Source organism: Brevibacterium sediminis (assembly GCF_024895295.1).
Taxonomy (GTDB): Bacteria; Actinomycetota; Actinomycetes; order Actinomycetales; family Brevibacteriaceae; genus Brevibacterium; species Brevibacterium sediminis.
On sequence record NZ_JAHQRN010000006.1, the window covers coordinates 113,683 to 170,951 of the forward strand.

At 64.6% G+C, this 57,269-nt stretch carries 49 protein-coding genes; 27 read left to right on the top strand and 22 right to left on the bottom strand.

The window, feature by feature from the left end:
• Window positions 1-21 precede the first annotated feature (21 nt).
• Window positions 22-942 (bottom strand): LysR family transcriptional regulator, encoded by a 921-nt coding sequence (locus tag KTJ89_RS14715; protein ID WP_259358252.1) that lies wholly within the window; start codon window positions 940-942, stop codon window positions 22-24.
• A 105-nt stretch (window positions 943-1,047) separates the two neighbouring features.
• Between KTJ89_RS14715 and KTJ89_RS14720 the strand changes: the two genes are divergently transcribed.
• The gene (locus tag KTJ89_RS14720; protein WP_259358253.1) at window positions 1,048-2,907 is read left to right on the top strand and encodes a solute carrier family 23 protein; all 1,860 of its coding nucleotides are present in this window, start codon (window positions 1,048-1,050) and stop codon (window positions 2,905-2,907) included.
• 155 nt (window positions 2,908-3,062) lie between these two features.
• Window positions 3,063-3,389, top strand: coding sequence for a CHY zinc finger protein (locus KTJ89_RS14725; RefSeq protein WP_259358254.1), 327 nt, complete (start codon window positions 3,063-3,065; stop codon window positions 3,387-3,389).
• 25 nt (window positions 3,390-3,414) lie between these two features.
• On the opposite strand, the gene KTJ89_RS14730 is transcribed toward KTJ89_RS14725, so the two are convergent.
• From KTJ89_RS14730 to KTJ89_RS14740, 3 genes are read right to left on the bottom strand one after another with little or no spacing between them, the layout of a single operon-like run.
• Window positions 3,415-4,062 (bottom strand): hypothetical protein, encoded by a 648-nt coding sequence (locus KTJ89_RS14730; RefSeq protein WP_259358255.1) that lies wholly within the window; start codon window positions 4,060-4,062, stop codon window positions 3,415-3,417.
• A 12-nt stretch (window positions 4,063-4,074) separates the two neighbouring features.
• On the bottom strand, window positions 4,075-6,036 hold the full coding sequence (locus KTJ89_RS14735; RefSeq protein WP_259358256.1) for a primary-amine oxidase: 1,962 nt from the start codon (window positions 6,034-6,036) through the stop codon (window positions 4,075-4,077).
• 5 nt (window positions 6,037-6,041) lie between these two features.
• Window positions 6,042-7,598, bottom strand: a complete 1,557-nt coding sequence (locus KTJ89_RS14740) for an APC family permease (protein ID WP_259358257.1) — start codon at window positions 7,596-7,598, stop codon at window positions 6,042-6,044.
• Between the two features lie 137 nt (window positions 7,599-7,735).
• On the opposite strand from KTJ89_RS14740, the gene KTJ89_RS14745 reads away from it, so the two are divergent.
• Window positions 7,736-8,353, top strand: coding sequence for a TetR/AcrR family transcriptional regulator (locus tag KTJ89_RS14745; protein WP_259358258.1), 618 nt, complete (start codon window positions 7,736-7,738; stop codon window positions 8,351-8,353).
• Between the two features lie 90 nt (window positions 8,354-8,443).
• Here the strand turns inward: KTJ89_RS14745 and KTJ89_RS14750 are convergent, their stop codons facing one another.
• The 5 genes from KTJ89_RS14750 to KTJ89_RS14770 are packed head-to-tail and all read right to left on the bottom strand — an operon-like array spanning window position 8,444 to window position 13,768.
• Window positions 8,444-9,964, bottom strand: coding sequence for an aldehyde dehydrogenase family protein (locus tag KTJ89_RS14750; protein ID WP_259358259.1), 1,521 nt, complete (start codon window positions 9,962-9,964; stop codon window positions 8,444-8,446).
• 51 nt (window positions 9,965-10,015) lie between these two features.
• Window positions 10,016-11,419 (bottom strand): MFS transporter, encoded by a 1,404-nt coding sequence (locus KTJ89_RS14755; RefSeq protein WP_259358260.1) that lies wholly within the window; start codon window positions 11,417-11,419, stop codon window positions 10,016-10,018.
• 59 nt (window positions 11,420-11,478) lie between these two features.
• Window positions 11,479-12,621: a M20 family metallopeptidase gene (locus KTJ89_RS14760; protein WP_259358261.1), complete on the bottom strand. Its 1,143-nt coding sequence runs from the start codon at window positions 12,619-12,621 to the stop codon at window positions 11,479-11,481.
• Window positions 12,618-13,301: a DUF1028 domain-containing protein gene (locus KTJ89_RS14765; protein WP_172172625.1), complete on the bottom strand. Its 684-nt coding sequence runs from the start codon at window positions 13,299-13,301 to the stop codon at window positions 12,618-12,620. Before KTJ89_RS14765 ends, KTJ89_RS14760 begins: the two co-directional genes overlap by 4 nt.
• The gene (locus tag KTJ89_RS14770) at window positions 13,298-13,768 is read right to left on the bottom strand and encodes a RidA family protein (RefSeq protein WP_172172623.1); all 471 of its coding nucleotides are present in this window, start codon (window positions 13,766-13,768) and stop codon (window positions 13,298-13,300) included. Before KTJ89_RS14770 ends, KTJ89_RS14765 begins: the two co-directional genes overlap by 4 nt.
• A gap of 131 nt (window positions 13,769-13,899) precedes the next feature.
• Here KTJ89_RS14770 and KTJ89_RS14775 point away from each other — a divergent pair, with 131 nt between their 5' ends.
• The 5 genes from KTJ89_RS14775 (at window position 13,900) to KTJ89_RS14795 (ending at window position 19,114) form a co-directional block, all read left to right on the top strand.
• Complete coding sequence (locus KTJ89_RS14775; protein ID WP_259358262.1) at window positions 13,900-14,826, top strand: LysR substrate-binding domain-containing protein; 927 nt, start codon at window positions 13,900-13,902, stop codon at window positions 14,824-14,826.
• 199 nt (window positions 14,827-15,025) lie between these two features.
• Window positions 15,026-16,318, top strand: a complete 1,293-nt coding sequence (locus KTJ89_RS14780; RefSeq protein ID WP_259358263.1) for a flavin-containing monooxygenase — start codon at window positions 15,026-15,028, stop codon at window positions 16,316-16,318.
• A gap of 88 nt (window positions 16,319-16,406) precedes the next feature.
• Complete coding sequence (locus tag KTJ89_RS14785; protein ID WP_259358264.1) at window positions 16,407-17,963, top strand: aspartate ammonia-lyase; 1,557 nt, start codon at window positions 16,407-16,409, stop codon at window positions 17,961-17,963.
• 115 nt (window positions 17,964-18,078) lie between these two features.
• Window positions 18,079-18,495, top strand: a complete 417-nt coding sequence (locus tag KTJ89_RS14790) for a VOC family protein (protein ID WP_259358265.1) — start codon at window positions 18,079-18,081, stop codon at window positions 18,493-18,495.
• A gap of 16 nt (window positions 18,496-18,511) precedes the next feature.
• Complete coding sequence (locus tag KTJ89_RS14795) at window positions 18,512-19,114, top strand: YdeI/OmpD-associated family protein (RefSeq protein ID WP_259358266.1); 603 nt, start codon at window positions 18,512-18,514, stop codon at window positions 19,112-19,114.
• Between the two features lie 6 nt (window positions 19,115-19,120).
• Here the strand turns inward: KTJ89_RS14795 and KTJ89_RS14800 are convergent, their stop codons facing one another.
• The 4 genes from KTJ89_RS14800 to KTJ89_RS14815 are packed head-to-tail and all read right to left on the bottom strand — an operon-like array spanning window position 19,121 to window position 25,268.
• Entirely contained in the window at window positions 19,121-19,885 is a 765-nt protein-coding gene (locus tag KTJ89_RS14800) for an enoyl-CoA hydratase (protein WP_259358267.1), read from the bottom strand.
• Window positions 19,882-21,111, bottom strand: a complete 1,230-nt coding sequence (locus KTJ89_RS14805; protein WP_259358268.1) for a CaiB/BaiF CoA transferase family protein — start codon at window positions 21,109-21,111, stop codon at window positions 19,882-19,884. Before KTJ89_RS14805 ends, KTJ89_RS14800 begins: the two co-directional genes overlap by 4 nt.
• 31 nt (window positions 21,112-21,142) lie before the next feature.
• Window positions 21,143-24,097: an FAD-binding and (Fe-S)-binding domain-containing protein gene (locus tag KTJ89_RS14810; protein ID WP_259358269.1), complete on the bottom strand. Its 2,955-nt coding sequence runs from the start codon at window positions 24,095-24,097 to the stop codon at window positions 21,143-21,145.
• A 7-nt stretch (window positions 24,098-24,104) separates the two neighbouring features.
• Window positions 24,105-25,268 carry a pyridoxal-phosphate-dependent aminotransferase family protein gene (locus tag KTJ89_RS14815; protein WP_259358270.1) on the bottom strand — a complete coding sequence of 388 codons (1,164 nt, stop codon included), beginning with the start codon at window positions 25,266-25,268 and terminating at the stop codon, window positions 24,105-24,107.
• Window positions 25,269-25,675: 407 nt separating this feature from the next.
• On the opposite strand from KTJ89_RS14815, the gene KTJ89_RS14820 reads away from it, so the two are divergent.
• Window positions 25,676-27,154 (top strand): SLC13 family permease, encoded by a 1,479-nt coding sequence (locus KTJ89_RS14820; RefSeq protein ID WP_259358271.1) that lies wholly within the window; start codon window positions 25,676-25,678, stop codon window positions 27,152-27,154.
• A 284-nt stretch (window positions 27,155-27,438) separates the two neighbouring features.
• Here KTJ89_RS14820 and KTJ89_RS14825 read toward each other — a convergent pair whose 3' ends face one another.
• On the bottom strand, window positions 27,439-30,537 hold the full coding sequence (locus tag KTJ89_RS14825) for a DEAD/DEAH box helicase (RefSeq protein ID WP_259358272.1): 3,099 nt from the start codon (window positions 30,535-30,537) through the stop codon (window positions 27,439-27,441).
• Between the two features lie 208 nt (window positions 30,538-30,745).
• Between KTJ89_RS14825 and KTJ89_RS14830 the strand changes: the two genes are divergently transcribed.
• From KTJ89_RS14830 to KTJ89_RS14845, 4 genes are all read left to right on the top strand, one after another.
• Complete coding sequence (locus KTJ89_RS14830) at window positions 30,746-31,807, top strand: alcohol dehydrogenase catalytic domain-containing protein (protein WP_259358273.1); 1,062 nt, start codon at window positions 30,746-30,748, stop codon at window positions 31,805-31,807.
• A gap of 127 nt (window positions 31,808-31,934) precedes the next feature.
• The gene (locus tag KTJ89_RS14835) at window positions 31,935-32,303 is read left to right on the top strand and encodes a DUF6841 family protein (RefSeq protein ID WP_259358274.1); all 369 of its coding nucleotides are present in this window, start codon (window positions 31,935-31,937) and stop codon (window positions 32,301-32,303) included.
• Window positions 32,300-32,749 (top strand): VOC family protein, encoded by a 450-nt coding sequence (locus KTJ89_RS14840; protein ID WP_139469484.1) that lies wholly within the window; start codon window positions 32,300-32,302, stop codon window positions 32,747-32,749. Before KTJ89_RS14835 ends, KTJ89_RS14840 begins: the two co-directional genes overlap by 4 nt.
• Window positions 32,746-33,045, top strand: a complete 300-nt coding sequence (locus KTJ89_RS14845) for a biopolymer transporter Tol (RefSeq protein ID WP_259358275.1) — start codon at window positions 32,746-32,748, stop codon at window positions 33,043-33,045. The genes KTJ89_RS14840 and KTJ89_RS14845 overlap by 4 nt, the downstream gene beginning before the upstream one ends.
• A gap of 67 nt (window positions 33,046-33,112) precedes the next feature.
• On the opposite strand, the gene KTJ89_RS14850 is transcribed toward KTJ89_RS14845, so the two are convergent.
• Window positions 33,113-33,577 (bottom strand): SRPBCC family protein, encoded by a 465-nt coding sequence (locus tag KTJ89_RS14850; protein ID WP_259358276.1) that lies wholly within the window; start codon window positions 33,575-33,577, stop codon window positions 33,113-33,115.
• A 237-nt stretch (window positions 33,578-33,814) separates the two neighbouring features.
• On the opposite strand from KTJ89_RS14850, the gene KTJ89_RS14855 reads away from it, so the two are divergent.
• Entirely contained in the window at window positions 33,815-35,095 is a 1,281-nt protein-coding gene (locus KTJ89_RS14855; protein WP_259358277.1) for an ArgE/DapE family deacylase, read from the top strand.
• Window positions 35,096-35,149: 54 nt separating this feature from the next.
• Here the strand turns inward: KTJ89_RS14855 and KTJ89_RS14860 are convergent, their stop codons facing one another.
• On the bottom strand, window positions 35,150-35,872 hold the full coding sequence (locus KTJ89_RS14860; protein WP_259358278.1) for a haloacid dehalogenase type II: 723 nt from the start codon (window positions 35,870-35,872) through the stop codon (window positions 35,150-35,152).
• Window positions 35,873-36,020: 148 nt separating this feature from the next.
• Here KTJ89_RS14860 and KTJ89_RS14865 point away from each other — a divergent pair, with 148 nt between their 5' ends.
• The 3 genes from KTJ89_RS14865 to KTJ89_RS14875 all read left to right on the top strand — a co-directional run bounded on the left by KTJ89_RS14865 (window position 36,021) and on the right by KTJ89_RS14875 (window position 38,190).
• Window positions 36,021-36,806 (top strand): helix-turn-helix domain-containing protein, encoded by a 786-nt coding sequence (locus tag KTJ89_RS14865; RefSeq protein WP_259358279.1) that lies wholly within the window; start codon window positions 36,021-36,023, stop codon window positions 36,804-36,806.
• Between the two features lie 209 nt (window positions 36,807-37,015).
• Window positions 37,016-37,678 carry a small multidrug efflux protein gene (locus KTJ89_RS14870; protein WP_259358280.1) on the top strand — a complete coding sequence of 221 codons (663 nt, stop codon included), beginning with the start codon at window positions 37,016-37,018 and terminating at the stop codon, window positions 37,676-37,678.
• A 107-nt stretch (window positions 37,679-37,785) separates the two neighbouring features.
• Window positions 37,786-38,190 carry a hypothetical protein gene (locus tag KTJ89_RS14875; protein ID WP_259358281.1) on the top strand — a complete coding sequence of 135 codons (405 nt, stop codon included), beginning with the start codon at window positions 37,786-37,788 and terminating at the stop codon, window positions 38,188-38,190.
• Window position 38,191: 1 nt separating this feature from the next.
• Here KTJ89_RS14875 and KTJ89_RS14880 read toward each other — a convergent pair whose 3' ends face one another.
• The gene (locus KTJ89_RS14880) at window positions 38,192-38,443 is read right to left on the bottom strand and encodes a hypothetical protein (protein ID WP_139469476.1); all 252 of its coding nucleotides are present in this window, start codon (window positions 38,441-38,443) and stop codon (window positions 38,192-38,194) included.
• Window positions 38,444-38,603: 160 nt separating this feature from the next.
• Here KTJ89_RS14880 and KTJ89_RS14885 point away from each other — a divergent pair, with 160 nt between their 5' ends.
• The gene (locus KTJ89_RS14885) at window positions 38,604-39,254 is read left to right on the top strand and encodes a homing endonuclease associated repeat-containing protein (RefSeq protein ID WP_259358282.1); all 651 of its coding nucleotides are present in this window, start codon (window positions 38,604-38,606) and stop codon (window positions 39,252-39,254) included.
• Window positions 39,255-39,354: 100 nt separating this feature from the next.
• Here the strand turns inward: KTJ89_RS14885 and KTJ89_RS14890 are convergent, their stop codons facing one another.
• Together KTJ89_RS14890 and KTJ89_RS14895 are read right to left on the bottom strand one after the other, a co-directional pair.
• Window positions 39,355-40,545 (bottom strand): pyridoxal phosphate-dependent aminotransferase, encoded by a 1,191-nt coding sequence (locus KTJ89_RS14890; RefSeq protein WP_259358283.1) that lies wholly within the window; start codon window positions 40,543-40,545, stop codon window positions 39,355-39,357.
• Window positions 40,546-40,671: 126 nt separating this feature from the next.
• On the bottom strand, window positions 40,672-42,126 hold the full coding sequence (locus KTJ89_RS14895; protein ID WP_259358284.1) for an NAD(P)/FAD-dependent oxidoreductase: 1,455 nt from the start codon (window positions 42,124-42,126) through the stop codon (window positions 40,672-40,674).
• Between the two features lie 179 nt (window positions 42,127-42,305).
• Here KTJ89_RS14895 and KTJ89_RS14900 point away from each other — a divergent pair, with 179 nt between their 5' ends.
• From KTJ89_RS14900 to KTJ89_RS14910, 3 genes are all read left to right on the top strand, one after another.
• On the top strand, window positions 42,306-42,731 hold the full coding sequence (locus KTJ89_RS14900; protein ID WP_259358285.1) for a cupin domain-containing protein: 426 nt from the start codon (window positions 42,306-42,308) through the stop codon (window positions 42,729-42,731).
• A 134-nt stretch (window positions 42,732-42,865) separates the two neighbouring features.
• On the top strand, window positions 42,866-43,423 hold the full coding sequence (locus KTJ89_RS14905; protein WP_259358286.1) for a hypothetical protein: 558 nt from the start codon (window positions 42,866-42,868) through the stop codon (window positions 43,421-43,423).
• A 168-nt stretch (window positions 43,424-43,591) separates the two neighbouring features.
• The gene (locus KTJ89_RS14910) at window positions 43,592-44,791 is read left to right on the top strand and encodes a pyridoxal phosphate-dependent aminotransferase (RefSeq protein WP_259358287.1); all 1,200 of its coding nucleotides are present in this window, start codon (window positions 43,592-43,594) and stop codon (window positions 44,789-44,791) included.
• A gap of 198 nt (window positions 44,792-44,989) precedes the next feature.
• Here KTJ89_RS14910 and KTJ89_RS14915 read toward each other — a convergent pair whose 3' ends face one another.
• The 3 genes from KTJ89_RS14915 to KTJ89_RS14925 all read right to left on the bottom strand — a co-directional run bounded on the left by KTJ89_RS14915 (window position 44,990) and on the right by KTJ89_RS14925 (window position 49,027).
• Entirely contained in the window at window positions 44,990-45,532 is a 543-nt protein-coding gene (locus tag KTJ89_RS14915) for an acyl-CoA thioesterase (protein WP_101545953.1), read from the bottom strand.
• 153 nt (window positions 45,533-45,685) lie between these two features.
• Window positions 45,686-46,600, bottom strand: coding sequence for a prolipoprotein diacylglyceryl transferase (lgt, locus tag KTJ89_RS14920; protein WP_259358288.1), 915 nt, complete (start codon window positions 46,598-46,600; stop codon window positions 45,686-45,688).
• A gap of 210 nt (window positions 46,601-46,810) precedes the next feature.
• Window positions 46,811-49,027, bottom strand: coding sequence for a DUF222 domain-containing protein (locus KTJ89_RS14925; protein ID WP_259358289.1), 2,217 nt, complete (start codon window positions 49,025-49,027; stop codon window positions 46,811-46,813).
• 561 nt (window positions 49,028-49,588) lie between these two features.
• On the opposite strand from KTJ89_RS14925, the gene KTJ89_RS14930 reads away from it, so the two are divergent.
• From KTJ89_RS14930 to KTJ89_RS14955, 6 genes are all read left to right on the top strand, one after another.
• Window positions 49,589-50,509, top strand: a complete 921-nt coding sequence (locus tag KTJ89_RS14930) for a LysR family transcriptional regulator (protein ID WP_259358290.1) — start codon at window positions 49,589-49,591, stop codon at window positions 50,507-50,509.
• 182 nt (window positions 50,510-50,691) lie between these two features.
• Complete coding sequence (locus KTJ89_RS14935) at window positions 50,692-52,017, top strand: MFS transporter (RefSeq protein ID WP_259358291.1); 1,326 nt, start codon at window positions 50,692-50,694, stop codon at window positions 52,015-52,017.
• A gap of 82 nt (window positions 52,018-52,099) precedes the next feature.
• Entirely contained in the window at window positions 52,100-53,407 is a 1,308-nt protein-coding gene (locus KTJ89_RS14940) for a M20 family metallo-hydrolase (RefSeq protein WP_259358292.1), read from the top strand.
• Window positions 53,404-55,020 (top strand): amidase, encoded by a 1,617-nt coding sequence (locus KTJ89_RS14945; protein ID WP_259358293.1) that lies wholly within the window; start codon window positions 53,404-53,406, stop codon window positions 55,018-55,020. Before KTJ89_RS14940 ends, KTJ89_RS14945 begins: the two co-directional genes overlap by 4 nt.
• A complete protein-coding gene (locus KTJ89_RS14950) occupies window positions 55,013-56,230 on the top strand; it encodes an amidase (RefSeq protein WP_259358294.1) in 1,218 nt (405 codons plus the stop codon). The genes KTJ89_RS14945 and KTJ89_RS14950 overlap by 8 nt, the downstream gene beginning before the upstream one ends.
• 165 nt (window positions 56,231-56,395) lie before the next feature.
• Window positions 56,396-57,139 (top strand): DUF1345 domain-containing protein, encoded by a 744-nt coding sequence (locus KTJ89_RS14955; RefSeq protein ID WP_259358295.1) that lies wholly within the window; start codon window positions 56,396-56,398, stop codon window positions 57,137-57,139.
• The last annotated feature ends 130 nt before the right edge of the window (window positions 57,140-57,269 follow it).

Consider the following 57,269-nt stretch of genomic DNA (forward strand, 5'->3'; position numbering starts at 1 on the left):
TCATCGACCTGCGACGGAAGGTCACCGCATCCTGATAGTATCCTGCCCGTCCTCGGCAATCTCATGCACCCGATGACGGCGCAGTCGATCAAGCAACCAAGTCTCTACCGAACCGAAGCGCCGGCCACGATGCCAGATGAGATCGACGGAGACGAGCCAATCGGTGAACGGGTAGGCATCGAGTCGAAGCTCGACCAGCTCCCCGGAATCGATCTCTGCCAGGACGAGCTGCCTGGGCAGCGTCGCCCAGCCTAGACCAGACCGGGCAAGTGCTGTGAGGGCCTCGTAAGAATCAGTGTGCCATGTCTGTGTCGACTGCAGGTATTCGCTCGTCGGCAACGCGCTCGAGTGCGAGATGTAGGCGAGGTGACGGTAGCCGCGCAACTCATCGAAGCTGGGAGTATGAATCCGTGCAAGCGGGTGGTCCCGGTGTGCCACGTGGGTCATGAGCAGTTTGCCCATCTGATGAAAGCCGAGTGCATCGGGGTATTCCGGAAGGAGGAAGGCGATACCGAGTTCCGCCTCATCGGCTAACACCAGCCGACTCGCGTCGCCGCGGTCAGGATTCCTGATGATGAGATCGGTATGGGGAAACGCCTCTGCGAATTCGTCGAGCACCGGCATGATCTGCTGTGGTGGAACGCCCACTGCGAGTGTGATGCTCGCGGCCTGATCATCGGCAAGAGCGTCCCCGTGCCGCTCGAACGTCACAGCGCGGTCATAGAGTGCGCGAGCTTCCAAGAGCAGGGCTTGCCCAGCTTCCGTGAGCGTCGGTACACGGGTGCTGCGGTCGAAGAGTGCGACATCGAGTGAGATCTCGAGATAGGCGATTGCTGAGCTGATTGTCGACTGGGTGCGGCCGAGGGCCCGCGCCGCTGCAGAGAAGGAACCGTGCTCGACAGTGAGCACGAAGGCTTCCACTTGTTCCAGGCTGAGTCGCATGACTCCAATCTATCGAATGGATCGATGGAAACTCATTTCTTCTATCGGCGCCAGCACAATACTGTCGCACTTGTTCCCTCACTGAGCAATGAAAGCAGGTGCACCATGAAACTCGCGGTCAACGATGCTCGCGTCGCTGTGGTCGACCCGGTAGATGAGATCCTGCCTGTACGGTCGATGCTGACGCTGGGTCTCCAGCACGTTCTTGTCATTTACGCCGGCGTAGTGGCAGTTCCTCTGATCCTCGGGGGAGCCCTGGGGCTGGAACAACCGCAGATCGTCATCCTCATCAACTGCAACCTCATCATCGGCGGCCTGGCGACTCTGCTGCAGACTCTCGGAATCTGGAGGTTCGGTGCACGGCTGCCGCTGATTCAGGGAGCGTCGTTCATCGCCCTGGCACCCATGATGCAGATCGGCACCGAATACAGCATTCAGCATGTCTTCGGCTCAGTCATGTTCGCAGGCCTCCTGGCTATCGGTCTGGCGCCTCTGTTCTCCCGCCTGCTCCGCTTCTTCCCCCGGGTCGTCATCGGATGCCTTATCACCACGGTCGGAATCTCGCTCATGCCTGCAGCAGCCGGATGGCTCGGCGGCGGTGAAGGCAGCGACTCGTTCGGTGCTCCCAAGCATCTGCTCATCGGTTTGCTCACCGTGCTGGTCACCGTGGTCGTCTATGTGTGTTTCAAGGGCCTCATGAGCAGCCTGTCGGTCCTCATCGGCATGTCGGTCGGCACCGTTGCGGCTATGTTCATGGGACTGAGCGACTTCAGCGGAATCTCCGACGCCGCATGGGTTGGCATTGCCGTGCCGATGAGCTTCGGCATCCCCCAGTTCGACCTCGTGCCGATTCTCATCATGACCCTGGCGATGATCGTCATTATGGCAGAGACCACGGGAAACACCTTGGCGATCGGACGGATGGTCGACACACCAATTACCACCCGCCGCCTCGGAAACGCCTTCCGCGGTGAGGGCCTTGCCACGATGCTCAGTGCAATCTTCAACGGTTTTCCCCTCAACGCCTTCAGCCAGAACACCGGCCTCATCGCTATGACAAAAGTACGGAGCCGTTACGTCGTCGCAGTCGCGGGCATCATCATGGTGGTCATGGGGCTGATCCCGAAGGCCGGTGCGATCGTTGCCGCCATCCCTCCCGCTGTCCTCGGCGGAGGCGCAATCGTCATGTTCGGAATGACCACCGCCGCGGGAATCCAAGAACTGGCACGAGTGAAGTACGAAGGCACACACAATTCCCTCATCGTGGCGATCTCGCTGAGTGTTGGCGTGCTGCCGATGGCGATGCCTTCTCTATTGGACTCCGTCGAAGGCCCACTCTCGCTGATCTTGGAGAGCGGCATCTTCCTCTGCGCCATCGTCGCTGTGCTGCTCAATGCGCTCATCAACAGAACAACCCCCAATGAGAACAATGAAGAAATGGATAGAGATATGACACAGACACAGTCGGCAGCCACCGTCAGTGAAATGGACCTCGACCAGCTCCGAAACGTCATCGCACTGGCTGAAGACTCGAAGAATCGTGGCCGGCACCCCTTCGCCTCCACCGTCGTTGCAGCCGACGGGACGGTGCTGGCATCCGCAGGAAACAACTCGATGCCGCCCGAAGGCGACCCGACTCAGCACGCTGAACTGCGAGCCGCAGCCGAGGCGGCACGACAGTGCACCCCCGAGCAGCTGGCTTCGGCAACTTTGTACACCAGTGCCGAACCTTGTGTGATGTGCACCGGCGCTGTGTATTGGACGGGCATCGGCCGGATCGTCTACGCGCTCTCGGAGCATCGTCTGCTCGAGCTGACCGGTGATGACCCTGAGAATCCGACCTTCGACCTGCCCTGTCGCGAGGTGCTCTCCCGCGGGCAGCGGGATATCGAAGTGCTGGGGCCGCTGCTGGAGGACGAAGCTGCAGCTGCTCACGCTGGATTCTGGTCCCGCAGAACAAACTGAGTTTCAAGCGCAAGGGGGAGGCGGTACGGGCGGCCCTCCCCTTCCGGCCGCCCTAGCAACACAGTCGATCCCCGGATTGACAGGCAAACCCTGCCACCGCAACAGCGACTAGGCTGAATGGGTACAGTGGACCGGACAATGGAAACAGGTAGGTGATGACGCAAACTCCCGAAGTATTCGGCCCGACGGTCGATGATCACACTAGGTGCGTCCACTACGCCACCGAACTCGACATCATCGCCATCCGCTTCGCCTGCTGCAACCGTTACTTTCCCTGCCACCTGTGCCACTCGGAGACTGCAGGCCATCCCGCACAGCAGTGGTCACGCGAACGATGGAACCAGCCCGCCATCCTCTGCGGGATGTGCTGGACCGAACTGACTATCGAGACGTACAAGTCGGTCGACGAGTGCCCGGAATGCGCCGCGACCTTCAATCCACGCTGCGCGGCGCATTCGGACCTCTACTTCGACGGCCAGTGAAGCCACCGGTCAGTGAGGCAACTGCTCAGTGAAGGAACTGCATCACCACGATCATCGCTGCCATCCCCCAACAGTCGAGTGAAATCAGAGGGTGCCTGCGGGCGATGTCGTGGACGGCGCAGATCACCAAGAGCACAGCGAGGACGACGACGCCAGCTGTGAGGAACGTGCTTATGAGCGACATGTCGCCGGCATGATGCCCATGGCCGCCAGCTCCATGACCGCCGGCATGCGTCGAACCGCTCATGTGCGTCCCATGGTTGAGGACCTGCCACGCCATCACCGGATAGGTGATCGCGGAGAGGACGGCAGCCGTCGGGCTCGAGTGAGGACTCGCCCGTGATACGCAGTGGTCAGGCGCGGTCGATGACCGGCCACCATGGTCGACCTCGGACCAGGACACGCCGCCCGCGCCGCTCGCGACGAGAGCGGGGGTCCGCCTCGGCGAAGGAATCCCCGCCGACGTTCGCAGGAAGAAGGCCAGGCAGAGTCCGACGATGAGCAGAGCGCCCGACCAGATCACCGACGGAACCACTTCGGTAAAGGCGAGGTCGACCATGGCGAGGACCATCACCGCTGCGGCGACGATGGCCGGACGCCCCTTCGCGGCGACGGTCCCGGTCAGGCAAATGGTCCCCGAGGCGACCATGAGGAGAGAGGCGAGGCTGCTCATCGTTCGGATCTGTCAGTCGCACTCGCAGGAGTGACCGGTCTCGGTGCCACAGTGACCCGACTTCGGGCGCGGCACGTCGAGCGCGGGATTCCTGTCGAAGAAGCCATAGGGCTTCATTGTGAACCCGAGCTTGTCGACCGGCATGATCGGCCAGTCCTCGGGACGGGGGAAGTGCGTCATCGCAAACGACGCCCACACGACGATGTCGTCACCATCGACCGGCCGCTGTTGCTCGACCCACTGTGTAATGGTGCCGGCGCCCGGGTTCTGATTCGGATACGTACCTGAGGGGAACCGTTCGTCCGCGTCGAAGTGCGTCAGCCACATGTGCTTCGACCCGAAGCCTGCCCGCTTCGAGATCGATGACCCCTCGGCCGCCATCATCGTCGGCTCATCGGGCACGCGCAGCTCGTATCCGACGGGGAAGCCGTGCCGATTGGTCTTGTCCGGATTGACGATGTGCCAGACCCGGCCGGCCTCACCATCGGCTGTCCGTCCGCCCTCGGCGGTCAATCGGGTCAGCTTGCGGGTGAAGGCGTTGCCGTAGGGGTTGTCGTCGCCGAATGGCACGCGGACAGCTTCCTGCTCGTCGACGGCGTTGGCGATGCCGTCGACCTGCATGTCGAGCCGAGCACAGAACATGTGCTGATGGAAGGGCATGCCCAGTCCCTCGTCGCCGAGGGGAGACGACCAGCGCTGCCGCTGAGTCTCGTCACCGTATGCGGCCGTGTAGACGATGCCGGTGGCCTTGCACTCGAGCTCGATCGTGCCGTCGAGGTAGAGGTACCAGTAGAAGCCGTAGTCGTAGTTGCCGACGGTGATGAAGAAGGAGATGACGAGGCGGCGATTGCGGCGCACATCGACGGCGCCGGTGAACTCATCGGTGTGCTTGAACAGGATCCCTGCATCCTCCTCGTGGATGCAGATGGCGTTCGTGATCGTGTGCGCATGCCCTTGATCATCGGCAAGCACCGCATCGGAGTAGTGGATCTCGCCGAGGCAGTCGCACCCGAGCTCGAGTGAGTTCGTGTTCTTGCCCATCGAGTACTCGCCGGCGTCGAAGTAGTTCTGCCAGAAGCGCACTGGACTGGGGTCGCCGTAGGGCACGACCATCTCCGCCACCGAGGCGCGGTAGACGATGGGGCGGCGCTCGCCCTCGTCATCGAAGCTGAGCTGATGGAGCACCAGGCCCTCGACCGGATCGAAGCCGAGTCGCACCTGCCACTTCTCCCAATCGAGGACATCCCCGTTCAAGGTGAAGCTCGCGCCCTCGGGCTGGGTGATCTCGATCGGCTTCTGCGTCGCCCGCGGCTCGGGCAGCCAGGAATCGAGATGATAGTCGAAGCGCTCTTGGGGCACGGGCACGATGTCGGTATCGACGACCTCGACGACCTCGCCGGTGTTGAGGTCGAGGTAGGCGACCAGCCCCTCGAGCGGATGCGCCCACGCATTGTCCTGCGGGTCCGCCTGGATGAACGACGAGCCGCGTACGAGGCGACGGCCGGCCTCTCCGGGAATATCAAAGCAGCCGGCGGAGAGCGCGCAGATGCGCACTGTCTCGACATCGGTGATGCCGCGAGCCTCGACTGCAGCCCGCCACGTCGCGTCGTTGCGGATCATCTGCTCGGCTTCTTCGTACTCGGTCATGGTGATCGGGGCTTGCCCCTCGGCCGCGACATCGAGCACGCGGGCGAAGAGGACCTTGCGCTCGGATAGTGACACGAGGAGCTCCGTCTGCTCCCCGGTGTCGCGATCGATGATGAGCGAGCGCACACGGCGGTCGAGGTCGGTGGCACCTGAGATGACCTCGCGCTTATCTGGTTCGACGAGGCTGACGAGAGCGAACAGCGTCTGTTCGCTCACGTGGCCGGCATCGACGATGATGGCCCGGTTGAGCTCGATCTCCTCACCGGTCAGGCGGTCGAGGGGATGTGCAGTCGAAGTGCCGACGGTGTTCGTTGTCGGTGCAGTCATGGTCTTCACATGCCTTTCTGTGTATCGAGTGTGTTGTCGAGAGCGGGGTCGAGGTCGTCGAGCAGATCCTGAGGATCGGTCGGTGTGGGGCGGAAGACGCGGACCCGGTGCCCGCGGACGTATCCGATCAGGGCCAGCGCAGCGAGGGCACCGAGGGTGCCGAGAGTGAGGGCCGTGAACGGTCCCTGATCGACGCCCCATTCGTCGAGGAAGTTGTACTCCTGCCCGAAGAGCCGATCGAGTGTGCCGGGGAAGATCGCGACCCAGGATCCGAGCAGAATCCAGAGGAAGGCGATGCCGCCGAGGATGGTGAACCCGACATTGCCGACGGGCACCCGGAAAGGGCGTTCGATGCCGGGGTGCTTCCACCGCAACTTGATGGCCGCGGGGATGATGAGCAAGTAGCTGAGCAGGAAGGTCGAGATCGAGATTGAGAGGACGACTCCGAACAGTGCACCGGCATCACCGCTGAGCTGCATGGCCGCGATGAGGAAGACCGTGGCGACGGTGCCCGAGAGCAGGTTGACGTTGACCGGTGTGCCGAGGGTACGAGAGATCTTGCCGAAGAAGCCTCCGAAGAATGCTCCGTCGGCCGCGGTCAGTGCCTGCATCCGATCGCTCATGATCATCCAGGCCGCGCCTTGTGAGGCGAGGATGATGACGAACATCAGCGCCGCGAGCACGACCATGACCTCGGCAGCGGGGCCGTAGACGGTGAACACCGTCTGCACGGCATCGAGGAGTCCGCCGATGCCGGTGATCGTCTCGGTCGGCAACACGAGCAGCATGGCGAGGACCGGCAGGAGATAGCAGAGCGCGGAGATGAATCCAGAACGTGCGATCGCGACGGGGATGTCCTTCTTCGGGTTCTTCATTTCGTCCGAGGCGCTGTTCGATGCCTCGAACCCGAGGTAGGAGAACAGCAGGAGCGGCACTAGCCCGAGGAAACCGCCGAGGCTGGGGCTGAAGTCCGAGAGGTGGAGCGGCTGAACGCCGTGTTGGGCGGCGTAGATGATCGTGGTGAAGAGGAAGAACGCGATGAAGATGACCTTGAGCACGCCGCCGAGCGTGGGCAGCCACTTCGCCTTCGCCAACGACAGAATCGCCGCGATCACCGTGATCCAGATGAAGACGATCTTGAAGATCCAGTCGCCGATCGACCCGGCCTCGAGCGGGGTGATGAACTGGTTCCAGGTGCCGGTGGCGAGGAACGCCATCGAACCGCCGACCCACACTGGCTGAGTGACCCAGCTCAGTATCGAGGCGATCGCGCCTGCGGGCCGACCGAAGGCCTGGCGGACCCAGATATAGGCTCCGCCTTCACCAACGAAGGTGCTGCCGGTCTCGGCGAAGACGAGCGCGTAGGGCACGAGGAAGAAGATCGCGAGGACGAGTGTCCAGGTGAAGGTCTCCGCGCCGAATCCTGCGGTCTCGGCGAGGACTTCAATGCTCAATACCGCCGACATGACGATGAGCACGATGTCGAATCGGCCGAGCGTCTTCTTCAGATGCTGCTTCTGTTCGTCCGCGTATGCGGTCGTGCGTTCAAGGGAAGACACCATCCACCTCCTTGTGAGTGGGCGTCCGATAGAGTTCTTTGAGTTACACCGTAAAGAATTGCACGGGCGGCCGCCGATTGACAGAGGTGCGGCCATACCGATCCGCGTTTGCCTGCATCACTTCAGGAGATAATGGGGCCATGGCACGACCGAAGAATCAGGCGGGACGCCGTGCACAGCTGGTGCAGGCGGCGAAGCAGGCGATCGCGCAGCGCGGACTCAACGGGCTGCGAACCATCGACGTGGCCGCGCACTCAGAGCTGGGTCCCGGGTCGGTGGCTTACTACTATCCCGACCTCGGAGACCTCGTGCGTGAGGTGCACGAAGACGCGGTGTCACGGTTCTACTGGAACCGGCGCGAGCAGGGGATCGCAGGTGAGGCTCCGGAGGCCAAGCTGGCCAGGATCATCCGCAGCGGCATCCCGCACTCCCGCGACGACGTCGACTTCCAAGTGCTCAATGAGCTGCATACACACGCGCACAGGGATACTTTCCATGCCGGTCTCATGGCCGAGCTCTACCGACTGGAGGTCTCGCTCTATGCCGCGGTCCTCAACGAGGGCGTCGAGGAGGGCGATTTCACGATGACACTGCCCGTGGGGACGGCGGCGAGCAACCTTGTCGCCCTCGAAGACGCCTACGGACTGCACTTCATGGGCGGAACCCCGCTCGACGCCGACGACATCTTTCGGCTCATCGCCGCCAACGCCGAGGTGCTGACCGGGTGCGGGCTGGCAGAGACGACAATGGCGCGGTGAACCGGCGTCCATCCGAACAGGAGTGGTTGCCGGTTCACCGCGCCGAGAATGGGCTTCAGTGTCGGTGGGTCTTGCCGAAGCGAGGGTGCTTCACCCCCACTGCAGCCAGGTGGTCTTGAAGTCCGAGTAGTTCTCCAGCGCGTGGACGGAGAGGTCGCGGCCGAAGCCGGACTGTTTGAAGCCGCCGAAGGGTGTGGTGAAGCCCAGTGCGTCGACGGTGTTGACCGACACGGTGCCGGCGACCAGGCGCGCGGATACACGATGGGCTCGGGCCATGCTTCCCGTCCACAGTGCTGCTGCCAGACCGTAGGGCGTTTCGTTGGCTTTCGAGATCGCCTCCTCCTCGGTGTCGAAAGGGGTGACGAGGGCGACGGGGCCGAAGATCTCGTGGCTGTGCAGACGGTGATCGGCCGGCAGGTCGGTGACGATCGTCGGCTCGACGAAGGTACGGCGGCCGTTGATCGCAGGGCGGTTGCCGCCCTGGGCGATGGTGCCGTCCGCGCGGGCCTGCTCGATGCATTCCCACACCTCGTCGGCGTGCTTCTCGGATACGAGGCAGCCGATCGCGGAGACGGGATCGAGTGGGTCTCCGGGCTGGAAGTTCTCGGCTGCGTCCTCGAGCAGATGGACGAACTCCTCGTACACGGGGCGTTCGACGAAGATCCGCGAGGTGGCCGAGCAGACCTCGCCCTGGTTGTAGAAGATGCCGAACGCAGCCTTCTGGGCCGCGGCAGCGAGGTCATCGGTGTCGGCGAAGATGACATTGGCGCTCTTGCCTCCGGCCTCGAGCGCCAAACGCTTCATATTGGACTCCCCGGCGTAGACCTGGAGCTGCTTGGCGACCTCGGTGGACCCGGTGAAGCCGAGCATGTCCACATCCATGTGCCGGCCCAGTGCCGTGCCGACTACCGAGCCGCGACCGGGAACGACGTTGAGGATGCCCGCGGGCAGCCCCGCCTCGGCTGCGATCTCGGCCAGCAGCAGGACCGAATGCGAGGCCTCGACCGGCGGTTTGACGACGAGGGCATTGCCGGCCGCCAACGCGGGCGCGATCTTCCACGTCGCGATCTCCAGCGGATAGTTCCACGGCACGATGACCCCGATGACGCCCAGCGGTTCGCGGGTGACGAGCGCTGTCGACCCCGCCGGGGTCACCGGAATCTCGTCACTGAGCTTCTCGATCGCCTCACCGTAGAAGCGGAACAGGGCCGCGGCCCCCGGGGCGTCGATCGTCGAGGACTCACCGATCGGCTTGCCCATGTCGAGTGTGTCGAGGAGGGCGAATTCGTCCGACCGCGCTTCAATGAGCTCGGCCAGGCGCAGCAGCACCTCACGCCGATGCGTCGCCGAGGCGCGCGACCACTCGCCGCCATCGAACGCGGCGCGGGCGCTCGCCACCGCCGCATCGACATCGGATCCGTCACCGAGGTGGAGCTGCGAGATCACCTCACCGGTGGCGGGGTTCGTCTTCGGATGAGTCTGCCCCGAGCGTGCATCGACCCGTTGCCCGTTGATGACTGGGCGTCCGTCGATGGTGAGAGCCGCCGCTGCGGCCCGCCACTCGGCCAGGCTCGCCGGTCGGGTCGTGGTGTCAGTCAGAGTCGTGGTCATGGAAGGTCTCCTTAGCATGTGGTGCGGAAAGCGAGTGAGCAGTGAGAGCCGTCAGCGGTCGCTGGAGGGTTCGACGGCCGAGGGGCCGGGGCGCTCGGCCGGGGCTCCCGCTTCGGTGGCCGAGGTTGCCGAGGACTCCTCGAGGTCGTCGGAGCGCAGCAGGTCGATGCCGCGGGTCTCGGGCAGGGAGGCGACGGTGACGATGCCGATGACGCCGACGACTGCGAGGAACCAGCCGGGGCTGAGCGTGCTGCCGGTGGAATCGATGAGCCAGGTGAGGATGTACGGCGCAGTGCCGGCGAAGAGCGCGGCCGTCAGGGCATAGGCGATGGACAGTCCCGTCTGCCTCGTCCGGGTCGGGAAGAGCTCGACGACGGTGGCGGCGTGGGTGCCGAGGATGATCGCGAGGATGAAGGCCAGGCCGAAGGTCGAGACGAACGACGCCCAGGGGTAGTCGGCGCCCATGAGGAGGAACAGCGGAACCGAGAGCACCGTGAGCGCGATCGCCGCGGTCATGAGCACAGGCTTGCGTCCGAACCTGTCCGAGGCGAGGCCCGCCAGCGGGACGATGACGAGGCCGAGTGCCGAGGCCAGGGTCGACAGCAGCGCGGCCCGTCCGGGTTCGATGCCGACGGCGGTCTCCTGATAGGTGAGCAGGTAGACGAGGACGACGTAGAAGGTGACGTTCATGAACGTCTCCATCCCGCAGGTCTGGAGGAACTGCTTGGGGTTGCGCTTGAACACCTCGCGCAGGGGCGCCTCGGCGACGGTCTCCATCTTCTGCAGGGCCGAGAACTCCGGGGTGTCCTCGATCTTCCGGCGGATGTAAAGGCCGATGAAGCCCAAGGGCACGGTGATGAGGAACGGGATCCGCCAGCCCCAGGCGCTCACCTGGTCGGGCGTCAGCGCCTGGTTGAGCAGAAAGACGACGAAGGAGGCCAAGAGGAACCCGGCCAGGGAGCCCACTTCGAGCCAGCTGCAGCCGAAGCCTCGGCGCTTCGGCGGTGAGAACTCACCGAGGAACGCCGCGGCGCTGCCGAATTCGCCGCCGGCGGCCAGCCCCTGCACGATGCGGGTGACGATGAGGAGGATCGGAGCGAGCATACCGATCGTCGCGTAGGTGGGAAGCACTCCGAGTGCGAGAGTCGACAGGGCCATGGCGAGGATGACCAGGGACAGGGTGTGCTTGCGTCCGAGCTTGTCGCCGAGGCGGCCGAAGATGACCGCGCCGATCGGCCGGACGAGGAAGGAGACGGCGAAGACGGCGAAGGTGGCGAGCAGTCCTGCTGTGCTGTCCTCCTCGGGGAAGAAGATCGCTGCGATCGTCGTGGCCATATAGGCATAGACGGCCCAGTCGAACCAGTGGACGAGAACGCCGATGGAGCCGGCGACCACGCTCTTGCGCAGACCTTTCTGATAGGCCAGCCCCTCGGCAGCCTGTGTGTCACCTGACATGTCCGAATCCTCCTTTGGAATCGTGGTTGCCAGCGCGGTGCTGGCGGTGCGGCCGTCCGTCAGCCGCGCTGGACGCTCACATCCGCGGCGGTCCAGGCCAGAGCAGTGGCGCCGTCGATGAGTGTGCTCTCGGCCTTCTCGCCGACGCAGGACTCTGCGAACGCCGCCTGATGGTTGCTCGCCTCGCCGCCGACCCCGATGTAGGGGTGGATGGCGTCGACGATCTGGGAGACGTTGCCCATGTCCGTCGATGCGCGGTTCATCGTCGCTGCGACGGGGTCTACGTCGAAGTCCCGGCCCAGCGCGAGAGCATTGGCCCGGTAAGCCTCGAGTGCGGCTTCATCGGTGCGCATCTCCGAGTAGCGACGGCTCTCCGGGGTGATCGACAGCTGCGCACCGGTGGCCAGGGCTCCGGCCTCGAAGCAGTTGACGACCTTCTCCTCGAGGGCGATCAGCTCCTCGGTCGACTCGGCCCGCACGTACCAGCGGCCCTCGGTCTTCTCGGGAATCGCGTTCGGAGCTTCGCCGCCGTTCGTCATCACGCCGTGCACTCGGACGGTCTTCGGCAGCTGCTGGCGGAGCAGACCGAGGGCCACCTGGGCGATGAGGAATGCGTCGTTGGCATTGATGCCGCGTTCCGGGTATGCGGCGGCATGGGCGGCTCGCCCGGTGTATTCGACATGCCAGTGGGTGACGGCGAAGGGCTCGGCCTCGGCGACATCGACGGGAGCGGGATGGGCCATGAGCGCGAAGTCGAGTTCGGTGAAGGCACCGCGGTCGAGCAGTTCGATCTTGCCGCCTCCGCCCTCTTCGGCCGGTGTGCCGATGACCTCGACGGTGATGCCGAGTTCCCCGGCCGCCTCGGCGAGGCCGATCGCCCCACCGACGCTCATCGCGGCGATGAGGTTGTGGCCGCAGGCGTGACCGAGGCCGGGCAGGGCGTCGTACTCGGCGAGGAAGCCGATGGTGAACTCGCCCGACCCGAACGTGGCGCGAAACGCGGTTTCGAGTCCGAGGTAGGGGCGTTCGACGGTGAAGCCGTGCTCGGCCAAGACCTCGGCGACGGCGGCCGAAGAGCGGAACTCCTGCCAACCGAGCTCGGGGTCGTCGTGGAGGGAGTTCGACAATTCGATGAGCCGCGGGGCGACCTCGGAGATTCTGGCGGCGACTCGATCCTTGGCTGCGGTTGCCGCGTCGTTCATCGATCGTCACCGGGCACGCCGTAGGACGGCGAGGCGGCCGGATCGAGGCCGCGCGTGATGTAGTCGTCCCGCTGGGGCATCCAGATCTCGAGGAGGCGGCCGAGCTGCCCGATCGGATCCTCATCGGCCCAATCGACGCGCAGATCGGTGACCCTCCAGCCGGAGCCGTTGACCACGGACAGGCCGGCGGAGTGGACGGGTCCGGCTTCGCCGCCGGCGGCCATCGCTGCCTCGAAGGCCGCGAAGAGGCGTTCTTCGAGACGACCGGTCGCAGACAGCGCGGTCTCGACGAAGGCGTCGAGGACTGTCAGGTCCGCGAGCATATTGCCTCCGGCCACGGCGTTGGTCTCGGTGCGGGCGCCGAAGATGCCGAGCGCCTGCGCGCCCGAGTGCGCGGCGGTGTTCCCGGCGGCGTCGATGACGAGCAGCTGCCGAAAGTCGATCGCGGTGGGATCGGCAGCGGCGACGACCGCATCGAGTGCCAACTGCGCGTCCTTGCCGGAGCTCATCTCGTCGATGATGGCCGGGCCGAGCCGTGGGTCGGTGATGTTCTGGGAGTTCACCCCGCCGACCCCGTCGGTCAGACTGATGCAGCGTGCGGCGACGGCCGGCGAGGATGAAGAGATCGCGGAGCCGAACTCCCCGGTCTCGGGATCGTGGAGGAGGAGCGAGAAGGTCACTGGGCCACCTCGGTCCGTCCCGCCTCGGTGCCGTTGTTCGCAGCGGAGTTCTCGCTGATGACGGCGGTGGCGTCGATCTCGACGAGCCACTCGGGGCGCGCCAGGGCCTGGACGACGATGCCCGTCGAGACTGGGTAGACGCCCTTGAGCCACTTGCCCATGGTCCGGTAGACGTCCTCGCGGTAGCGGGGATCGATGATGTAGACGGTGACCTTGACGATGTCTGCGAGGCTGCTGCCGGCCTCTTCGAGGAGCATCGCGATGTTCGCCATCGCCTTCTCCGCCTGGGCGGTGACATCGCCGATGCCCACGGACTCCCGGGTCTCGAGGTCCTGGCCGATCTGTCCGCGCAGGTAGACGACGCCGCCGGCGACGACGGCCTGGCAGAGATCGTTGTCGAGATTCTGCTCCGGATAGGTGTCCTTGGTGTTGAACATTCTCAAGCGTGTGTGCGTCGGCTCTGCCATGGCGGCGTCTCCTCGTCGAGTGAAGCGGTCTTTGTCTGCCACCCATTCTCGAGACATTCCATTCATCTGTGAAATAGTTATAATTTAGTCAGAGCATCTACAAAACAGATTCTTCATCGCAGGGAGACGCAATGGTGCAGAGATTCGCGATCACGCTCACCCAGCTGTCCTACTTCGCCGAATGCGCGAAGACGCTCAATATGACCGAGGCCAGCCAGGAGCTGCACATCGCCCAGTCGGCTGTGTCGACGGCGATCAACCAGCTGGAGAAGGCCCTCGGTGCTCCGCTGTTCGTGCGTCAGCACTCGAAGGGCCTCGTGCTGACCTCGGCCGGTGAGAGCCTGCTCCATGAGACCCGGGAGATCTTCGGGCGGATCACCGACGCCGTCGACTCGATCCAGGCCGGCCAGCGTGAGGTGCGCGGAACCATCGTCATCGCCTGCTTCCAGACGATCGCACCGTTCCTGCTTCCGCAGCTGCTCCAGCGATTGGGCGAGCGTCACCCCGACCTGACCGTCGAAGTCGTCGAGGGAGACCACGAGGAGAGCATCGATGCCCTGCGCAGCGGTCGGGTCGAGCTCGCGCTCAACTACGACCTCACCGAATCCGACGGCATCCGCGCCGAGATCGTCGGCGAGGCTAGGCCGCACGTCATCGTCGGCACCGACCATCGTCTCGCCCGTCGGAAGAAGGTCTCTCTGAGCGAGCTCGCCGAGGATGACTTCGTCGTCCTCGACTTGCCCGACAGCCGCGAGTACTTCCTCAACATGCTGCGCCTGGCCGGCATCACCCCGCATGTGCGCTACCGGAGCTCGAGCTACGAGACCGTGCGCTCGATGGTCGCCATGGGCCTCGGGTTCTCCATCCTCAACCAGCGACCGCGCATCCGGCAGACCTACACGGGGGAGCGTACGACTATCCTCGAGATCTCCGATCCCGTCCCCACCCTGCACGTGGCCGTGTCTACCCTGGCTCGATCCGGCCGGACGGCGAAGGCCGCTGCCGTGTCCGACGTCGTCCGCGAGATCCTCGCCGAGGTGGCCCCCGAGTCAGGTTGAGAGTGTTTCCGTTAGATACCCCCAAGTGATCGACAGGCGAGTCCTGCATCTATTCATAAGATGCAGTGGACCGTGAAGAACTATTGGCATTGCCGCTTCCACCTGCGGTTTGCTGGAAGGCGTCAGGGCAACATCGAAGTTGTGCCCGCCAGCAACGAAGCAGATGCCGCCGCAGCGCGGCACCGACGGAAGGGTGTCCATGTCGAACACAGCCGCAGAAACCACCGAAGTCGTCGTCATCGGCGGCGGCCAGGCCGGTATCGCGATGAGCGAGCATCTCAGCGAGCGGGGAGTGGCCCATGTCGTCCTCGAACGCGACCGGGTCGCCGAGGCCTGGCGCTCCCGCCGGTGGGACTCCCTCGTCGCCAACGGGCCCGCCTGGCACGATCGCTTCCCCACGCAGGAATTCGCGGACACCGAACCCGACGACTTCGCCACGAAGGGACAGGTCGCCGAATACTTCCAGACCCTCGTCGAGGCCAAGGATCTGCCGGTGCGCACCGGGGTCAGCGCCACCTCGGTGACGGAGATCGCGGGAACCCGCGGATTCCGCGTGACCACCGACGCCGGAGTCATCGACGCCGACTACGTCGTCGCCGCCACAGGCCCGTTTCAGACCCCGCGGATCCCCGAGATCATCCCCGCCGAGGCGGGACTGACGCAGATCCACTCGAACGACTACAAGAACCCGGAACAGCTCGCCGACGGCGGCGTCCTCGTCGTCGGCGCCGGGTCGTCCGGCGTGCAGATCGCCGCCGAGATCCAGCGGTCGGGTCGACCGGTCCACCTCGCCGTCGGTCCCCACGACCGTCCGCCGCGGGCCTACCGCAGCCGCGATTTCTGCTGGTGGCTCGGCGTGTTGGGCAAATGGGACATGGCCACACCGCCGGCTGGAGCCGAGCATGTCACGATCGCCGTCAGCGGAGCGCAGGGCGGGCACACCGTCGACTTCCGTGACCTCGCGAATTCGGGCATCACCCTGCTCGGCCGAGCTAACTCCTATGCCGACGGCATCCTGCACATCGGTGACGACCTGCAGCGGAACATCGCCCGCGGCGACGAGAACTACCTGTCGCTGCTGCGTGAGGCCGACGAGTACATCGAACGCAACGGCCTCGACCTGCCGCCCGAGCCCGAGGCGCACATCCTCGGACCGGACCCGGACAGCGTCAGCGACCCGATCCGCGAACTCGACCTTGTCGCAGCGGGGATCCGCACCGTGATCTGGGCGACCGGCTTCGGCGTCGACTACTCCTGGCTGAGTGTCGACGGCGTCCTCGACGAAAGCGGATACCCAGTGCAGAAGCGTGGTGTCAGCCCTGTCCCCGGCATGTACTTCCTCGGACTGCCTTGGCTGTCCCGACGCGGGTCGAGCTTCATCTGGGGAGTCTGGCACGACGCGAAGTACCTCGCCGACCAGATCGGCATCCAGCGGATGTACCGTGACTATGCGCCATCGACCACCGATGCTTTCGCAGAGGCTGCGTCGTGACGGCCCTGATCGCGAGGCACCACTTCGTTCCGCCCTCGTTCTCTCGGCTCTTCGGCCGACAGGCGAAATGTGAGAGTCTGAAGACACTATGACTGAGTCGACTTCATCCTCACCACAGACCGCTTCGATTCCCCTGACCTCGCAGAACCCGCAGACCGTGCCCACCCGCACCGAGACCGACTCGATCGGCAGCCTCGAGATCCCCGACACCGCCTACTGGGGAGTGCACACGGCCCGGGCGAACGAGAATTTCCCCATCGCCCGCCGCCCCATCTCCGTCTACCCCGACTTCGTCCGCGCCTTCGCCTGCGTCAAACAGGCCGCAGCCCGGGCGAATGCCGAGATCGGGGCGCTCGACGACCAGCGCGCGAACCTCATCGACGCCGCCTGCGAAGAGATCAAATCGGGCAAACTCCACGACCAGTTCGCCGTCGGCGTCGTCCAGGGCGGAGCCGGCACCTCGACGAACATGAACGCCAACGAGGTCATCACCAACCGTGCTCTCGAAATCGCCGGCCGCTCCAAGGGCGACTACGCGTTCATCCACCCCAACGACCACACGAACCACAGCCAGTCGACGAACGACACCTACCCGACCGCGATCAAGATCGCGCTGGCGTTCTCACTGCAGAACCTCCTCGGCGAGCTTCGACTCCTCGCCGATGCCTTCGCCGCGAAGGGCCGCGAGTTCGCCCATATCGTCAAGGTCGGGCGCACCCAGCTCCAGGACGCCGTTCCGATGACGCTCGGCCAGGAGTTCAATGCCTTCGCCACCACTCTGCGCGAAGACGTCCAGCGCCTCGAGGAAGCGGTCGCCCTCCTCGGCGAGGTGAACATGGGCGCCACCGCGATCGGCACCTCGATCAACGCCCCGGTCGGGTACAAGGAAGCGGTCATCAAACACCTGCGCGAGATCACCGGGCTCGACCTGAAAACGGCCGGTGACCTCGTCGAATCCACCTCTGACACGGGCGTCTTCATCACCTTCTCCGGTGCGCTCAAGCGCAGCGCGCTGAAGATGTCGAAGATCGCCAACGACCTGCGCCTGCTGTCGTCGGGACCGCAGGCAGGCATCGGTGAGATCAACCTGCCCGCCCGCCAGGCCGGATCGTCGATCATGCCCGGCAAAGTCAATCCGGTCATCCCCGAGGCAGTCTCCCAGGTCGCGTACTCCGTGGCCGGCGCCGATGTCACCGTGTCCATGGCCGTCGAAGGCGGACAGCTGCAGTTGAACGCCTTCGAGCCGATCATCGCTCACTCGCTGTTCCAGTCGATCACGTGGCTCGAGCGCGCGGCCCAGACCTTCCGCATCAACTGTGTCAACGGCATCACCGCCAACGAGGCGCACATCGAGGACACCGTCGACCGCTCGGTCACCGTCATCACCGCGTTGGCCCCGGTCATCGGCTACGTCGCCGCGGCGAAGCTCGCGAAGGAAGCGTTGGCGCAGAACGAGTCCATCGCCGATCTCGTCGTCGAGCATGGGCTGCTCGAGCGCGATGAGCTCGGTGAGATCCTCAAGCCCGAACGGCTGACCGGAATGCCCGCCGATGATTCCGTGGACAACACCGCAGCCAGCGCCGAGGCGGTTCCCCGTGATGAGATGACTACTGAGCTTCCGGTCATCCCCGATCCGCAAGCGTGAGGCGCTCGCGCCGGACTGCACATGTCGTGTGCCCGCGCGCGTAACCTTGCAGGAGCACTGTGCACGTGGAACCACTGATTCTCCGACCGATGACAGCTCCGAGAGGTGACGCACGATGTCGATTGATGCCTATATCTTCTACAGCGACGGACAATGCGCTGAAGCGTTCAACCACTACCAGGAGATCTTCGGCGGCGAGCTGACGATCATGCCGATGAAGCACGTACCCGAAGACCAGCGAATGCCCGGTTCGACCGACGAGACCGTCATGCATGCCGCGCTGAAATTCGGGGATACCCTGCTGATGGGATCAGATGACACCACGGGCGATGGAGGTCCGAGACAGGGGATCGCTCTTTCGTACACAGCCTCCGACCTGGAGGCCGCCGGCACGGTATTCGCCGGTCTGTCTGACGGAGGCGAGGTTCAGATGCCTCTGGGGCCGACGTTCTGGTCCGAAGGGTTCGGCATGTGCCTCGATCGGTACGGAGTGCCGTGGATCGTCGATACTGCCGCGTCGTCTGACGGTTGATGGCGCAGCGCATCCCTTGACAACTGATGGCGACCAGCCTCTGGTCAAGAACTCGCCCACGTCACCACTGGTCCTCGCCGACCTCGACGCTTGGCGCGAGTGGCTGATCGCCAACGAGCACACCTCAAAGGGTGTGTGGGTACTGATGGCGAAGAAGAACGTCACCTCGCCGACCTCGCTGAGCTATCAGGACGCCCTCGAGGAAGCACTGTGCGGAGGGTGGATCGACGGACAGCGCCGCAGCTTCGATGCGACGACGTTCGTCCAGCGCTTCACCCCGCGCCGCCCGCGCTCGAACTGGTCGAAGCGCAATGTCGAGATCATCGGCAGTCTCGAAGTCGACGGTCGTCTGCGGGATCGCGGCCGCGCCGAGGTGCGGCTGGCCCAGGACGACGACCGCTGGGGGAATGCCTACCCCGGACAGTCGGAGGCCACCGTCCCCCATGACCTGCGGGAAGCCCTCGCCGAGGCGCCCGCCGCGCAATCCGCCTTCGATACCCTCAACCGGCCGGAGAGGTTCACGGCCATGCTGCCGATCCTCACCGCCCGCACCGAGACGACCAGGGCCAGGATCGTCGCCCGACTCGTCGACCGCCTCGGCGAGGGGAATCGGGACTGAACCGGCTTACTCCCCGGTCCACTCAACCGGGGTCTTGGTGAGGAATCCTTCGACGGCGTTCGCGAAGTCCTGGCTCCCGTAGACCTTTGAGACGACATCCGCATCGTCGACGGGGCCGCCGGCAGCCAGCCGGCGGAGGTTCTCCTTGATCGCCCACTGCGTCAGCGGTGCCCCGGACACGACCCGCTCGACGAGTGCTTCGGCTTCGGCGTCGAGATCCTCGGCGACCGCGGTGAGGAACCCCGAGTCCAGCGCTTCCTGCGCGTCGACCTTCCGAGCGGTGATGAGCATCGACGCCGTCCGCGGTTCACCGAACGCCCGGACCAGCCGGCGCAGGGTGTTCGCCGAGAGTGTGTTGCCCAAGGTGCGGGCGATGGGGACGGAGAACGCCGAGGCGGCCGATCCGATCCGCACGTCCGCGCAGCACGCGATCCCCAGACCTCCGCCCACGCAGTGGCCGTCGATGACGGCGATGACCGGTTTGTCGACCGCGGCCAGAGTCCCGAGCACTTCGTCGATGCGCTGCTCGTACGCGACCCCGTCCTCACCGGTGAACCCGCGGAATTGTGCGATGTCGGTACCGGCCACGAAGGCTCGGCCTCCGGCTCCACGGAGGACGAGGGCGCGCAGCTGCGGGTCCGCGTCGACCTGGACGGCCGCCTCGGCGAGCTTCTGGTACATCTCGAACGTCATCGCGTTGCGCGCCTCGGGACGGTTGAACGTGACGCGCAGGGTGCGTCCGACGACCTCGGTGATCACCTGATCGCTCATGGCCGCACCTCCTCGGTGATGGTGCCGATTCCGGTATCGGCGGTGCCAGCCCCGGACCCGTCCGTCCCGGTACTGCCCGCGAACTCCGCGAGCACCCGGTCGGTGTCCGCACCGAGCGACGGTCCGGCCGGACCGTGGGTCAGCTGCGAACGGGAGAAGCGCATCGGATTGCCCAGCTGCGTCACCTCGCCGAGGCGGGGGTGCTGGGAGGCCCAGAAGAAGTTCCGCTGCCGCAGATGGTCGTCGGTGAAGACCTGCTCGTAGTCGTTGATCGGTGCGGCCGGGACACCCACGCGATTCATCTCCTCGACCACCTCGGCGATGGAGCGGGCGCGCAACCGATCCTCGATGACGGCGATGAGGGCCTCTCGGTTGGCGAACCGGAGTGCTGGCTCGGCATACTTCGGGTGGTGCTCGAGATCGGCGAGGTCGAAGGCCGAGCAGAACCGCGTCCACGTGGCCGGAGTGTTCGCGCCGATGGTGACGAATCCGTCGCCGACCTCGATCGCCTGATACGGTGCCTGCGCCTGATGAGCCGAACCGTTCGGCCGACTCACCGTCCCGGCACCGAAGTACCCGCCGGCCTCCCACACCGCCAGGGATACGGCGGATTCGAAGAGGGAAACGTCGAGATATTGGCCCTGCCCGGACTCGCGCCGCTCATAGAGGGCAGAGACGATGCCGAGCGCGACGTAGAGAGCCGTCGAGAGATCGGAGATCGGCACTCCGACCTTCGCCGGTGGCTGATCGGGGAACCCGGTGATGCTCATCAGCCCCGACCGGGCCTGCGCCATGATGTCGAGGCCGGCCAAGGGAGCCAGCGGCCCGTCCTGACCCCACCCCGAGGCGGAGGCGTAGATGAGATCGGGATGATCCTCGCGCAGATCCTCGTATCCGAAGCCCATCTTCGTCAGCGCCCCGGGTCGCATGTTCTCCACGAGGACATCCGCCTCGGCGAGTAGGGAGTGCAGGCCGGCCCGGCCTGCGTCGGATTTGAGGTCGAGGACGATCGACTCCTTGTTGCGGTTGAGCCGGATGAACGGGCTCGATTCGCCGTCGACGAAGGGCCCCGAGGCGCGCATCGGATCGCCGCCCGGCGGTTCGATCTTGATGACGCGGGCGCCCATATCGGCCAGCTGCATCGTCGCATACGGCCCGGCGATGAACACACCGAGCTCGAGCACGGTCACCCCCGACAGCGGTCCTGGTGCTGAGTCGTCACTCATTGCGTCCTCTCTGATCGGTTGGTCTGCGTCATCACGCTTCGGCGGCTTCGGGCAGGCGGGGGGCGCGGGCCGAATGCCCGGGCTTCGACGCCTCGCCGGTGAGCAGCTGCGGAAGCGTCATGCCGTTCACGTTCGCGAGGTCCGCCGCCTGAGTGCGGCAGGAGAACCCGTCGGCCAGGTAGATCGAATCCGCCGGCGCATCCCGCAGGGCCGGCAGCAGAGCGTTCTCGGCCACCGCCATCGAAGTCTCGTAATGGCCGGCTTCCATACCGAAGTTCCCGGCCAGACCACAGCAGCCGGCAAGTTCGCGCACCGTCGCGCCGGTCCGCTCGAGGAGCGCCCGGTCTGCGGCGAAGCCCATGACCGAATGCTGGTGGCAGTGCGGTTGGACGACGACGGTGCGTCCCGTGAGATCGGGGACGTCGAGCTCCGCGTCGACGAGGACCTCGGCCAGCGTCGAGGTGGCGGCCGCGATCCGGCGAGCCCGTTCGTCATCGGGGAACAGATCGCCGAGGTCGCTGCGCAGCACCGCGGTGCAGCTCGGTTCGATGCCGACGATCGGAATGCCCTTCCGGGCGTAGGGATCGAGGATCTCCATCGTCGATTCGAGCTTCCGCTTCGCTGCGTCGAGCTGACCCGTGGAGATGAGCGTGAGCCCGCAGCAGGCCTGCTGCTGCGGCAGGAGGATCTCGAAACCGGCCGCTTCCAGCAGGTCGACGGCCGTCCTGGCCCCGGCATCGGAGAGGTATTCGGTGAACGAATCCGCCCACAGCAGGACCTGTTTCTTCGCGGTCTGTGAGGTGCTCACGTATTCGTCGGCGACGAGGGCGTCCCGATCCGCAGCTGAGGCACCGCGCGCCTCGGCGGGGGAGATGCGGGACTTCGCCCAGCGGGAGAACCGGCGATCGTTGAACCGGACCATCTTCCGGCGGGGGTCCATCCCGCCGCCGGTCAGGACGAGCTTAGCCAGGGGACGGAACCCCAGCGCCGCGTTCGCCAAAGCACTGACCCCGGGCACCGCCGTGAGCAGGCGGCCCCAGGTGGGCAGCCAGCCGAGCGAATAGTGCGCGAGGGGACGGAGCTTCCCACGGTAGGTGCGGTGGAGCACCTCTGACTTGTACTGGGCCATATCGACCCCGGCCGGGCAGTCGGACGAACAGGCCTTGCAGCTCAGACACAGGTCGAGGGACTCGGCCACCTCGGCGCTGTCGAATGCGTTGATCAGGCCTCCGTTGGTCACCTCCTGGAGGACCCGGGCGCGACCGCGGGTGGAGTCCTTCTCATCCTTCGTCGCCAGATACGACGGGCACATGAACCCGCCGGACCCGGAGGTGTCGGCACGGCATTTGCCGACGCCCACACAGCGGTGGACGGCGTTCGTGAAGCTGCCTTTGTCATGCGCGAAAGCGAAGCCGCCGGCCGTGCCGATCGAGATCGACTGCGGCCTGCGCAGGTCGGAGATGATCGGCAGCGGGTCGACGATGATGCCCGGATTGAGCAGGTTGTCCGGGTCGAAGAGCCGCTTGACCTCGCCGAGGGCGGCGATCGCCTCGTCCGAGTGCTGAAGGCTGAGGAGTTCGGACCTGGCTCGCCCATCGCCGTGCTCGCCGGAGGCGGATCCGCCGTATTTCGTGACGAGTCGCCCGGCCTCCATGACGAAGTCGTGGAAGACCTCGATGCCGTCGGGGCGGTCGAAGGGGAAGTCCGTGCGCATGTGCACGCAGCCGTCACCGAAATGACCGTAGGGCAGACCGCGGATTCCGTAGGAGGCCATCAGATCGTCCTGGTCCCGCAGGTAGTCGCCGAGCACCTCGGGCGGGACTGCGGCGTCCTCCCATCCGGTCCAGGCGGGGTCGCCGTCTTCGGTGCGTCCGGCCAGTCCGCCGGCATCGGCGCGGATGCCCCACAGGGTGCTCGCCTCTTTTCCGGCGGGCAGGATGCGGAAGTGATCGGTGCCGGCATCGGCGGCGATGATCTGGGCGTTCGCGACCGCTTCGTCCGCGGTGGCGCCGGCGACCTCGATGAGCAGCCAGCCCTTGCCCGCCGGCAGTTCGGGCACGGCGTCCTTGCCCTTGTGATTGCGGACCATGTCCATGAGCCGCGAGTCGATGCCTTCGACGGCGAGCGGACCGTGGGGCAGCACCCGGGGGACGGCATCGGCGGCTTCAAACATGTCCGGGTAGCCGAGGACGAGCACCGTGGGTGAGTTCGGAAGATCGCCGAGGCTGACGACCGCCTCGGTGATCGTCGACAGTGTGCCTTCGCTGCCGACGAGGAACTTCGCGAGGCTCGGGCCGTTCTCCGGGAGCAGATGCTCCATCGCATACGCCGAGGCCTGGCGGCTGAACCGGCCGAACTCGGTGCGGATGACTCCGAGGTGACGGCCGGCCACCTCGGCGAGCCCGGGAATGGGATCGAGCCCAGCGCCGGCGAGGAACGAACAGCCGGTGCCGTCGATGGCCGTCATCTCGACGATGTTGTCGACGGTGCGCCCTGCTGAGATCGCGTGCGGTCCACAGGAGTTGTTGCCGATCATGCCCGCGATCGTCGCCCGGTTCTTCGTCGAGGGATCAGGGCCGAAGGTCAGCCCGTGCGGTTTCCCGGTCTTCTGCAGCTCGCTCATGAGCACACCTGGTTCGACCCGGGCGGTCTTCGCCACCGGGTCGATGTCGAGGATGTGGTTGAGGTGGCGGGAGAAGTCGATGACGATCCCGGTTCCGATCGAGTTGCCGGCCTGTGAGGTGCCGCCGCCGCGGGAGGTGATGGGCACCCGATGCGACCTGGCCACATCGAGGATCGAGACGACGTCGGCCGTGGACTTCGGGAAGGCCACGACCTGTGGGACCACTCGGTAATTCGACGCGTCGACGGCATATTCGGCCAGCCGGCGGGGCGAGGTGTCTACGGTGCCTGCGATGCTGCGGGTGAGATCGGTGACGACGTCGGTGACGTCCGTGTTCGTGTCAGCAGTCGTGTCAGCGCTCATGATGAGCTCAGCTCTCGCGGAGGATGTCGAGGGCGGCTCCGAGGCCGGCCGGGTCGATCTTCACTCCCGCCAGCTGCAATCCCATCTGGACGCCCGCGAGCGTTCCGGCGAGGGTGAGATCGTTGAGATCGCCGAGGTGGCCGATCCGGAAGACCGTCCCCTGGAGTTTGGACAGGCCCGCCCCCAGAGACATGTCGAAGCGGTCGAGGATGAGCTTTCTCAACTCGTCGGCGTCGTGCCCGTCGGGCATGACGACGGCGGTGAGCACGGGGGAGTATTCGCTCTCGTTCGTGCACAGCACTTCCAAGCCCCAGGCTTCGACCGCGGCTCTGGTCGCTTCGCCGAAGCGGATGTGTCGGGCGAAGACGTTGTCGAGGCCTTCCTCGTTGAGCAGCCGCAGGGATTCCTTGAGGCCGTAGAGGATATTCGTGTTCGGGGTGTAGGGAGTCATCCCGTTTCTGCCGGCGGCGAGCATCTCCGTCCAGTTCCAGACGGACTTCGGCAGGGTCGAGGATTCGTGGGCCTCCAAGGCCTTGTCGCTCACAGCATTGAAGGACAGTCCCGGTGGGAGCATGAGGCCCTTCTGCGAACCGGAGACGGTGACATCGACGCGCCACTCGTCGTGACGGTAGTCGACGGAACCGAGTGAGGAGATCGTGTCGACCATGAACAGGGCCGGGTGGTCTGCGGCGTCGATGGCCTCGCGGATCTCGGGGATGCGGCTCGTGACGCCGGTCGAGGTCTCGTTGTGGACGACGCATACGGCTTTGAAGCGATGATCGGTGTCGGCGGCGAGGGCCTCACCGATCTTCTGCGGATCGGCGCCGGTGCGCCAGTCGCCGGCGATGACTGTGGGTTTGAGTCCCCATTTCTCGGCCATCGTCTTCCACAGTGAAGAGAAATGCCCGGTTTCGAAACAGAGGATCTCATCGCCGGGGTTGAGGGTGTTGACCAGTGCGGCTTCCCAGGCTCCGGTTCCCGTGGCCGGGTAGATGACGACCTGGTTCGAGGTGCCGAAGACGTCGGCCATGCCTGTGAGCACATGGCTGAAGAGTTCTTTGAATGCCGGTCCGCGATGGTCGATCGTGGGCATGGAGATGGCGTGGAGAACGCTGTCCGGAACATTGCTGGGTCCCGGGATCTGAAGGAAATGCCGTCCGCTGATTGTCATTGAAGAATCCTCTCTGATTCCACGATGCGGTACATCACTTTCATTTGACGCTACCACAATGGTTTCGAGAGAAAAATGCCTTTTCCAGGATTCGGAACGGAGATTTGTGGCATTCTGCTCGCCGGTCGAGTTGAGCCTTTTCTGCCCGGTTCGGATTGCGGTATTCCATTTTCGCTGAGCTTCTGACGTGGAGTTCTGTACTGTTCTGTGCCGAAAGGATTTCTTTGAAAACCACGGGTTGGTATACATGCTCCTGTTATTCGGGAAAGTGAAGTCGAGGTCTTGACGGTTCGGAATTCCTCGGGGCAGACTTTCATAAAGTAGCAGCAAGATTTCCACATCGTGGAATGTCGGTTGCGGCAATGGGGTCGTTTCCGACTGATTAACACATCGCATAGGAGCGAATTGTGTCTTTGGAAATTGCTTCGATACTCGTCCTGGTGGCTCTGTTCGTCATCGCCACCTTTGTTTCGGTCCATATGGGTGCGCTCGCGCTCATGGCGACCTTCCTGTTCGGAACCTTTGTCCTGGGAGAGGACGTCGACACTCTGCTGTCTGGCTTCCCCGCGGATCTGTTCCTCATCCTCGTCGGCGTGACCTATCTCTTCGCCTTGGCGAAGGACAACGGGACGGTCGACTGGATCGTCCATATACTCGTCAAAGCTGTCGGCGGCCGAATAGCGCTGATTCCATGGGTGTTCTTCGTCGTCACGGCGCTTCTCTCCGGCTTCGGCTCGGTGGTGCCGGCAGCCATCGCGATCATCGCGCCGATGGGGATGGGTTTCTCTCGTCGGTACGGCATTCGGCCGTTGCTCATGGGGCTGATGGTCATCAACGGTGCGACTGCGGGTGGATTCTCGCCGTTGAGCATCTTCGGCACGATCACCAACCAGGTCGTCGAGCGCAATGACCTGCCGGGCAGCCCTCTGCTGCTCTTCCTTGCCTCCTTCGTCTTCAACGTCGTCCTCGGCTTCGTCTGCTTCTTCCTCTTCGGCGGGCGGGAGCTGCTGGGCAAGCGCGACCTCGGACATGGGCTCGAGGACAAGGACGGGGAACTGGTCAACGTCGGAACCTCCGGCGAGGGCGACGGCACCGATTCCGGCAGCGGCACCGGTGGCAGCGGCAGCTCGGGTACGTCCGGCTCAAGCGGTGCCGGGGTGGGCGGTTCTGGCAGCGGATCGGGCGGCTCGCCCGCGCCGTATCACGACCCCGAGCGGAGGGCGGCTCGACGATCGGTCCAGACGACGATGGTCAAAGACACCGACGAGGATGTCGAAGTCACCACTCTCGATCTCAACCGCATCGTCACACTTGTCGGACTCATCGTTCTCGCGGTCATGGTCGTGCCCCCGCTTAATCAGGACGTCGGCTTCACTGCGATCAGCATCGCCGTGATCATTTCGTTCTTCTCTCCCCGCATCAGCAAGGGCGCGGTGAGCAAGATCGCGTGGCCGACCGTCCTCCTCATCTGCGGCATCGTCACCTATGTCGAACTCATGGAGCGTCTGGGCACGATCGATTGGCTCGGCGGGCAGGTCGCTGGCATGGGAGCTCCGCTGTTCGCGGCCCTGATCATCTGTTTCATCGGCGCAGTCGTCTCTGCATTCGCGTCGACGACGGGCATCCTCGGCGCTCTCATTCCCTTGGCGGTGCCGTTCCTGCTCACGGGCAGCGTGGGCGAGATCGGGCTGATCATTGCTCTGGCGATCTCGTCCTCGGTGGTCGATTCCTCGCCGTTCTCCACCTCGGGGGCGCTTGTCGTCGCGAACTCGCCAGAAGATCAGCGGGACAGGGTGTTCAAGCAGCTCATGGTGTGGGGCTTCTCGATGGTCGTCATCGCACCGATCGTCACTTGGCTGATCTTCGTCGTTCCCGGGTGGGGGTGAGCGGAGCTCTAGGCCTAAGCTGTCGGCCGTTCTATTCGCGAATCACCTGCGAGTCTCATTGAGTTCCACATAGGCGAGGTGCTGAACGGCCGAGTAGCAGACGATCCTGCCTTTATGGTTCTTGATCTTCCGCAGAATGCCCGCTTCGGCGAGCTCCACCAGGGCTTGGCCGCCCCGGCAAATGACAGGATCAACATATCCAGATCAGCACGAGCGGACGAATATTTACTTTAGGGCCTCTAAAGTAAATATTCTCGTGGGATCTGTGAGGTTAGCCGGAGACCTTACCCCTCGAACAGCCCCTTGATGTCCGCAACCGTGACGGTCTTGCTGAAGGCCTGACCGTCCGGGCCGCGGCCCTCATAGTTGCCGGAGTCGGACATGAGCTCGTCGAAGAGTTCGGCCTTGCGCTTCTGCAGGGCGAGCACCTTCTCCTCGATCGTGCCCTCGGCGACATAGCGGTAGACCATGACGCTCTTCGTCTGCCCGATCCGATGAGCCCGGTCGATCGCCTGATTCTCCGAGGCGGGATTCCACCATGGGTCCATGAGGAAGACGTAGTCCGCCTCGGTGAGGTTGAGCCCGAACCCGCCGGCCTTGAGGCTGATGAGGAACACCGGCGCCTCACCCGACCGAAACGCATCGACGACCGCCCCGCGATTGCGCGTCGACCCGTCGAGGACGACATAGGGAATCCCGCGAGCGTCGAGCTCCGCGGCAACATTGGCCAGGAACGACGTGAACTGGCTGAACACGATCGACCGGTGGCCCTCGGCGATGACATCGTCGAGCCGTTCCAGGAGCGCCGCCAACTTCGACGACGGCACCTCAGCATGTTCGGCATCGACGATCGACGGATCGAGCGCAAGCATCCGCAGCAGCGTGAGCGACCGGAAGACGATGAACCGCTGCTTGTCGTACTCGCTGTCGATGAAGCCGAGGATCTTCTTCCGCTCCTTCTGCAGAATCCGATCGTAGAGTCTGCGGTGCGCAGCATTGAGCTCGACCGAGATGACCTGTTCCTGCTTCTCCGGCAGGTCTGCGGCCACGAGATCCTTCGTCCGCCGCATCATGAACGGTCGGATCCGCCGCTGCAGACGCTGCATCCGTCCCGGATTCTCACCCGACTCGATCGGACGCACGTACTCTTCCTCGAACCGGTGAGGACTCGGGAACAGTCCGGGTGCCGTGATCGAAAACAGCGACCACACGTCCTTGAGCGAGTTCTCCAGAGGAGTGCCCGTCAGCGCCAAGCGGAACGGTGCCCGCACTTCCTTCGCCGCCAGGTGCGTCTGTGCGGTGGAGTTCTTCACGAACTGCGCCTCGTCGAGGATGAGGCCCGCCCACTCCATTCGCGAGATCGGAGTCTCCTCCAACCGGAGCATCGCATACGACATGACGATGACATCGGCACTGCGAGCCACCTCGGCGAGGGAGACCCCACGTGCCCGCGTCGATTCGGCCACGACACGAACATCGAGGTCAGGGGTGAAGGAGGCCGCCTCCTTCACCCAATTCGGGACCACCGAGGTCGGGGCGACGACGAGGAAGGGCGGGAGCGTCGCTACGTCGTCATCGAGGGATCGGTCGGCCGCCTCGGCGAGGAATTCCTGGCCACCGGCAAGGAATTCAGCCTTCGCGTGCTTGATGAGCGCGAGCGTCTGCAGGGTTTTGCCCAGGCCCATGTCGTCGGCGAGGATCCCGCCGAGGCGGCACCGGTAAAGCAGTGCCAACCACCGGAATCCCTGCACCTGATACGGGCGCAGCTTCGCACCGTTCAGGTCGGGGACCTCGGTCGCAGGCAGGTGTTCGAGGTCGGCCAATGCGCGCACGGAATCACGCCAGGTCACGGCCGGTTCAGACTCGTCGGCGAGGTCCTCGAAATCCGACCACAGACCCACGTGCATGCGGGAGATCTTCGGCGCTCCGGGCTCCCATTCGGGGATGAGGTCCGCCTCGGCGAGGAGGGCCTTGAGCTTGTCGAAGATCGGCTTGTTGAGCGACAGGAACGAATCGTCAGACAGCTTGATCTTCTTCGTCCCGGCGGCCAACGCCTTGTACAGCTTGACGAAGGGGACCGGGCGGCCGTCGATGCTGATCTGGAAGCCGAGGTCGAACCAGTCGTTCTTCTCCGACTCGACCGAGGTGATCTTCACGTTCGGCTCCCCGCCGAGTTCCCGGTACGGCTGCTTCTTCCCGCGCGTGATGACCTTGACGTGCTCGATCTCCTCGAGCCCGGGCAGGACGTTGACGACGAAATCCGCGGTGTCGGCGTCGTCGAGTTCGACATCCTTGATGCCCGGCAGGGTGGAGCCGGTTTCGTGGGTGTCGGCGAGGAGTTTGTCGACCTCGGTGACGACGGCATCTTCGAAGTCGAGTTCGCGTTGCCCCGCATATTCCCTCGCCGAGGCGGCGCTGAGCTTCGCCCGATCGATGACGGGGAAGGTGCGGCGGGGTCCCTGGTACTCCCAGTACCAGCTTAAGGAAAGTTTGTCGCCGGCGCCGAAGGCGGCGAAGACGACAAGGCGGGGGCGCCCGTACTGGGGGAAGGCGACGGTGGCGTCGCTGCTGATGACTTCAGCGCTGGAGCGCAGCTGCGGGTAGTACTCCTCGAAGAACTCTTCGGCCTCGGTCTCTGGGATCGTGATCGGTCCGGGGGACTGGAGCACGGGAAGTGCGGATTCCTTCGTCGGTGTCTCCGCGGGGGCCAAGGTGACGGTGAAACCGCTGGTGACGTCGACGCCGAAGAAGCCGTGCGTCCAGATCGGTTTGATCAGACCGGGAGCATACTCGCGTTCGTCGATGGTCGCCCGCGTCTGCACCTGCAGGCGGTTCTGGCTGCGGCGGATGTCGATGGCGGCGCGGGCGGTGTGCCCGATGCGGACGGTCATATCCGGATTGATGCCGACGAATTCGATGCCGAGCTTCTTCCCCTGCGTGAAGTGATCCCACAGCAGGGGAGTGCGGAAATCGCCGAGGTGGTACGGCGCCCCGTCTGGCGTGAAATCCGTCTTCCCGCGGGTGCGCAGTCCCGCGAGCTGGGTGAACCATTCCTGGTGGGCCGGGTCGATGTCGAACTGCCGGGCCATGCGGTCGATGGTGCGCCAGGTCAGGGACTTCTTCACCCAGTTGCCGGACTCGCTGAGCATGAGCGGGCGGATCGCGAGGCTCGGATTCGCGCCCGGGGTGACGTCGTCCTTGTTGAGGAGGACGGAGTGCTGGGCTTCGAACCATGAGCGGGGGATGACCTGGACGAGCTCGAATCCCAAGGCCACGGGCGTGTGTGAGTGCGGAGCCGCCTCGGCGAGTGGGGCGAAGGCATCACGCCAATCGGCGGGGATGGCGGCACCGGTCGTGGCGGCGGACGGTCGGGTCTCAGGCACGATGCCATCTTCTCATTGGACGGTGACATGGGGTGACGGAGCGGTGTCAGGGGCGGGGTCATCGGCAACGTCGGGGCGTTGTTGTCTCGTTGCTCACCTTCGCCGGGAATTCATTGCCGACGATACGGGGCGGGGGTACGGTCGGAAGTGAACGGTCGATCGGAACATTCCGGCTCCGACCGACCTCGAGTCGAAGGAGTGTGCAGTGATGAAAGCAGTCCGTTATTACGGCAAAGAGGATCTGCGAGTCGAGGAGATCGACGAGCCCCAGACCCGCCCGGGAACCGTGAAGATCGCCCCCGCTTACAACGGAATCTGCGGCAGTGACCTTCATCTGTACCATGATGGTCCGATTCCGCCCGCCCCCACCACCGAGGATGCCCATCCGCTGTCGGGAGAGACCCTCCCCGTGGTGCTCGGCCACGAATTCTCAGGTGTCGTCGAAGAGTTGGGCGAAGGAGTCGAAGGTCTGTCGGTCGGTGACTCGGTGGTCGTCGAACCGCTGATGGTCGACGGCACGTGCCCGGCGTGCCAGCGCGGTGCGTACAACCTCTGCGAGCAGATGGGCTTCATCGGCATCTCCGGCCTCGGCGGCGGTCTGAGCGAGCACATCGTCGTCGAATCCCGGTGGGTCCACCCGGTGGGTGATATGCCGCTGGACCAGGCGGCGATGATCGAACCACTCGCTGTGGCACTCCACGGAGTCAAGCAGACGACGGCCGCCGAGGGACAGGTCGGAGTCGTCGGCGGAGCGGGACCGATCGGCCTCCTCGTCGCCGCCGTACTCAAGGCCAAGGGACTGAAGACGATCATCAGCGAGGTCTCGCAGATCCGTCGCGAGAAGGCGCAGAGCTCAGGCGTCGCCGATGTCGTCGTCGACCCGACGAGCGAAGACCTCAAGGCGATCGTGTCGGAGCAGACCTCGGATGCTATGGCCGACGTCGCATTCGACGCCGCTGGTGCCGCCCCCGTCGTCGGACAGCTGCTCGACGTGCTCGGCGCCACCGGTCGCCTGCAGGTCATCGCCATCCATGGCAAACCGGTCGAGGTCGATCTCACCGGCCAACTGATGATGCAGGATCGGACCCTCGGTGCCAGCGTCGGCTATGCCGATGACCACGCCGAGGCGATCGAACTCGTCCGTTCGGGCAAGGTCGATCTGGCTCCGTTCATCACCTCGAAGATCCTCGCCGACGATATCGTCAGCGACGGATTCGAGCGCCTGACGAAGAGCCTCGACGAGGTGAAGATCCTCGTCTCGATGAGTTGAGTCAGAAACTCTCGATTAGCCGAGACAGTCACATCGGGACGCGCACCGAAACGGTGCGCGTCCCTTGGCTGTACCTCCGAGGCTCGGTCTCAGCGGCGGTGTCAGGAGCGAGCGGTACAGTCGCCCCATGAATGAGAACAAAGAGGTTCACAGGCAGTTCTTCGACACCTATACCCGTGCGCTCATCGATCGGGACGCCGCAGCAATCGCCGATCATTACGCGGTTCCGGCGCTCATCGAGTTCCCGGGGCAGCGGATCCTCGTCACCGAGGCGGCGCAGACGGAGAGCTTCTTCGCGAGCGCTTTCGGACAGTACTCGGGCGTCACCGAGGTGAACGCCGAGGTCACGGTGGCGGCATCGACCGACCACAGCATCTGGGCCGACGTCACGTGGAAATATCAGGGAGGTGCCCCCGACGAGCGGAACATGTATCAGCTGGTGCGTACCGAAGACGGCTGGAAAATCGCGGTGCTCACGCCGTTGGAGCTCGGATGACGGGTGAGGCGGAAGACGCTGGATTTCCTGAGCTGCTCCACACCGTCATCGATACGACCGAGCCGAGGATGCTCGCGGAGTTCTATCGACGGCTGCTCGGCTACGTCTATCGCCCGGGAGACGAACCGACCGACGGTCGCAGTTCAGGGACGAGTGCCGAGCCCGAGGTCCCCGACTGGCTGGTGCTCACTGATGCGAGTGGGAACCGGAAGCTCGCTTTTCAGCGGGTTGATCGCCTCGAACCGACGACGTGGCCGGCAACGGACATCCCCATGCAGATGCACCTCGACCTCACGGTGCCGAACCGGACCATGCTGGAACGACAGCTGCAGCGTGCCGAAGACCTGGGTGCCGAACTGCGCGTCGATCGTACCGACGATGAGGACGAACCGCTGTATGTCTTCACCGATCCCTCCGGCCATCCGTTCTGCATATTCGTCGCATGAGCGAGAACAGCGACAATGATGACGAGCGTTGGCTGATCGTCAAAGGACGCCGGTGGCGACGAACCGACCCAGCACTGGAACCGAGCGTGATCGAGGAACTCAAGAGCCGCCTCGGCGCCGCGAGGAACGCCGTCAAGCAGGCGAAGAAGCGGGGCGATGGAAAAGATCTCGCGGAGGCGAGACGGAGGGTGGATGTCGCGAAGCACGGCCTCGGCGAACGCGGTGAATATTGGTGGGAGATGTCGCTCGAAGACCGTCGTCGGCGCGCGGAGACGGCCCTGAACGAACTGCGCTGAGCTCGAACAGGGCCGTCAGGGTGCTGTCAGGCGTGAGGAACCCGCGTCTGCGCGCTGCTGCGCGGCGTTAGACTCCGGACACCGCTGCTGCCAGATTGCCGAGGGACGATTCGAGGTCCTCTTCGCTGACGGCCGGGAAGTCGACCTGCTTGAGCACCTCCTTGTCGGTGACCGCGCTCCAGTCATAGGTCACGGAGACCTCGGTCGAGTCATGGCTGTGGGACGTGAGTTCCCAGACCCACTCCCAGCCCGGTGGCTCCTCACCGGCTGGTGCCGTCTTCCAGGCGAGAAGCTTGTTCTCCTCATAGCCGATGACGTGGTTGTCGGTCTTGTAGTCGCCGCCCATCTTGTCCCAGTGCATATTCATCGAGAACTTCTGACCGACCTCGGTGATGCGATCGGTCTTGTCATCCGACTGGACCATTCCCGAGCCGTCGATCTCGGCATGACGCTCTGGATTGGAGAGGACGTGGAAGATGTCCTCTACGGGGGCATCGATCGTGCGGGAAGCGCTGATGCTCGTCTCACTCATGCTTGTCACCTTTCGTCAGATGGTGGCTGGAGTACGGGTCGGTCGACCCGTCCCTGACGGCCACGCTATACGCTCGATCCAAGTGACGGGAGGGGGTGCGCAATCAATCACAGCAAATGCGGTCACTCTTCCGGATACTCGTTGAGGAATGCAGAATAGCCGACAGAGGTACGTGCCATCCGCGTCTCCGGGGCTCGGACCGTCAACCATCAACACGAGAACACAGAAGAGCACAGCATGAATCGAGAAGTCGCCCAGGACATCACCGACGCCGTCGACAACGCGTTCGATCGTCAGCTTGAGTTCACCGGTGATCTGATCCGCTGTCCTTCTGTCCGCGGCAGTGAGGCGGCGATCCAGGACCGCATGGAGCAGGAATTCGCCGACAGGGGACTGGAGACCGACCGCTGGCGCATCGACGAAGAGGACATCGAGGATCACGTGGGCTTCGGACCGATGACTGTGCCCTACGACGAAGACTTCAACATCGTAGGCAGCTATCGGCCGGCAGTCTCGCAAGGCCGATCCCTGATCCTGCAAGGTCATGTGGATGTCGTTCCGACCGGACCCTTGGAGAATTGGACTACTCCGCCCTTCGAGCCTCGAGTCGAGGACGGCTGGCTCTACGGACGTGGCGCCGGGGACATGAAAGCCGGACTCGCTGCCAACCTCTTCGCCTTCGACGCGATCACCGCTGCCGGATTCTCTCCTGCAGCCCCGATCCATCTCCAATCCGTGGTGGAGGAAGAGAGCACCGGCAACGGAGCGCTTTCGGCACTTCTGCGCGGCTACACCGGCGACGCCGTGCTCATCCCGGAACCAGAAGAGAACGCTCTGGTGCGAACCAACGTCGGAGTCATCTGGTTCACCGTTCGTGTCGAGGGGAAACCGAGTCATGTCCGGGAGATGAGCAAGGGCTTCAACGCCTTCGACGCGACAAATGACGTGATCGCCGACCTGCGCACACTCGAGGCGGATTGGAATGGCCAGAAGGACCGGTACCCGGGCTTCGAGGATGTCGATCATCCCATCAACTTCAACGTCGGAGAGATCTCAGGTGGAGACTGGCCCTCCAGCGTCCCGTCATGGTGTGAGATCTCCGTCCGCGCCGCCATCTATCCGGGGATCGACCCGGAACAGGCGTGGGAAGAGATCCAGGAGCACGTCCGGCACGCGAGCATCGCCCGGCGCGGTCAGGACAGTCGCCTGCCACGCCTGGAGCGAACCGGCTTCTTCGCCGCAGGATATCGACTCGACGAAGGCGGAGAAGCCGAGGCCGTCCTCGGCTCGGCCCACCGGGATGTGTTCGGCCAGCCCCTGCGGTCGTTCTCCACGCCGGGCTACCTCGACGGCCGGGTGTACACGAACTATGGATCGATGCCGACTCTGACCTATGGTCCCCGATCCCTCGACATCCATGCCTTCGACGAGCGCGTCCACATCGAGTCCGTCCGCAACATCACGAAGACCATCGCTCTCTTCATCGCCGAGTGGTGCGGGCTGAAGCCGCTGAAATAGTCACTTTGGCGTTCCGCAGGGACTGCCGGCCCAGCACCCGTTCGAAACGATGCGTCAGCCGATCTGGTCAGCGAGGTCCTCGAAATCCTCGGCAATGACGTCCCAGTCGCCCGTGGGTTCGAGATCGATGGTCTGATCGGGTCCATGCTCGGTGGGGCGCCGAACGAAAGCCGTGTTGAGACCGAGGGGCTGCGCCGCGGCGAGATCGCTGTTGTGCGCAGCGACCATGGCGACTTGCTGCGGTTCGAGACCGAGGATGTCGGCGGTCCGCAGGTACGCACCCGGGGAGGGCTTATAGGCTCCCGCCACCTCGGCGCCGAGGATCGCATCCCAGGAAAGACCAGCACGTTTGGCGACGTCGAGAGCCAACCGGATGTTCGCATTCGACAGTGGAGCGATGATGAACTGCTCCTTCAAACGGGTCAAACCTGCGACCGCATCCGGCCACGGATCGAGCCGATGCCACGCAAGATTGGTCTCGTCGAGGACCGGCGCGGGAATCGAGTTCGGATCGACGCCGAGACCTCTGAGCACGTGCTCGAGATTCTCCCGGTGGAGCACATCCAAACGAACGAACTCTCGGTCACCGTTGCGCACCCGCTCCATCGACGGCTGATATTCGGCCCGCCAAGCGTCGGCGAACTCAAGCGGAACGAGATCGGGAACATGGTCGCGCAAGTGCACGGCCACCTCGGCGGCTACACTGCTGCGCCAGTCGACGACGGTGCCGAACATGTCGAAGACGAGGGCCTTGATCGAATCGAATCCTGCTCTCATGGTTACACGGTGGTCCGCGCACATCAGACCGTCCACGTCGGTTCTCCCGCACACCATGTCAGTCCGTCCGCTTAGACTGAGCGGTGTTGGGAGTCGACGAGGACCTCATCGACACTGAACTACACGGCATCGGCGGAAGGACCTGACCGTGGGATGGAGCACGAGCGAATTGGCGCGGCTGACCGGCACCACGGTCAACACGATTCGGCATTATCATAAGCTCGGGCTGCTCACCGAGCCCGAACGGATGAGCAACGGATACAAACAGTACGGGGCTTCCCACCTGCTGCGGCTCCATCAGATCCGGCGGATGCGCGAACTCGGGATCCCGTTGTCGGATATCGGTTCGGTCGACGACGATCACGAACAGCAGCAACTCGTCCTCAAGCAGCTTGAGGTCGATCTCGGCGAGCAGATCGCGGCCCTGGAAAAAGCACGCACCGAGGTGTCCCAGCTCCTCGAACACGGAGCGCCGATCGATACTGCTTCAGGCTTCATCGACATCGCCGCCCGGATGTCGAATTCCGATCGCGCACTGATGAACATCTATTCGACCCTGTATGAGGAATCGGCTCTCGCGGAGATGCGGTCCATCATGTCCGAGACCACACCGTACGACCAGGAAGTCGATGAGCTCGCCGAGGATGCCGACGACGCCACCCGCGAACGCTTGGCAGAGCAGATCGCTCCGAGCATGAAGCGACAGCTCGAAGCGAAACCCTGGCTCCTCGCGCCGACCGAGCGGATGACCGGGGACGTGAAGATGGGGCAGGCTGCGATCATCGGCTCGCTCAGAGAGCTCTACAACGATGCACAGATCGACGTCATCCAGCGTGCCTTCATCTCTGTCTTCCCGACTCTCGAGATTCCGGACGAAGATCGCAAGCGATTCATTGCTTTCATCAAGCACGTTGCCGCGGAGGAAGAAGGCTGAGGCAGGGGACTGAGGCGGAGGAAGAGGAGTGAGGTCGGGAGCTGAGGGAGAGAGCTGAAGACAGTGACTAGGGAAGATAGCTGAGGATTCGCTGGGTTCGACGATGAGGGCTTGACCCTGTTCTGAGAACACAGTCTGTACTGAACGTATCAACCATCAGATCCGGTTCATCCGGGCCGGGATCTGTCGATCACGTTCAGGAGGACACCATGAATCCCATCATCGAGTTCTTCCAAGGTCTCGCCGCTCAGGTTCCCGACCTGCTTCAGCCGTTCATCATCGCCGCTGCCGGAGCGATCCCCTTCATCGAGGGTGAGATCTCCTCGATCATCGGTGTGTGGGCCGGAATGAACCCCGTACTCGCCGGAATCGCCGGTGCCATCGGAAACTTCATCTGCGTCACCGTCATCGTGCTCCTCGGAGCCCGGGCCCGCCGCGCCGTCGTGAATCGTCAGAGCGAAAAGCGAGAACTCGCGGCCGTGGGAGTCGGCGCAGGTGTCGGCTCCGGAGCGGTTGATGGCGCTGCGCCCGAGGCAGCTGCCACGCGGAATGGATCCGCCGACGTTCTCTCTCCGGATCCAGCGGCCGACGGCAATGCCGGCGACATGGCGACGGAGGGCCACCTCGGTGAGGGTGGGAAGCCCGAGTCCAAGGGGCGGGTCAAGTTCAAGAAGTTCCTCACTCGGTTCGGCGTCCCCGGTGCGAGCCTGCTCGGACCGCTGGCGATTCCCACCCAGATCACCTCGACGATCCTCGTCAGTGCTGGTGTGAAGACCTCGTGGATCCTGCTGTGGCAGGGCATCGCGATCATTGCCTGGACAACCCTGACCACGCTCATCGCCACCGGATCGCTCGCCCTGCTGGCCGGCTGAGGCCTCAGAGCACGCGGCCGCCGCCTGTGAACATCCGGCCCCGCAGGTGCCGCCCTCACCAACCCACAGCCCACGGACCTCGTCGCCGCAAGAAGAAAGGACGAATCATGCGCTCGCTGTATCGCCACCGGCTGGTCCTCACCCTCACTGGCCCGATCCTCATCGCTCTGGGACTGCCGCTGATCGTCCCGTTCGCCGCGACCCTGCTGGGCGAGACGATGCAGCTGCAGATGCGATTGAGTCTGCCCGAATCGCTACTCGCGACCTTGGGCATTCTCGTCGCGTGGTTCGTCATCTCGCGGACGATCGACGTCGTCCTCAGCGGAAGCGACATCGGTGGCAAGATGACCGGGCGTCTGGTGTCGGCGGGTGCGTCGGTGCTCGTGCTCGGCGGAGGCTACCTGCTGATCACCGGTTCGATCCCATTGGCCGCGATCACTGCGGTCGTGATCAGCGGTCTGTTCTTCGCGTTGAATACGATGCTCGATGTTCGGGCGAAACGACCAGCATGAATCAGACAACCCAGCTGACCGTGCCCAAGTACTTCTCTCCGGGGCGAACCGCTTCGCACTCCGCTGTGACGATCCGCTTGACAAAGGGGGCATGGGCAGCGGCCTTAGCCAGGACGATCTTCTCGCAGACGGCGCGAGTCTTGTGATACGTGTAGCTGAACTTCACCACATCAGCGTGAGCGGCGGTGCCACCGAAGACGCTCGCCGTGGCCAGAATCAGAGAGGCTGCTCCGATTCCAAGGACTCGTTTCATCTGCATCGTCTTCTCCACTTCTCAGGGTCAGCATTCTCTGTGTGCGGCTACCGTCTGTGGCCGCACGATCGACACTATTTGCGGTTGCGTGAGTCGGAGACGATTGCGTGTACCGAGGTTGAAACCTGATGTTCCCCACTTGAAACGTACAATGGACTGGATGTCTGATACCGGGAGAACCCACACCTCGTCGCTGGCCGTGCTCGGTGCGCTGTTGTTCGTCACCGCCCGCAGCCTCGATTCCACCGGCGCGCCGGGGATCCCCGCGAGCGCCGACCCTGCCAAGCTCAGCCCCACCGACCGAGAGACCCTCGCCGAGGTGGAGTCCGCACTGACCGTCCAACTCGAGAACTCAGGGACGTCGGTGACGTCCACTCTCGCCGAGGTGGCTGCGGCGGTTGCGTACGTCCGCGGCCGGGCGGAGGTCCCAAGTCTGACCGCGAGCCGGTACGACCGGCTGCGCAAGACGGTGCTCGACGGCCTCGGAGCGACCTCGGCGCAGGGGGCGACCATCTGGCCGCCGACCAGTCAGACCGCGGTGCAGAGGTTCGGGTCCTGGAACGAAGCGCTCAAAGCTGCGGGCCTGGCGACGAACAAGATCGGTCGAGCCAAGGGGCAGTTGCGCTTCGACGCGGATGCCTACGACAAGGCGATTGCCGAATTCCTCGCCGACTGCGAATCACGCGGGACCGCCGCGACCTACAAGGCTTACACCGAATACGCCGCCGAGCATAAGGGCGAGGTGCCCTCGGCCGCGGCCGTCCGGAAGTTCTACGGAAGCTGGAATTCAGCGCTCGCCGCGGTTGAGTGAGGTGCGGATCAGCGGCCGTGCATCTTCCCGCCGACCGCTCACGCTACGCTATGCGAGGTCGACGGTAACTTGAGTGCTCGGTGGCCCAACACTCCCGGCATCACCGGCCAGCGGCGAAAGCCTCCAGCCGGTCGCACGCGGTGTTGATGGTCTCGTCCGACACCGCGAATGTCAGCCGCAGGTAGCCTTCGCCGGCCGGTCCGAAGGCCGAACCTGGAATCGTCGCGAGATTGTGCTGCTCGAGCAGCTGGGTCGCCAGCTCCCAGGAGTCTAGCCCCCACTCGGACACGTTCACCCAGGCATAGAACGTCGCCGCCGGGCGCAGCAGACTCAAGCCCTCGATGGCGTTGATGCGCTCGACCATGAGCTCACGCCGCCTGGCATACGAGGCGACCATCTCCTCGACCGCGGTCTGCGGTCCCTCGATTGCGGCGACCGCTGCCTCCTGGACGAACCCGGGCAGACTCGAGGTCAGGCCCTCCTGCAGCAATGCCATCGGCGCGATGAAATCTTGCGAACCGATGACGAAGCCGCACCGCCAGCCGGTCATGGCATAGGTCTTCGAGAAGCTGCCGATGGCCAGGAACCGATCGAACTCAGCCCCCACCTCGGCGCTGGATGGCTTCACCTCGGCGATGGAGGTGAAGACGGCATCGTCGAAGACCATCTCGTCATAGACCTCATCGGAGATGACGGTGAACTCATGCTCATCGGCCAGCGCAGCGATCTGCTCGAGGTCGGCCCGATCCATGACCGAGCCCAAAGGGTTCGACGGACTGTTGATGATCACGGCCGCGGTCCTGTCCGTGATAGCGGCGCGGACATCCTCGGCGCGGAGCTTGAAATCGTTGTCCTCGGTGACAGGAACGGACACGGCAACCCCGCCGAGGCGGTGCACCTGACCCAGGTAATTGGGGAAGCTCGGGTCGGGGATGATGACCTCGTCGCCGGGTGAGACCGTGACGTCGAGGGCGAAGGTGAGCGCCTCCATCGCGCCGAAGGAGACCATGACGTTCTCAGGCGCGATGCTGCGATTCCACCGAGCCGAGTACTTCCCGGCGATCGCCTGCCGCAGTTCGGGGATGCCCGCGTTGGCGACGTAGCGGGTGTTGTCGTTCTCGATCGCGCGGATGCCGGCGGCCTTGATGTGCTCCGGAGTGGTGAAGTCCGGTTCGCCGACGGTGAGCTTCACAGCATCGGGGAAGTCGAGGGCGAGGTTGAACATCTTGCGGATGCTCGACGCCGGGTAAGAAGCGGCCATGGGGGAGATGCGGCTGTGCGAACTCGTCATGGCCTCAGTCTGCCTCTTCCACGAACCGGACGACAGGGGTGGGCCACAGCGTAAGACTGGGCATCGGGTTCGGGACGAGTGCGTCAGCTGGGCGGTCTTACTCGTGCCTGTCAGTCCCCGCCCCGCCTACTCGTGCAACCCGGCCAAGCGGGATCCGAATCGGGCGAGCAGGCTTGTCTTCTTCGCCCCGGTCGCTGACTCCCACGCATCGGCGAGGCCGAAGATCTTGTACATCGACCGGATGCCCAACCACCGAATCGGTTCGGGCTCCCACTGCCCGGAGAAGTGGTCGTTCCACGGCAGCGCTGTAAGCGGACTCGATGCCCCGGCAGCCCGATCGAGCAGGGTCTTCGCCGCCAGATGAGTAGCCGTCACCCCGTGTCCGGCATAGCCGCGGGCCACTCCGATGCGCTGTGTCGGGTCGAAGAAGATGCCGGCGCACCAGTCTCTGGTCACCCCGAGCGCACCGCGCCAGGCATGCGCAACCTCGAACTCGAGGTCCGGGAAGAGCGAGGACAGGCGCCCGGCCAAGAGGTCGACCACCTCGGCGGGGACCTCACCGTCACCGGGCAGACCCGACCGGAAAGCATAGGGCGCCCCACGGCCGCCGAGCGCGATCCGGCCATCGGCCGTGCGCTGGGCATAGATGAACGTGTGCGCCGTGTCGCCGAGGCATTCGCGCCCCTCCCAGCCGATCGACGCCCACGCGTCGTCCGACAGCGGCTCGGTTGCGATCATCGACGAGAACACCGGGATGACCTGCCGTCCCTGCAGGCCCGGCAGGTCGCCGCCGACCGTGTCCGAATACCCCTCGAGACACACGAAGATCGTGTCCGCGCGCACCGGCCCGCGGTCCGTGGCGACCGAATTTTTTCGGATATGTCTCGCCGAGGTGGCCTCACAGATGGTTACGCCCTGTTCCCTGAGCATGTGGCCGAGCCCCCGGGTGAGCAGTGCAGGATCGATGGCGGCGGTACCGGGGAAGTAGAGACTGCCGAGCGCCCCGTCGACATTGATGCGGGCGCGAGTCGCCTCGGCGTCGAGGAACTGCATATCCTCTGGCCCGTATCCGAACTGCTCATTGCCGGCCTCAAGATCGCGCAGCCGGGACAGGCCGGCCTCCGTTTGAGCGATGTCGATATGGCCGCCGCGCACTTGGTGGGCATCGATGCTTTCAGCTTTGCAGACGTCGAGGACCTCGTCGATGGAGTCGAAGAGTGCGGACTGAAAGGCGCTGACGCTGGCCACGCCGTCGAGACCTGCCGAGCCGACCGGTCCGGAGGGATCGTCCTTCCGGGCACGGTCGACCGCCTCGGCGAACTTGGTGCGATTGCCCGGCAGCAGGGTAGAGAGCCATCCGCCGTTGCGGCCGGAGGCGCCGTAGCCGATGTGGCGGGCCTCGATGATGGTGATCGCCCAATCGGGGTGGGCCTGCCGGGCGTAATAGGCCGACCACAGGCCGGTCAGTCCGCCGCCGACGATGACGAGATCTTGTTTCTCGCGCGGCAGCGGTGCGGGGTCGACGTCGTCGGCGGGGGAGGCCGCCAGCCAGTGCGAGGCTTCACCATTGAAGTAGGACACGGATCATCTCCTGAATTCGAGGCGGACCATGTGGTCGCCTACGAAAACAGTTCTATCTCACGCTCAAGGTGAAGTAAATAGTTGCGCCGATTTGTATTGATTGCTGAAACGATCTCGACAGCCTACTGATTTCTTCGTCAGGGCGGCACTTGGGTGACTGTACTGATTACACTGTTCGCATGAGCGCAATGGAGCCGATCAATACCCGCGAATTTCCACTCAGCCACGAACCGATCGAGGACTGGCAGATCATTCCGGCCGCCTCGGCGGGAGGGCCCGACGCGGTTGGGTCGGTGGGGCTGGAAGGGGCGACATCCTCGGCGGGGGAGGTGTCTGTGACGACGGGATTCGCCGAACTCGGCACCATCGGCGGCGCCGATTTCGGGCTGTGGGAGATGAACGCCGGAGCGATGCGCGATATCGAAGGCGACGAGGTCTTCCTCGTCATCTCCGGGACCGGGCGCATCGAATTCGACGAACCCCGCCGTGACCCCATCGAACTAGTGCCGGGATCGCTGGTTCGCCTCGCTGATGGGATGAAGACGCGCTGGTATATCGACGGAACGCCGCTGCGGAAGCTGTTCATCGCGCCCGGCGAAGGGTGAGTTCCACGCTCGGGTGGGCAGGGGGCAGCGGGTAACGGATTACGACGCCGAGGGAGTCGGGAAAACGTCATGGGCGCGGGTCCTCTTCGTTGAGTAGTGTCGAAGACAGCCCGCTCGGACGAAAGGGATCGACGATGATCGACGTGGCACACCCGCGCGACCTCGTCATGATCGGCGCGATCTTCGGGCTCGCCGCGTTCATCTGGTCAGGCTGGGCACAGGAAGCGCCGCCCAGAGCGCGGGTCTGGCGGCTCGTGCTCGCCGGGATCGGAGTCGCGGGCCTCGCACTCGCAGTGCCGAGCATTCTCACCGCCATCGGCAACTGGTCGGAATCCAGCGCCTTCACCACTGGGACCTCCGCATTCACGCTCTACCTCATCGTGTTCTGGGCCGAGGTCATCATCGCCGCGGTGGTGAGCTTCTTCCTCATCCGCACCGGCCAGACCGAGAACATCGCTCCGCTCATCCTCGCGATCGTCGGAATCCACTTCTTCGCGCTCGCCGTCGTCTTCGGCCAGCCCGTCCTTCACATGGCGGGGCTGCTGCTGACCATTGTCGCGGTGGTCGCGTTCATCCTGCCGCGCGAGACCGCGGCGCCGAGTTTCTGGTGCGGCATCCTCGGAGCTCCGGTGTTCCTCGGCATCGGCCTGTGGTGCCTGCTCGCCGGGCGCAGCGCGCTCGCCGTCGGATGAATCTCGGACATCGCTGACAATCCCTGGTCAGGTGCTCTATCGTGAGTGAACCGGTGCGCACCGTGCCCCGGGACGGTTCCGTCCCACCTTGCGCAGCACCCACGGGCACCTCAGCACCGACACCTCAGTATTGCCCCGAAGAGATGGACCCCGAAGAAGGAGTCGACGATGAAGACTGCTCGCCGTTTGGACAACCTCGGCACCGAGACCGCTTTCCGCGTGGCCCAGGCCGCCGCCGAATGGAAGGCGAAGGGCAACGAGGTCTTCCCGTTCCACCTCGGCGATCTCAATTTCCCCTTGGCCGGGCATATCGTCGACGCAATGGAGCAGGCGATCCGCGACGGCAAGACCGGCTACTGCCCGGGACCGGGGATCCCCGAACTGCGGGAGGCGCTTGCCGATGACCTCGGCTCGCGACGAGGAATGATGATCGACCCCGCCGAGGTGGTCGTGACCACCGGAGGCAAGCCCGTGATCACGAAATTCCTCCAAGCCGTGATGAACCCAGGTGAAGGCGTGCTCTACCCGAATCCGGGCTTCCCGATCTACGAATCCCAGATCGAATATCTCGGCGGTACGGCCCTGCCCTACCGATATGTTCCGACCTCCGACGGTTTCGCCATCGACCTCGACCACCTGCGGGCATCGATCGACGAGAACACCACCGCCATCATCTACAACGACCTGCAGAACCCGATCTCCGCAGAGTCGACTCCGGGCGAGCGTGAGGCCATCGCCGCGATCGCGCAGGAATTCGACCTGTGGGTGCTCTCCGACGAGGCGTACTTCGAGATGCGCTACAAGGGGAAGTCGCAGTCGATCGCCGCGCTGCCGGGAATGCGGGAGCGCACCGTCATCCTCTACACGTTCTCGAAGAAGTACGCGATGACCGGTTCACGGCTCGGCTGTGCGGTCGCCCCGAAGGAGGTCGCCGAGGCGATCTCGCTGATGAACACCAACGACGAATCCTGCACGAACCAGTACGTGCAGTGGGCAGGGATCGCTGCGTTGCGCGGACCGCAGGGGCCGGTCGGCCAGATGCTGGAGGTGCTGCGCAAGAGACGTGATGCCACCTGTCGGCTCATCAACGAGATTCCCGGCATGTCCGTGGCGACGCCGGGCTCGACGTTCTACGTCTTCCCCGACGTCACCGAGGCGATGGAGACGAAGGGAATCGCGACTCTGGCGGACTTCACCACCGAGGCGCTGCACGCCACGGGTGTCTCATTCTGCACTCGCGAGCACTTCGGGTCGCCGCAGCCCGGTGAGGACCGGTCGTACATTCGACTGGCCTATTCGGGCATCGACGAAACCGCGATCACAACCGGTCTCGGCCGCCTCAAGGAGTGGATCGAGGCGGGGCGGTAGTCCGTGCGGCGGGGTTGCTTGCGGTGGTACCGGGCTGCGGCGCCGTCGCGACCACGGCTCTGTCCGGACTGCGGCGCCGTGCGGACCGCGGCGCCGTCCCGGCCACGGCTCTGTTCGGGCCGCGGTGCCGTGCCGACCGGAACTCAACGCGGACCACGGTGCAGTGCCGACCACAGCTCGGTCCAGACGACAGCTCTGTTATGTCCAGCTGCTCCAGGCGGGCCGGCGGGTGCTCGGCAGCGCGTTGTCACGGCGCCAATCGTGGATCCAGTCGGGCAGTTCGGGTTCGTTCTCCGGCATCCCGAAGGCCTCGATGAGGTCGTCCCTGGTGAGCGGCCGGTCATCGGAGATCAGGCGAGTGGCGACATAGGCTCGGGCGAAGATCTCGCCGTCGACGACCATGCGCTGTTCGAAGAACACGGTGCGCTCGTCGATTCCGCAGACCTTGGTCTCGAGGTTGTAGCGCTGCCAGAGTTTCAGTGATTTGCGGAAGCTGATGGTCTCGGCGCTGACGACACCGGTCCATCCGCGCTCACGCATCGCCTGCCACGCTCCGCTGCGCACCATCATGTCGAGTCGTCCCAGGTCCATGATGGAGAGGTACTTGCCGTTGTTGAGATGCATGAATATGTCGATCTCGCCCAGGTGGACGCGCATGGGGAGGGAGTAGGTGTCCCAGATGTCGCGCGCGGAACGTCGGTGGGACCTCAGCAGGTGCAGGATCATGCGGAAGAAGTGCATGCAACTTATGTTACTTGACAGTAGTTTGATGGGCGACCATAACCCTGCCGGGTGAATGGGGCTCTGATTGATGAACGTAGACCCGACGGCGAATGCGCCCACGGAAGGGTGCGCATCCACGGACCCGGGGAGCCGCCTCGGCGAGGGTGGGTGTCAGTCCTTCGCGGTTTCGGGTTCGCGGCCGGGGATGAACGGTGATTCTTCGGGCTCGGGGTGGCGCTTCCACTGGATGAGCATGATCGCCACACCGAGAGCGACGGCGCCGATCGCGCCCCACACGTTGGTGCGCAGGCCGAGGATGACGAAGCTCGGATCGAGGCGGATGGACTCCCAGACGATGCGGCCGGCGCCGTACCACATGAGATAGACAGCGAATAGGCGTCCCCACTGGAAGAAGACCTTGCGGCCGAGGTAGAGCAGGACGAGAGCGCCGAGGCTGTTCCAGATGACCTCGTAGAGGAACGTTGGATGGAAGAGGGTGCCGGGGGGAGTGCCCAGTGGGATTGCCGGATTGCCGGGATCGATCTCGAGTCCCCAAGGCAACGTGGTGGGCAGGCCGAAGAGTTCCTGGTTGAACCAGTTGCCGAAGCGACCGCAGGCCTGAGCGAGGATGAGGCCCGGTGCCAGGGCGTCGAGCAGAGTGGTGAGTTTGAGGCCGAGGCGGCGGCACATGATCCATGCACCCAGCGTGCCGCCGATGAGTGAACCGAAGATCGCGATGCCGCCCTCCCAGATCGCCCATACCGAGCCGGGTTCGAACGGGTTCCACGGGTTGCGGCCGGGACCGAAGTAATCGGTGTAGTGCGTGATGACGTGATAGATGCGGGCGAAGACGATGGCCATCGGTACGGCAAGAGTCGCGATGTCGAGCACCTGCCAGTCCTCGACACCGCGCCTGGTCAGGCGGCGGTTCGTCAGCACAATGGCGATGATGATGCCCACGAGGATGCACAGTGCATAGAAATGGATCGTCAGCGGTCCGAGTTGGAAGCTCGAGATGGACGGGCTGGGGATTGCCGCCGAGATGTCGTGCGGGACAGCGCTGGAAGTCACTAGGCCGAGGTGCATGGGGCCAGTCTATTTGCACCCGTCTGAGAATCTCTTATGCAGCGTCTGGTCTCTGACCGGCGAGGACCGTTTTCGGGCCGATTGCTGTGCCGCCTGCGCTCCGACTAGCGCGTAAACCCGAGTCCTGTGGGGTGAAGGCGGCCGCGACAAGGCCATTCGCGCTCACATCAGAATGGAGGCACAGCGGTGCCATTGAATGGCCATGCGCAGCTACGTGCCGAAGAGGCCGTCGATGATGTCGTCGGTGACGAATCGTGAGTGGAGGATGGGAGTGCGGGCGGGGTCGATGCTTTCCGGCGGTCGCCATGCCGGCCGTCCGTCGCCGAGCATGAAGACTTCCCAGTCGGAGCGGTCCATGAGGTGGTGGTGGAAGGAGCACAGCAGGCACATGTTGTTGATGTCGGTCTTGCCGCCCAGGGCGTGCGGCACAACATGGTTCACGTCGCACCACCCCGCTGGTGCGTCACAGCCGGGGAACACGCATCCGCGATCCCTGGCGGTGACGATTGCGGTCTGCTTCTTGTTGGCGAAGCGCTGTTCCGTGCAGACTTCCACAGTGCGAGCCTTTTCGTCCATCAGGTGGAAGAAAACGGTGCCATCGAGGCCGCGTCGAGCGACGTCGCCCATCGGGAAGCGGTCGCCGGAGCCTGTGGTGGCTTCGCCGATGCCGTTGGCAATGTCGGACGCTTTGGCTGTGACGACCAGGGCGTAGGGCGAACCTTTGGCGGCTTCTTTCATGCTGATGCGCGAAATGAGAGTGGCGAAACGTTCGTAGATCCAGGCTTTCGCATTGGGCTGCTCGCTCATGAGATCGACGGTCGAGCCATCGGCGCGGACCCCTTGACCGGCATGAACGGGGCGGTCGGCAGTGGAATCGGCCGTATCCGCACCGGCGTCACCGGCAGCTTCACTGTCGGCACTGGAATCGCTGGCGGCGTCTAAGACAGCCCATGGGGGAGCGTCATAACGATCGCCGGTGAGCACTGCGTCGATGGGTTCGAACTTCTCTTCGCCGGCAGCCTGACCGAGTCCGACGTTCGGGAAGAGCGCGGGAGCGTCGTCGGCCGCGGGGCGGGCCGCTTCAGTGTCGGTGGGGCGGACGTTGTTCGATGTGGTGTCGTCGCCCGATTCTGCAGTGTTCGACGGGTTGTCACCGGTGGGTTCTGCGGTGGTCGATGTGGTGTCTTTCGCGGATTGAATCCTGGAGGTCAGCAGTCCGTGCAATTCGGATCCCGCCACGGGATCGAGGACGCCTTCCAGCCTCCAGTCTCCATTGCGCTTGGGCCGGGCAGTGATGAAGTAAGCGGAACGATCGCTGGGGTCGAGCGGCTCGGCACCGTCGGGGTCAATGAGAGCGAGCATCCGACGGAAGATGTCGCGGAGCTCGCTCACAGTCACCGATTTCGCGTACTTCACGAGGTCGGTCTCCACACGGGACTTCGTCTCGTGATCCACCCACGCGGGTAGTGCCTTGAGGCAGTCTTCGATGACAGTGAGGTGCTCCGCGGGCAGGGTGCCGAGGTGGAGCTGCTCGGCGACGAGCGGGTGTTCGGGCTCAAGCGATTGGCCGTCGAGCGCAACTCGTCCGCCGAGATTCTCTGCGAGCCTTGCCCGGCGGTTAGCTTCTCGCCCCGAGAGGTTGAGGCGTTCCTGGATGAGCGCCTTGGTCGACTTGGCACCACTGTCCTTAGGCGTGCCGACACGTTCGTAGACGGCCAGTGCCAGGGTGGACAGAGATTCACTGAGTCGACGCAGAGCCTCTGCTCCATCGATGACCTGCAGGGCCTCGTTCGGCCCCATCGGCCGGTCGAAGGCGCGAAGACCTCCGACCAGTTCGGTCAGGGAGGCGATCGAGTCGGTGATTTCGGGAGCGCTCGCGGCAAGGTCGTTCCACGCCGCGTCGGTGAGGATCGGGTGCATCGAGGTTGGTCGTTGAGAATCAGTTCCAGCCTCGGGCTGAGCGGCGTCGGGGTCCTTCGTAGTGGCCGAGCTGGCGGGGCCAGCGGATGTGGGCTGCCTGGTTGAGCGGGCCTGCTCGTTTGCCTCAAACAGTGCGGTCGGGTCTGGACCTGCGGTCGTGTCTGTCGGGCCGTTCGGCTCGTTCTCAGCGGATGTCGCTGATTCGACGCCTTCGCTCGACTGTTCGCAACCGACAGCCGTGCCAGCTGTGTTCGGTTGTCCGGCATCGACAGCCGACGTGTCTTCGCCCATTTGTTCGTCGTCGGCGATCGGCGCATTGTCAATCGTTGCGTCATCGTCGGTCGAAACTGGGTCAAGGGCTTCGAATACCTCGGCGAAGTGGTGGCCGCTGAGGTCGAGCCCGGCCGCCTTGAGCTGTTCGGCCAGTGTTGCGGGGCCCGATGTTTCTTCGGGTTGTGCTTGCGCGGTGTCCTCGGGTGCGTGGGCATTCTGAGATGTGGCGCCCACGAGATCTGCCGGTGTGGTGTTTGTTGGCGGTCTTCTGCTCGCCCCACCGCGCGAGTCAGTGGCAGCGCGGCGGTCGCGCTTTCCTGACTTGCGTCGCTTGCGGTCGGGGGTGAAGGTCATCGCTGTTGAGTTCCGTTCGTCATTGAAGGTCTCTTAGCTCAATTATAGGCAGCCAGAGAATAGAATACAATAGAATCTTCGAAAAATATTCGACTCGAAATGACATACTATAGTTAAATGTCGTTTTGGAGTTGTTTATTGGGATGTGAGTCAGTTTGAGGGCACTTTACTCGTCGGCACTGACTCGGGATCGGTGACGATTGAAGTGTCGGGAGGATTCTCGGAACTGGGTCCTACGCGGTAGAGGTGGATGATCTGTGCGATGCTTGCCGTCCGGGATGGGTCGGAGCCTGGCCGTGCGGGAAGGGGCGGTGCTTGGCCGTGCGGGAAGGGTCAGTGCCCGGTCGTCCGGGAAGGGTTGGACGGTAGTGCTCGGGTAGGGCCGCCTCGGCGAGGTTGGATCTGCACGCATCTCCGATGTCGGTGGGATGATGGGGGACTATGGCCCTTGATTTCACCCTGGTGCAGCTGCGCTACTTCCAGGAGGTCGCCAGGCGGGAGAACATGACCGAGGCGGCGAAGCAGCTCAACGTCACTCAGTCGGCGATCTCGACGGCGATGGCTCAACTCGAACGGACGATCGGCCTCGACCTCTTCATCAGGCAGAAGAACCGATCGGTCGTGCTCTCTCCGGCAGGTAAGCGATTCCTGGCCGAAGTGACCAGCTTCCTCGAGGCCTCCGATGCGCTCGGAGAAACTGCGCAAGGGCTGTCCCGGTCTCTGAGCGGAAGCCTGACCGTCGGCGTGTTCTCGCCGATCGCGCCGACCCGACTGCCGCTGATCCACGACGAGTTCGCGAAGCGCTATCCGGACGTGCAGGTGACGTACCTCGAGGCCGACTTGGCGGAGTTGCAGAGGGCTGTCACTGCGGGTGACTGTGATCTGGCGTTGACGTACATGCTCGGTCCGACGGGCCGGTTCGATACCTTCCTCCTCGACGTCGTCGAGCCTCACGTTCTGGTGTCCCGCAATCATCGCCTTGCCGGGGGTGGGCAGCCGAAACCGGTGCGCCTGAGTGAACTCGCCGACGAAGACTACATTCAGCTCGATCTGCCCTTCTCCAGGCAGTACTACGACGAACTGTTCCGCATCGCAGGGGTTGTGCCGAAGACGAGGCATTCGTTCTCCGGCTACGAGACGCTGCGGTCGTTCGTGGCGATGGGACACGGGTATTCGCTGCTGAGCCAAAGCGTGTCATCGGGTACCTATATTGGGCTGCAGACCGTGGATGTTCCCCTGCTCGACGACTTCCCGAGCATCGACCTCGCCGTGATCTGGCCCAGCGGCGTGCGCTTGAGCCGACGCGGGAAGGCATTCTGCGAAGTCAGCAAAGAGGTTCTGGGTGCTGCGGTGAAGCAGTGACGGTCCGGGCGCCGACCACGTCTGCTCTCATTGATTCAATTGATGACAATGTTCAAAAGTATCTGTTGGACTGATTCCGATTCGCTCAGCACAATAAATGGCAGGTATCACACGGGCAGACGGTGATGCTTCCGCCCCATCAGGGTGACAGGCCCGTCATGGGACAGAGCAAAGGAGCTTTGATGTCCACTCCCACCACCGACCAGGAGCACACGCCCACAGCCGACGGCCGTGGTCGGTCGACGAAGATGCAACGGAAGGTGCTCCTCGGCGGCAGCATCGGCCAGTTCGTCGAGTTCTACGACTTCACGTTGTACGGTCTATCGGCAGTGATCCTGTCCGAGTACTTCTTCCCCGACGGCGACCGGATCACCGGTCTGCTGGTCATCTTCGCGACCTTCGGAGTCGCGTTCGTCATGCGCCCCCTCGGCGGACTGTTCTTCGGAGCTCTCGGCGACAAGGTCGGCAGGCGGCAGACCCTGACGATCACGATCTTCCTCGTCGGAGCCTGCACAGCCCTCATCGGCATCCTCCCCGGTTTCGACACGATCGGGTGGTTCGCGCCGATCCTGCTCATCCTCGCCCGACTCGGCCAGGGCTTCTCTGCCGGCGGCGAATCCGTCGGCGGACCGTCCTTCGTCTACGAGCACGCTCCGATTGCCAAGCGCGGACTGTGGATCAACATCACCCTGGCCGCGACGGCTCTGCCCTCGGTGTTCGCCGGCGGCCTCATCCTCCTGCTGTCGACGGTGATGAGCGACGCCTCATTCGACTCATGGGGCTGGCGCGTTCCGTTCCTCCTGGCGCTGCCGTTGTCGGCCGTCGGACTGTGGATCCGGTCGAAGACCGACGAATCCGAGCTGTTCAAGAAGACAGCTGCCGAACGGCCCAAGGAGTTCAGCCCGATCCGCGAAAGCTTTCGCGAGAACTGGGTCGGGATGCTCCAGGTCTTCTTCGTCCTCGGCGTCACCGCGCTCGGCTTCTACATGCTCTCGGCGTACTTCGTCACCTACATCCAGACCACCGGCGACCTCAGCCGCGAACAGTCGTTGCTGACAAACGCGATCGCGATGGCCAGCTACACGATCTTCCTGCCCATCGCCGGCCATCTCGGTGATCGATTCGGACGTCGGCCCATGCTCATCGCGGGTGCGATCCTGCTCGCGGTCACCTCGGTGCCGGCATTCGGGCTTGTGACCAGCGGACACATGGGGCTGGCATTCCTCGGGCAGACGATCTTCGTCCTCGCGCTCTGCTGCTACGGCGGCGGCTGCTACACCTTCTTCTGCGAGCGCTTTTCGACGAAGACGCGGTTCACCTCGGCGGCCATCAGCTACAACATCTCCTACGCGGCGCTCGGCGGAACCGCTCCGTTCGTGGGCACGTGGCTCGTCGACATCACCGGCGTCAACACCGCGCCCGGCTACTACATGGCTGCAGCAGCCGCCGTGTGCCTCGTCCTCATCTTCGTCACACGCCTCCCCGAGACCCGCGGACGGCTGGGGTAGGCGCGCGAACCCCACCACAGACCCGCGCCAACCCCACCACAGACCCAGACCCACATCACCCACAAGAAAGCAGCGATCAGCAATGAACCATCAGGCACCCCCATCCTCCGACGCGGCCTTCCTCGCAGACTTCCACTTCGTCGCCACCATCGGTGCCACCGACAACAACGGCGTCGACCGGCAGGCGCTGACGGCCGAAGACAAGCAGACGCGCGACTGGATGCGCGGCTGGGCGACGGACAAAGGCTTCGACGTGCGCGTCGATGCGATCGGGAACATGTTCGCGTGCCTCGAATTCGTTCCCGATGCCCCGTACGTCCTCATCGGCTCCCACCTCGACTCGCAGCCGCTCGGCGGCCGCTTCGACGGAGCCTACGGAGTCATCGCCGCCCTCTTCGCGGCCCTGCGCGTCAAAGAGGAACTCGCCGAATCTGGCCTGAAACCCACCTTCAACCTCGCCGTCGTCAACTGGTTCAACGAAGAAGGCGGTCGCTTCGCCCCGTCGATCATGGGCAGCTCCGTCTACGCCGGGCTCTTCGACCTCGACGAGATGCTCGCCGTCGCCGACCTCGAAGGCACCACCGTCGCAGAGGCGCTGGGCGCCATCGGCTATGCCGGCACCGACACCCCGCCCGAGGCGATCACCTACGCCGAGATCCACATCGAACAGGGCCGCATCCTCGAACGCGAAGCCACGGACATAGGCGTCGTCGAGTCCAGCTGGTACACGCAGAAGCTCGACATCGACGTCCTCGGCGAACAGTCCCACACCGGGGCTACAGCCATGGCCGACCGCCACGACGCGCTCGTCGCCGCGGCCAAGGTCGTCCTCGCCGTCGCCGAGGTGGTCGACGCGTTCGAGGAAGAAGCCCTCGTCTCCTCGGTCGGCCAGCACGTCGTCGAACCGAACTCGCCGATCGTCGTTCCCCGCCGCGTCCACATGGTCGCCGACCTCCGCTCCTCCGATCCTGCCATCGTCCAAGCCGCCCGCGACTCCCTGAAGACGCAGATCGCCGAGATCGCCCGTGCCCACGACATCACCATCAACGTCCGCGACTTCGACATCCGCGACAAGCGCCACTTCCCGACCGAAGGCGTCGAACTTGCCGAGAAGGCCGTCGCCAACGAAGGCCTGAGCATCCGTCGTCTCGAGACGATGGCCGGCCACGATTCTGTGGCGATGAATCACCGCGTGCCCGCCGTGATGATGTTCGTTCCCAGCGTCGACGGCGTCTCCCACTGCGAACGCGAGTTCACCACCGATGAGGACATGCTTCGCGGCGTCCGCGTGCTCACTTCGGTGGCCGGTGAACTCGTCCGCGGTGAGCTCGCCGATGTCCGTGACGGTGCCGTCTGGGTCGGTTCGTCCGTCGCCGAGGCGCGCGCATGAGCACCGATACCCCGCGCCCCAGCGCCGACCCGTGCCCCAGCGCCGCCACGGCCGCAGTCCCGACCAGCTCGACGACGGAACCCTGGACCCTGTCCGCCACCGAGGCGCTCGCTGCCTTCCGGTCCAAGGATCTGTCCCCAATCGACTACCTGACCTCCTTCATCGGCCGCATCACCGCCGAAGACGAGCGCATCAATGCGGTCACCGAAGTCGTCGAGGAGGCGGTCACCTCGGCGCGGGAAGCCGAGGACTTCTACGCGAACGCCACCAGCGATGACCTCGCCGAGGCGGCCGCCACCCGTCCGCTGCTCGGACTTCCCATGATCGCCAAGGAGAAGCACGCGCTCGCCGGCCGCGGCCTCACCCAAGGGCTGCTGCACGAACGCGACACCGTCGCCGACCACGACGCCGCGATCATCGCCCGCATCCGCGCTGCCGGCGGATTCGTCCACGCCCGAGCGACCTCTCCGGAGTTCAGCTGCGCGACCATCACGCACTCGCCGATGTGGGGTGTGACCCGCAACCCGTGGAACCCGGACCTCTCACCGGGCGGGTCCTCCGGTGGGTCCGGTGCTGCGCTGGCAGCCGGGTTTGCGCCCCTGGCCACGGCCTCCGACATCGCCGGATCGACGAGGCTGCCCGCCGCCTTCACCGGCACCGTCGGCTACAAGGCCCCGTACGGCCGGATCCCCGGCGCCCAGCCCTTGGCCGCGGACTGGTACCGCGGGGACGGGCCGATGACGCGCACCGTCGCTGACGCCGCCCTGCTCGCCAAGGTCGTGGTCGGGGTCGATCCGAGCGATCACGCGACCATCGCCTCGCCCGGGTTCCTCGATGACTTCGACCCCGCCGAGGCGGCCGACCGACTCCGCGGACGCAGGGTCGCGCTGTGCCTGCGCTTGGGGGACTTCCCCGTCGGGAAAGATATCGAAGCGAATACCCTCTCGGTCGCCTCGGCGCTGGAATCGGCCGGGGCACACGTCGAGGAGATCGAACTGCCGTGGACGGCCGAGCGGATCTTCGAGACCGCGTTCACCCACTTCGGGAATCTCCTCGCCCCCGCCATGCGCGCCGCCACCCGCGGCCACGAGGACACCCTGGCCGAATACACGCTGCGGTTCATGGCCGACGCCGAAGCGGTCGCCGGCCGCCGCTCCTTCTACGACGGACTCGCCATGGAAGCACAGATCCAGGCGGAGCTGGCGTCAGCAATGGACGGTTTCGATGTGCTCCTGGCACCCACCTCGGCGGTGGCGGGATTGGAGGCCGGAGCCAGCTACCTCGACGGGATCACGATCGGCGCCGACGGCGTCGGTCGCGAAGGGGAGCACGCTTCCGGGCCGGACGGTGCGTCCGACAACAGCGGAAGAGACGGCGTGCGCCTCGACCACTACTGGCAGGCGCATATGACGATGCCATTCAACATCTGCAACCGAGTGCCGATCGTCAACGTCCCCTCCGGCATGGCCGACTGCGGGATCCCGACTGGACTCCAGGTCGTCGCCCATCCCTATGACGACGTCCGCGCCTTCGACATCGCCGCGGCCATCGAAACGCTTTGCCCATGGACCGGACTGGCGCCGACGGTTCAGATAGGCTCATCGGATGGATGAGCAAACCCTCGCCGAGGTGGAGCGAGCCGGAACGCAGTTCAACGCCGTCACAGCGATGACCGTCGACCGCGCAAATGCCCTCACCGCGGAATCGATCGGCCGCCGGGATTCCGGTCAGCCGCCTCGGCGATTGGAGGGGATTCCCTTCGCGATCAAAGACGTCATCGACCTCGTCGGATACCCGACGACGATGGGATCGAATGTGCGTAGCGATGCCCCGGCTGCTAACTCGGCACCGGTCGTCGACCGACTCGAAGCGGCGGGCGCGATCCCTGTGGCGAAGACGAACTGCCAGGAGTACTCCTACGGAATCCTCGGCGACGAGACGGCCTTCGGCCGCGTCGTCAATCCTGTTGATGCGGCACTGTGCACCGCCGGGTCGAGCTCCGGATCGGCCGCACTCGTTGCCGCCGGGGTGGTGCCGTTGGCTTTGGGCACCGACACGGCCGGGTCCGTGCGGGTGCCGGCGGCCTGCCAAGGCGTGCTCGGGTTCAAACCGACCTTCGGCGTCGTGCCCGTCGACGGAGTCTTCCCGCTCTCGCAGAGCTTCGACACCGTCGGGCTGTTCGCTGCCGACCTCGGCGTGCTGACCACGGCTTTCGACGTGATCGCGGGAGCCGGTTCGGGTGATGGCCGAGGGAGCAGTGCACACACCATCGATGTCAGCCTCTTCGGCGGCGGCGATGGCCGAGCGCGCGACCTGCTCAAATCGGTCCCGGAACTCACGATCACCTCGGCGAATGGGCCGGCCCTGGACGAACTCCTCGACGACCTCGCACCGATCTACGATTACATCCGCCTCTATGAGGCTTTCGAGGTCCACAGAGACCTCTTCGCCGAGCGTGCCGCGGACTACCAACCGGGTGTGGCCAAGAAGGTCGAGGCGGGACGGGGCCTCGAGCTGGCGGAATACCGGACGCAGCTGGACGCGCTCGCCGAATTGCGAGAACGGTCGCTCGCGGTCTTCGGTGGCACTGACTTCCTGCTCACTCCGGCCATCGACGGGCCCGTGGCCCGCTGGGAGGAGATCGACTCCGGCACGGCGGCGAAGTTCATGCGCTATTCGATGCCATTCAACGTGCTCGGCTGGCCGGCATTGACGATCCCGCTGCCCGGGGCCGGAGCCGGAGACAGACCGGAGGCGGTGCAGCTGGTCGGTCGCCCCGGCGGCGACCGCGACCTGCTCGCCTTCGCCTCGCAGCTGGTCTGACTAGACCCGTGGCCGGTCTGACCTGGGGATCAGTCCGATTGCATCGGGGATCGCCGGATCTGACTCGGTGCCACCGGTCCGATTCGGAGATCGGCCGAGTCGAGCCCACCCTCGACTAGGCTGAACTCGAACAGCCGCCGCGTCGAACGAACCGGAGCCGGGCCGATGAGACCCACGCACAGTCAGATGCTCACCCTCTCCGACGACTCGCGCGCAAATATCGCGGGAGTCCCTGCGCTCATCGTCAGCGGCATCCTCGTGTTCGGATTCGACTTCGACCCACTGGGTTCTGGCCCGAGCATGGCTGCATCGCTGGCCCTGCCGCACGAGGTCATCAACCTCTTCCTCGTCTTCTGGCCGCTCTTCGCGCTGACCTATCTGCTGTGGACCCACGCGGGACTGAGAGACCTCGACGAGACCGAACTCATCGTCCATTCCCGCTGGTCAGTGGCGAACCGCCGACGATGGTGGTCGCGGTGGTTCGGGATGGGCGGAGCAGTGTCCTGGGCGACCATGGCTGCCTATCTCGCATTCATCTTCAACATCTTCCTCGTCACCTCTGACTCGAGCGCCAGCATCGTCGTCTCTGCGGCGCTCGGCATCGCGAATGTCATCGCCTCGTGGGCGGTGCTCGTGTATTCGTTCGCACTCGAGTTCATGCGTCTCGACCTCAGCGGCGGCGGCAGCCCGGGGGAGCGGCAACTCGAATTCGACATGGAGGGCCCACGCGAGTTCGGCGACTACCTGACCTTCTCCGTGCTGTCATCGACGATGACGGCCGCGCTCCCCGGCCGAGCGGTATCGCGAAAAGCCTGGCGACTGGTGCGCACGAACGTCATCGTCGCCTTCGCCTTCAACTCCGTCGTCGTCGCGACCCTCGTCTCGATGATCCTCTCCTACGTCATGTGACCGTCACCGGCACAGCCCGACCCTGTGAATATCGCCGAGGCGGCCCACCCCGTTCAGGGTGGACCGCCTCGGGCGTATGGGCTCCCCAACCGGGCGGGCCACCTCGGTGAGGACAGAATCCTCAACCGGG

Coding starts and splice junctions, on each gene's coding strand:
- KTJ89_RS14715 (WP_259358252.1), bottom strand. CDS start 942: ATGCGACTCAGCCTGGAACAAGTGGAAGCCTTCGTGCTCACTGTCGAG.
- KTJ89_RS14720 (WP_259358253.1), top strand. CDS start 1,048: ATGAAACTCGCGGTCAACGATGCTCGCGTCGCTGTGGTCGACCCGGTA.
- KTJ89_RS14725 (WP_259358254.1), top strand. CDS start 3,063: ATGACGCAAACTCCCGAAGTATTCGGCCCGACGGTCGATGATCACACT.
- KTJ89_RS14730 (WP_259358255.1), bottom strand. CDS start 4,062: ATGAGCAGCCTCGCCTCTCTCCTCATGGTCGCCTCGGGGACCATTTGC.
- KTJ89_RS14735 (WP_259358256.1), bottom strand. CDS start 6,036: ATGACTGCACCGACAACGAACACCGTCGGCACTTCGACTGCACATCCC.
- KTJ89_RS14740 (WP_259358257.1), bottom strand. CDS start 7,598: ATGGTGTCTTCCCTTGAACGCACGACCGCATACGCGGACGAACAGAAG.
- KTJ89_RS14745 (WP_259358258.1), top strand. CDS start 7,736: ATGGCACGACCGAAGAATCAGGCGGGACGCCGTGCACAGCTGGTGCAG.
- KTJ89_RS14750 (WP_259358259.1), bottom strand. CDS start 9,964: ATGACCACGACTCTGACTGACACCACGACCCGACCGGCGAGCCTGGCC.
- KTJ89_RS14755 (WP_259358260.1), bottom strand. CDS start 11,419: ATGTCAGGTGACACACAGGCTGCCGAGGGGCTGGCCTATCAGAAAGGT.
- KTJ89_RS14760 (WP_259358261.1), bottom strand. CDS start 12,621: ATGAACGACGCGGCAACCGCAGCCAAGGATCGAGTCGCCGCCAGAATC.
- KTJ89_RS14770 (WP_172172623.1), bottom strand. CDS start 13,768: ATGGCAGAGCCGACGCACACACGCTTGAGAATGTTCAACACCAAGGAC.
- KTJ89_RS14775 (WP_259358262.1), top strand. CDS start 13,900: ATGGTGCAGAGATTCGCGATCACGCTCACCCAGCTGTCCTACTTCGCC.
- KTJ89_RS14780 (WP_259358263.1), top strand. CDS start 15,026: ATGTCGAACACAGCCGCAGAAACCACCGAAGTCGTCGTCATCGGCGGC.
- KTJ89_RS14785 (WP_259358264.1), top strand. CDS start 16,407: ATGACTGAGTCGACTTCATCCTCACCACAGACCGCTTCGATTCCCCTG.
- KTJ89_RS14790 (WP_259358265.1), top strand. CDS start 18,079: ATGTCGATTGATGCCTATATCTTCTACAGCGACGGACAATGCGCTGAA.
- KTJ89_RS14800 (WP_259358267.1), bottom strand. CDS start 19,885: ATGAGCGATCAGGTGATCACCGAGGTCGTCGGACGCACCCTGCGCGTC.
- KTJ89_RS14805 (WP_259358268.1), bottom strand. CDS start 21,111: ATGAGTGACGACTCAGCACCAGGACCGCTGTCGGGGGTGACCGTGCTC.
- KTJ89_RS14810 (WP_259358269.1), bottom strand. CDS start 24,097: ATGAGCGCTGACACGACTGCTGACACGAACACGGACGTCACCGACGTC.
- KTJ89_RS14815 (WP_259358270.1), bottom strand. CDS start 25,268: ATGACAATCAGCGGACGGCATTTCCTTCAGATCCCGGGACCCAGCAAT.
- KTJ89_RS14830 (WP_259358273.1), top strand. CDS start 30,746: ATGAAAGCAGTCCGTTATTACGGCAAAGAGGATCTGCGAGTCGAGGAG.
- KTJ89_RS14835 (WP_259358274.1), top strand. CDS start 31,935: ATGAATGAGAACAAAGAGGTTCACAGGCAGTTCTTCGACACCTATACC.
- KTJ89_RS14840 (WP_139469484.1), top strand. CDS start 32,300: ATGACGGGTGAGGCGGAAGACGCTGGATTTCCTGAGCTGCTCCACACC.
- KTJ89_RS14845 (WP_259358275.1), top strand. CDS start 32,746: ATGAGCGAGAACAGCGACAATGATGACGAGCGTTGGCTGATCGTCAAA.
- KTJ89_RS14850 (WP_259358276.1), bottom strand. CDS start 33,577: ATGAGTGAGACGAGCATCAGCGCTTCCCGCACGATCGATGCCCCCGTA.
- KTJ89_RS14855 (WP_259358277.1), top strand. CDS start 33,815: ATGAATCGAGAAGTCGCCCAGGACATCACCGACGCCGTCGACAACGCG.
- KTJ89_RS14860 (WP_259358278.1), bottom strand. CDS start 35,872: ATGAGAGCAGGATTCGATTCGATCAAGGCCCTCGTCTTCGACATGTTC.
- KTJ89_RS14870 (WP_259358280.1), top strand. CDS start 37,016: ATGAATCCCATCATCGAGTTCTTCCAAGGTCTCGCCGCTCAGGTTCCC.
- KTJ89_RS14875 (WP_259358281.1), top strand. CDS start 37,786: ATGCGCTCGCTGTATCGCCACCGGCTGGTCCTCACCCTCACTGGCCCG.
- KTJ89_RS14880 (WP_139469476.1), bottom strand. CDS start 38,443: ATGAAACGAGTCCTTGGAATCGGAGCAGCCTCTCTGATTCTGGCCACG.
- KTJ89_RS14885 (WP_259358282.1), top strand. CDS start 38,604: ATGTCTGATACCGGGAGAACCCACACCTCGTCGCTGGCCGTGCTCGGT.
- KTJ89_RS14890 (WP_259358283.1), bottom strand. CDS start 40,545: ATGACGAGTTCGCACAGCCGCATCTCCCCCATGGCCGCTTCTTACCCG.
- KTJ89_RS14900 (WP_259358285.1), top strand. CDS start 42,306: ATGAGCGCAATGGAGCCGATCAATACCCGCGAATTTCCACTCAGCCAC.
- KTJ89_RS14905 (WP_259358286.1), top strand. CDS start 42,866: ATGATCGACGTGGCACACCCGCGCGACCTCGTCATGATCGGCGCGATC.
- KTJ89_RS14910 (WP_259358287.1), top strand. CDS start 43,592: ATGAAGACTGCTCGCCGTTTGGACAACCTCGGCACCGAGACCGCTTTC.
- KTJ89_RS14915 (WP_101545953.1), bottom strand. CDS start 45,532: ATGCACTTCTTCCGCATGATCCTGCACCTGCTGAGGTCCCACCGACGT.
- lgt (WP_259358288.1), bottom strand. CDS start 46,600: ATGCACCTCGGCCTAGTGACTTCCAGCGCTGTCCCGCACGACATCTCG.
- KTJ89_RS14930 (WP_259358290.1), top strand. CDS start 49,589: ATGGCCCTTGATTTCACCCTGGTGCAGCTGCGCTACTTCCAGGAGGTC.
- KTJ89_RS14935 (WP_259358291.1), top strand. CDS start 50,692: ATGTCCACTCCCACCACCGACCAGGAGCACACGCCCACAGCCGACGGC.
- KTJ89_RS14940 (WP_259358292.1), top strand. CDS start 52,100: ATGAACCATCAGGCACCCCCATCCTCCGACGCGGCCTTCCTCGCAGAC.
- KTJ89_RS14945 (WP_259358293.1), top strand. CDS start 53,404: ATGAGCACCGATACCCCGCGCCCCAGCGCCGACCCGTGCCCCAGCGCC.
- KTJ89_RS14950 (WP_259358294.1), top strand. CDS start 55,013: ATGGATGAGCAAACCCTCGCCGAGGTGGAGCGAGCCGGAACGCAGTTC.
- KTJ89_RS14955 (WP_259358295.1), top strand. CDS start 56,396: ATGAGACCCACGCACAGTCAGATGCTCACCCTCTCCGACGACTCGCGC.